The sequence below is a fragment of the Pseudocitrobacter vendiensis genome (genome assembly GCF_943590815.1).
Taxonomy (GTDB): Bacteria; Pseudomonadota; Gammaproteobacteria; order Enterobacterales; family Enterobacteriaceae; genus Pseudocitrobacter; species Pseudocitrobacter vendiensis.
In genome coordinates, this window is sequence record NZ_CALSBS010000002.1 from 1 (window position 1) to 57671 (window position 57671).

Consider the following 57671-nt stretch of genomic DNA (forward strand, 5'->3'; position numbering starts at 1 on the left):
TGTTGTTATCTGGACATATTGATTATTCTAAAAAATCATTAATTTATTTATCTGTTGTGAGTTTGATTATTGGGTTAAATTCAGGTGCAAGAATATGGATCTTCGCAAAACTTGAGGAGCGAAAATCGCGTAAATTGCCCCCGTCAGACCCTGAGTGAGATTCGCAATAATCCCAACTCATACAGTTGGGATTATTGAAGAGTTAATTGTATTGCGTTGGACTGGTCTGGTTTTGAAGTCAGCAACCTACGCTTCCGCCAAATAAAAAAAGGGGTTACCGAAAGGTAACCCCTTTTTGCTTTGGGCTGATGGTACAGGCCAGGCCTACTCAGAGACGGTCAACATGCCCTTTACCCTGATAAAGGGGGCAATGGCCCCCTTCATATCTATTTCAATCAGTCACCTGCGACTTTCTGCCCGTCCCCGAGGTCTTTGATTACGCGCTTGTGCGTTGTGCCAGCGCGTTGAAGACCATGGCGATAGCGTGCGCGCCCGGATCCATATTCCCTGCCAGACTGTCGCTGTTGAGATACGAGGCCCGGCCTGCATTGGCTTTGGTGGCGTGGCTGGTGGCATCGGCCCCGGCTTGAGCCGCCCGATAAGCCGCATCCAGATCCCCCGGATGTTGCGCCAGTGCCTCCAGCGCCGGTTGCAGCGCGTCAATCAGCGTGCGATCCCCCAGATCTGCGCCGCCATAAAACTTCATCTGACCGAGCCCAGCCTGTAACGCGGCAACGACCGATTTACCTTCGTGAATAGCCTGACCTGCCGCAGTAAAGAAGATGGACATCAGCACACCGCTGGAGCCGCCCATCACCACCGTTAAGCGTTCACCGATCAGTGCACACAGGGTGTCGAGTTGATCCAGTGGCAGTTGTTGCTGGTGCAACAGGCTGGCGATTTCACGCGCGCCGGCAGCAAAAGTGGAGCCGGTATCACCATCGCCCACTTTGGCGTCCAGGGCATTGAGTTCGCTTTCCAGCCCTGAGAGCGTCGCGGTAACCGTTTCAACGTAGCGCCCAACCCGCGCATTTTCGGAAGGCGTAAAGTCGACCCGGGCGCTGCGGATATCGCAGGGCATGTTTTGTTGTGGGCGAAGGCGTACTGGCGGCAGCCAGCCTGCGGTTTTCACCTCTGCCAGCAGCGCTTTTTCAATGCCATCTTCCATGACCATTGCGGTAATCGAAAAACCTTTCATATCCAGTGCGCTGACGAGTGGCGCCGGCCCGATGAGCCAGTCGGTACGTATAGCCAGTGGGCTGGTGGTCAGTTCGCGGGTAATAATCGCCATTTCGGTAACCGACACGCCGCCCAGGTTATTCAGCATGAGCATCAGGCGGCCCGTATCCGGTATTGCCGCCGCGATTTTTTCAACCATCAGACGCACAATGTCGGCACTGTTCTGTGTATCGACGACAACGGCCCCAGGCTCGCCGTGGATGCCCATCCCCAGTTCAGCCTGGCCCGGATGGTGCCGAACGTTATCCTGTGGATCGGCAGGCAGATGGCAGCTTGAAAGCGCAACGCCGAGGCTGAAGACCCGGTTCATCGCCATACGAGCTTCGCGGGCGACCGTATCCAGGTTACTGCCGGTTTCGGCAAAATAGCCTGCAACTTTGTGGATCAGGATAGTGCCGGCAATCCCGCGCGGGTGTTTGTTATCCGGCAGGGAGATGTCATCGCCAACAATCACCATCTCCACTTTGTAGCCCATGCGGCGGGCTTTCTCAGCGGCGAGGCCAAAGTTGAGCCGGTCTCCGGTGTAGTTTTTCACGATAAGCAAGCAGCCCGCATCGCCCGTGACTGCCTGGATGGCGGTCAGCACCGCATCAACGCTGGGAGAGGCGAAGAGATCGCCGCACACCGCCGCCGTGAGCATGCCTTTTCCGACGAAACCGACATGGGCCGGTTCATGCCCTGCACCGCCACCGGAAATGACGGCGACTCTGGATTTGTCCAGATCGCGGCGCACCACAATGCGGATCGCAGGGTCGCAGTCCAGCCGGGCAAGGTTGTTCCATGGGCTGGCGATGATAGCCCCTTCAATCGCGTCATTAACGAGGTTTTCGCGTTGATTGTAGAAAAATTGCGACATAACAGTTTCCTGAGCTTAAGGTGTGACACGTCTGCACAGTGAACTGCGCAGCGCGTGTCAGAGAGTGAACGGTCGTTACTGTCTGGTATTCAGACGGTTTAACGTGAGTGGGTCGCCGTTGTGCAGGCTATCAAAGGCGTTACCCTGCTGGCACAGCCAGGGAATACCGCCCTGGCGGGCAATAATCGCGCCGTGGGCTAATGGGCTACCGTGCCGCAGGCAGATAGCGGCGGTGTTACTGGTGTCGAGTTGCAACACGACGGACGGGTAGATGTCATCGGCAATCAGAATAGTGCGATGCAGCAGAACAGGGGCGTTGTCAGTCACATCCGTCAGATGCCCCAGCGTGCGATGCATAATGTCTTCAACGTCGATATAGCGCGCCTGAAGATAGGCATCATCAAGCTCACGATACTGCTGACTGAGGGCCATCATGGTGTCCTGCCACGCACGTTCGGCGCTGCATTTCCGCTGACGCAGTGTCTCGCTGGCGCTGTTCAGCAGGTCGGGATCGTCAAGCAGGGTATGCTGGCCTGAGAAGATGGCGGCAATGTCATCTGAATATTTTTCAGCCGCAAGGCGGGTTAAGTCGATGAGATCGTCCAGGGTATGACTTACCGCTATTTTCAGACGACGAAACTCCTCTTCCTGCGTACCGCCTGCAACGTCATCAAAGCGATGATGGATGGGGCGGTAATTTAGCACTTGTCCACGCGCCGTTGTCAGTGCCGGTTGTGCATTTTCAGCCGTAACGTCCACCAGGCAATGTTCACCAAAATTGCCCGCTGCCAGCGCCTGGAATGCAGCCAGCGCTTCGGCGGCCTGCGGCCCTTTGGCTACCAGCCGAATCCGATCGTGGCAGCGAACTTTCAACAGTGCAATTTGATTGATGCTGTCAGGTTTGACGCATTTGCCCTCTTTTTCCAGCAGTAGCACCGCATCAAACCCGGACAGCCCCTCAACCAGCCGGGCGGCAGGGCGAACGTGCAGGCCGTTAGGATTGTTAATTTCCACCGTAACGGACTCAGCCTGCGCATCGCAAGCATCGTTTTCTGCGGACGAAAGGTTATTACGGGACTCTTCCAGCGCGGGGAAACCGAGCTGAACACGCTTTGCCTGCAACGCACTTTGCGCGTCTTCGATAACCTTGTCGATACTCGCACCGCTGGCGGCGCTGACCGTGGCGGCCAGCGCGCCCTCGACCAGCGGGGCCGGGCATAAATGCACGCGTGCGGCCACCTCCGGCTCCAGCAGGTCGAGTGCGGTTTCGGCACTCAACAGTGCGCTACCCATATCCATTAACACCAGAATCGCGTCCGTATCCGCCACGGAGAGGATTGCGTCCATCACCTTAATGGGGTCGGTGCCGATAGGATTGGTTAGGTCGTCAATGCCTGCGGCGATAGCCAGCTTACAGCTATCCCCCCTTAACATCTGGCGAGCCAGTTCCCCGACGCCCTGGCCCAGTTGGGCACTGTGCGAGACAATTACCAGGTTTACCATCGCCTTATCCTCTGTATTACGCGTTAGCCGCAGCAGCCAGCATTTGCACCATAAACAGCGCTGATGTGGCGCCCGGATCCTGATGACCAATACTGCGTTCCCCCAGGTAGCTGGCACGTCCTTTACGCGCCTGCAGGGTAATGGTGGATTGCGCGGCCTGTTCTGCCACCTCGCAGGCCGCTTCCAGCGCGGCGGTCATCGATAAATGGTTTTCGCTGGCGTGACGCAGTGAATCCGCCACCGGCAGCCAGACGTCACACATCGTTTTATCGCCTCGTTCGGCTTTCCCCCGGCTCACCACGCCGTCAGCGCCTTCGCGGATCATCAAATAGAGCTCCTCAACGCTGAGGTTCTGGCGAGCCTGGGTGACCTGGGCTGCGCGGATAAAAAAAGTACCGAATAGTGGGCCGCTGGCCCCGCCTACGTTGGAAAGCAGCACCATGCCCGTATTCTTCAGAATAAAGCCAATGTCTTTGTCGGCAATGGACGGTAATTTTTCCACCACCTTGCTGAAACCACGGTGCATATTCAGGCCGTGATCGGCGTCGCCGATTTCGCGGTCGAGGCCGGTAAGAAAATCGCACTGGGTGGTGAAAATTTCGCCACAGCGATACAGCCAGTCGACAATGTTATTTCTGTTCAGTGACATTGCAGATCTCCTTAATGACCCCAGTTGAGGGCAGGGGTGTGAACGGGGGCATCCCAAAGCGCGAGCGTCTCGGCATCGGCTTTCAGCAACGTAATAGAAAAACCGGACATATCCAGCGAGGTACACCAGGAGCCGACCAGACTGCGGGCAACGGTTATCCCGGCGTTATCGCACAGTGTTTCCAGGCGGTTATAGACGCCGTAAAGTTCAGAAAGCGGGGTGGCGCCAAGGTTGTTGACCATTGCAATCACCCGATCTCCCTTTTGCAGCGCCTGTTTGGTCTGGGTAACTTCCTGCCAGATTCCTTTTACCGGGTCCCACTGGCGTAACGTACGGCTGTAATTGCCGTTCTCCAGCAGGGTGGTAAACATAGCGTCAACGGTGTCGTTCAGCGAGGTGAAGGGGCGGCGGTCGATGCCCGGTTCACCATGTATGCCCACGCCAAACTCCATTTCGTTGTCATTGAGTTCAAACGATGGTTTTCCGGCGGCAGGGACGGTGCATGCGCCAAGCGCAATGCCGATAGAGTGACCCTGATTGTTCAGCCTGCGGCCCAGGCTGGCACAGGCTTCAAGGCTGTCGCCACGTTCTGCGGCTGCGCCCACCAGTTTTTCGATAAGCACCGTGTTCGCCACGCCGCGCCGACCGGCGGTATAAAGACTGTCTTTGACGGCAACATCATCATCGACCACCACCGTGGTGACTTTCACGCCGCTCTCGTGGAGCAGCTCGGTGGCGGTTTCAAAGTTCAGCACATCGCCGGTGTAGTTTTTGATGATCAGCAGTACGCCTTCGCCACCGTCAATATGCATCGCGCATTCAAACATTTTATCCGGGGTCGGAGAGGTGAAAATTTCTCCCGGACAAGCACCACTCAGCATCCCCATACCAATAAACCCGCAGTGCATTGGCTCATGACCGCTTCCGCCACCGGAAAGCAGGGCCACTTTACCCGCGACGGGCGCATCTGCCCGGGTCACATAGACCGGGTCCTGGTGTAGTTTCAGTTCCGGATGCGCTTTCGCCATCCCGGCAAGTTGTTCAGTCAGTACATCTTCCACACGGTTAATCAGTTTTTTCATTATGCATACTCCGCTGGAGGTTATTGGCTCACCTGGTCAGTGAGCCCGGTGTAGGGTTTCGGCTGCGATACTGGCGTTTCAGTATCCTGGCCGATGAATTGATTCTCCCCTGGCGGGTAAAAAAGAAAATCCCTGTTGATTTAGGTTTCAAGTCGGAACGGAAATAGGTGAAAACGTTCCATATTGGAACGGTATTAAGGGGTTGTCGCTAAAAGTGAGAAGCCGGACAATGTTTCAAGGTGTGTTTCGGTATTCGTCGGAGGCGATGAGCGCAGCAGAGACTATTTTTTTTTGCCCATTAGGGTCAAAATGGCGGCGATACAGAATTTTCTGTCGTTGAATTGTGTGATAGCGATCCAGACCTTGATCTCAATCCTGATGTTTTGTCGCGGTTAATGTTCCATTCTGAAACGTTATTTTCTGAATGGCGTTCCGAAGTGGAACTAAACAGCGAAGCATTTTTTTGTTCTGCGCCCGCTCTACAGTGAGTGCTACCGCGTCGGTCGTGCTCAACCTCCCGTTGGAAACGCGATAAACAGGAGTGAGCGTCACCCGGCGTCATCATGGAAACGAGTTCAATGTGAGGGTGTAGAGAATGCTACAAGTGATTCAGTCTCCGGCAAAATATCTTCAGGGTCCTGATGCAGCTGCGTTGTTCGGTGAATATGCTAAAAATCTGGCAGACAGTTTTTTTGTGATTGCCGATGATTTCGTCATGAAACTGGCGGGTGACAAAGTGCTGAATGGTCTGCATGAAAACGGCATAAGCTGCCATGCAGAACGCTTTAACGGCGAATGCAGTCATGCGGAAATCAATCGCCTTGGCGCGATTTTGCAGCAGAAAGGGTGCAAAGGCGTGGTGGGTATTGGCGGCGGGAAAACGCTCGATACAGCAAAAGCCATTGGCTATTACCATAAACTGCCCGTTGTGGTTATCCCGACCATTGCCTCTACGGATGCGCCGACCAGCGCATTGTCAGTCATTTATACCGAAGCCGGTGAATTTGAAGAGTATCTGATCTACCCGAAAAACCCCGATATGGTGGTGATGGATACGGCGATTATTGCTAAAGCCCCTGTACGGTTACTGGTTTCGGGTATGGGTGATGCACTCTCTACCTGGTTTGAAGCGAAAGCCTGCTACGACGCGCGTGCGGTCAGTATGGCGGGTGGTCAGTCAACGGCTGCCGCATTGAGTCTTGCGCGTTTGTGTTATGACACCTTGCTGGCGGAGGGCGAAAAAGCACGCCTGGCGGCTGAAGCGGGTGTCGTTACCGTTGCGCTGGAACGCATTGTTGAAGCCAACACCTATCTGAGCGGCATTGGTTTCGAAAGCAGTGGCCTGGCAGCGGCTCACGCTATTCACAATGGCTTCACCATTCTGGAAGAGTGTCACCATCTGTATCACGGTGAGAAAGTGGCTTTCGGTACGCTGGCCCAACTGGTGCTGCAAAACAGCCCAATGGACGAAATCGAGACGGTACTGCGTTTCTGCCAGAAAGTGGGCTTACCGATGACGCTGGCGCAGATGGGCGTGAAAGAAGGCATCGAGGAGAAAATCCTCGCGGTGGCAAAAGCGACCTGCGCGGAAGGGGAAACCATCCACAATATGCCGTTCCCGGTGAGCCCGGAAAGTGTTTACGGCGCGATCCTGACGGCCGATCGCCTGGGCGCACAATGGTTGGCTACTGAGTAACGATTACCGCTGGCCGCTAATCCGGCCAGCGTTCCACCAGCGTTGTGGATCTCCCCTGGCGTTGCCGTTACCGGTGCCGGGGGTTGTTGTTTTTATGGACCGGCCTTTTCAGGCAGGCAAAGAAGAGAGTAATAAGGCTATGACCACGCAGAATGAGCACGTCGAACAGGCTCTGACGTCATTTATTGACCAGTCCTGGCACCGCTGCGGCAAGATGATGAAGCGCGAATTCTGGAGTACGCCGCATCAGGCTCAGGGGCTGACGTTCCAGTCTATCTGCCGTCGTAAGACTGCGCTGCTGACCATCGGCCAGGCGGCGCTGGAGGATGCCTGGGAGTATATGGACGGTCGCCCGTGCGCCCTGTTTATTCTGGATGAGTCTGCTTGTGTTCTGACCCGCTGCGGCCACCCGGATACCCTGGAGGCGCTGGATTCGCTGGGATTCATGGCCGGTAGCTACTGCGCGGAAAGTATTATTGGTACCTGTTCTCTTTCTCTGGCGTCCATGATCGGGCAGCCGGTAAAAACTCTGGGCGATCAACATTTTAAACAGGCCTTATTCCCGTGGGCGTTCTGCTCCACGCCAATTTTTGATAACAATGGGCGTTTATTTGGTTCGATTGCCCTGTGTTGTCTGGCTGAGGACTCGGGCGTGGCCGATCTCTCTCTGACCCTGGCGATGGCCAGAGAAGTGGGGAATTCGTTGCTGACGGATAGCTTACTGGCGGAGTCCAACCGCCATCTCAATCAGATGTACGGCCTGCTCGAAAGCATGGATGATGGTGTGATGGCCTGGAATGAGCAGGGCATATTACAGTTTCTTAATCCCCAGGCGGCGCGGTTATTACATCTCGATGCGCAGGCGTGTCAGGGGAAAAATATTAACGATCTGGTCACGCTGCCCGCCCTGCTTCGGCGGGCCACCAAACAGGCGCGCTCCCTCAGCCACGCCGAAGTCACGTTCGAAAGCCAGCACCAGTTTGTCGATGCGGTCATCACGCTAAAACCGATTGTCGAAGCGCAGGGAACCAGTTTCATTCTGCTACTCCATCCGGTTGAACAAATGCGCCAGTTAATGACCAGCCAGTTGGGTAAGGTGAGCCATACGTTTTCGCAGATGTCGGCGGACGATCCGGAAACCCGGCGGTTGATTCATTTTGGCCGTCAGGCCGCGCGGGGTAATTTCCCGGTGCTGATGTGCGGGGAAGAGGGGGTGGGTAAAGAGTTAATCGCGCAGGCAATTCATAACGAAAGCGAACGGGCGGCGGGCCCGTTTATTGCCGTTAACTGCCAGTTATATGCCGATAATGCCCTTGGCGTGGATTTCATGGGCAGTTCGGCAACGGAAGAAGAGAACGGGCGCCTGAGTCGTCTTGAGCTGGCGTCCGGTGGGACACTCTTTCTGGAGAAGATCGAATATCTGGCCCCGGAGCTACAGTCCATTTTACTTCAGGTGATCAAGCAGGGTGTGGTGACGCGTCTGGATGCGCGCCGCTTGATTCCGGTGGATGTTAAAGTGATTGCCACCACGACGATGGATCTCGGCAATCTGGTGGAACAAAACCGCTTTAGCCGTCAGCTTTATTACGCGTTACACTCGTTTGAAATCAGCATTCCACCGCTGCGTGAAAGGCGGAACAGTATCCCGTCGCTGGTGCATAGCCGCTTGCGCACGCTGGAGCGGCGTTTCTCATCGCGACTAAAAGTTGACGACGATGCGCTGGCGCATCTGGTGGCCTATTCGTGGCCGGGAAATGACTTTGAGTTAAACAGCATCGTGGAGAATATTGCTATCAGCAGCGAGCACGGGCACATCCGTTTAAGCAATCTGCCAGGGTGGCTATTCAGCGAACACCCCGGTGTGGCGGGAAACAGTACATTAATGCCCGCCAGTATGAGCATTTCGGCCATAGAGAAAGAAGCGATTATCCACGCCGCCAGAGTGACCAGTGGGCGCGTGCAGGAGATGTCCCGGTTGTTGAATATTGGCCGCACCACCCTGTGGCGTAAAATGAAGCAGTTTGATATTGATGTCACTCAGTTCAAGCATCGACATCAGGATTAAGGTTCTCCTCTGGCAGGCACTCCGCCACGCGCGCCATCGCAAACAACGCATCAGACAGACGGTTGATGTAACTTTTTAATGACTCGCGCAGGGGCACAGTTCTGTCCATCGCCACCAGAATCCTTTCAAGCTGTCGGGCCTGCGTGCGCGCCACATGCAGGTAAGCCGAAGCCAGGTTCTTGCCGGGGATGACGAACGCTTTTAATGGGCCCGTTGCGGTCATATTACGGTCGATCTCTTGTTCAAGGCGGTTAATATCCGCCTGATCGATAACACGGTTAAGACGGGTAAGCCCCCGTGCATCGCAGGCCAGTTCAGCCCCTACCACAAACAGCTCCTCCTGAATGCGGTGCAGCCCGGCACGCAGGTCAGGATCGTCACTGGCAGCATGACAGACGCCCAGCAGTGAAATTAGCGTATCCACACTGCCGTAGGCTTCCACTCTGATATCGTCTTTATTGATTCGGCTACCGCCAAACAGCGCTGTCGTGCCTTGATCACCGGTTCGGGTATAGATGCGATACATGTTATAGCGCCTCGCTAAAGGGGATGACTTTCACCAACTGGCCCGCATTCGCGCCGAGATTACGTAACCGGGCGTAGCCACTGGCAGGAGGGCAGTGACGCAGGGGGCGATCGGCAGGGTACTGGGCATGCGTCAGTACGGTATCGCCGCTGGCGGAAACGCCGATCCCGGTACGGAGCGCGGAGTGCTGCGCGGCCTGATGGGCAAGCGCCAGTGCGTTATCGATGTCAGCGCAGAGGATGGTTCGGCAGGGTACACCCTGTTCCTCAAGACCGAGGCTTATCTGGCGCAGCGTTTCGCTGTCAGTAAGATCCGGGTGGTAAAACAGATGCACTGCGGGTGAGCCGGGGATACCGGGATTTTGCATACGCGTTCTCCACGTGGGGGAAATCACAAAAGCGGGCACAGAGGCCCGCGAGTGGTTTGGTGACGTGCTTCAGAACGCCTGACGGAAAATCTCAACAATCTCTTTCTCATTCCCTTTACGTGGGTTAGAGAACGCGTTGCCGTCTTTAAGCGCCATTTCCGCCATATACGGGAAGTCAGCCTCTTTTACGCCAAGTTCATTCAGGTGCTGAGGGATGCCAACGTCTTTGGACAAACGGGCAATGGCGTTAATCGCGCACTCAGCGGCATCCATTGTGGAGAGCCCGGTGGTGTTTTCGCCCATAAAGGTGGCGATATCGGCAAATTTTTCCGGGTTGGCTATCAGGTTGTAGCGGCAGACGTGCGGTAACAACACGGCGTTTGCTACACCGTGAGCCATGTCGTACAGGCCGCCAAGTTGGTGAGCCATCGCATGGACATAACCGAGATTAGCATTGTTAAACGCCATCCCGGCAAGCAGCGAGGCGCAGGCCATATTTTCACGCGCTTTGATGTTGGTGCCCAGCGCCACGGCCTGACGAAGATTTGTCGCAATCAGTTTGATAGCCTGAATGGCAGAAGCGTCCGTCACCGGGTTGGCATCTTTGGAGATGTAAGCTTCCACGGCATGGGTCAGCGCATCCATCCCGGTTGCGGCGGTCAGGCCGGCAGGTTTACCGACCATCAACAGCGGATCGTTGATGGAAACGGAAGGCAGGTTACGCCAGCTCACAATAACGAATTTCACTTTGGTTTGGGTATTCGTCAGTACGCAGTGACGGGTGACCTCACTGGCAGTACCGGCGGTGGTGTTGACGGCAATAATCGGTGGCAGTGCATGGGTCAGGGTTTCGATACCTGCATAGCTATAAAGGTCGCCTGGGTGGGTCGCGGCGATACCGATACCTTTCCCGCAGTCATGAGGGCTGCCGCCGCCTACGGTGATTATCATGTCGCAATGTTCTTTCTGGAAGACCGCCAGGCCATCGCGCACGTTGGTGTCTTTCGGGTTCGGTTCGACACCATCAAAAATCACCACGTCAATACCGGCTTCGCGCAGATGTTTTACGGTCTGATCGACTGCGCCGTCTTTAATAGCACGCAGGCCTTTATCGGTCACCAGCAGGGCTTTTTTCCCGCCCAACAGTTTGCAGCGTTCGCCCACCACAGACACCGCGCCCGGGCCGAAGAAGTTCACATTTGGAACAAGAAAGTCATACATACGATCGCTCATAATAAGCCTCAGAAAATGGAGTTTGAAATAAAGTTGATTAATGCTTGTCGAAATAGTCGAGCGCTGATCTGGCTATTTCCATGTCCTGTTCAACCGTGCCACCACTGACACCGATTGCGCCAATAACCTGATTGTTTTCAATAATAGGGAAACCACCGCCAAAAATAACAATTCGCTGCTGATTGGTAAGCTGCAAACCATAGAGTGACTGGCCCGGTTGAACACCTGCGGTTATTTCATGCGTCGGTTGATGCAGACAGCAGGCTGACCACGCCTTGTTCAGCGAAATATCACAACTGGTGACGAAGGCTTCATCCATTCGCTGCATTATCAGCGGGTTTGCGCCGCCATCGACGATGGATATGACTACGGGTACATTGATTTCACTGGCTTTACTCTCAGCGGCTGCCGTCATCGCTTTTGCCATGGCAAGGCTGACGGTGGCGCGGGGAAGACTTTTAATCATACAGACTCCTGAAATCATCCACAGAGTGTTAATGGGAGTGGTGTTAATTTAATAAAAAATTAAATGCTGGATAATTAATGGACGAAAATCACATTAATCCTTTGGTGTTATTTTTGCTTTTAATGAACGTAAGTCAACAGGGGGTAATGGGCGGGTTGTTTTATAGGAAATGCTTTTTTAGCACTATTTTGATTTGACGTCGGTCGTGTATCACATTTATTTGTGGGGCTGTTTTATTACGTTCCACAGTGAAACGGATTAACGAAAAGATGTCCCAAAATGAAACCAAATTTATTTAATTTTTTTATTGCGCTGCACCCTTTAAGTTGCCGGTAATTCTCACCCGGAGAGCACTACCGGGCACAATTTTTTAATCTTATGAGCCAGAGCAAAATGAGACGATCAAAACGATTCGAAGTCCTCGAAAAGCGGCCAGTTAACCAGGATGGCCTGATTGGTGAATGGCCTGAAGAAGGGCTGATTGCAATGGGTAGCCCCTGGGACCCGCCATCTTCCGTGAAAGTCGAAAACGGACGCATTGTTGAACTGGACGGCAAAGCCCGTGCCGACTTCGACATGATTGACCGGTTTATCGCCGATTACGCCATCAACATTGAACAGACAGAACGCGCAATGGCCCTGGATGCGTTGACGATTTCACGCATGCTGGTGGATATCAACGTGGGGCGGGCAGAGATCATTAACATCACCACCGCCATTACCCCGGCGAAAGCGGTGGAAGTGATGGCCCACATGAACGTGGTGGAAATGATGATGGCGTTGCAGAAAATGCGCGCGCGGCGCACGCCTTCCAATCAGTGCCATGTGACCAACCTGAAAGACAACCCGGTGCAGATTGCGGCGGATGCCGCCGAAGCGGGGATCCGCGGATTCTCCGAACAGGAAACCACCGTCGGCATTGCCCGCTATGCGCCGTTTAATGCCCTGGCGTTGTTGGTGGGCTCGCAATCTGGCCGTCCTGGCGTATTAACCCAGTGCTCAGTGGAAGAAGCCACCGAACTGGAGCTGGGAATGCGCGGGTTTACCAGCTATGCGGAAACAGTCTCCGTGTACGGTACTGAAGCGGTGTTCACCGATGGCGACGATACACCGTGGTCCAAAGCCTTTCTGGCATCTGCCTACGCGTCTCGCGGGCTGAAAATGCGCTATACGTCTGGTACAGGCTCGGAAGCGCTGATGGGATATTCAGAAAGCAAATCGATGCTTTACCTGGAGTCACGCTGCATCTTTATCACCAAAGGTGCCGGGGTGCAGGGGCTACAAAATGGCGCGGTAAGCTGCATTGGCATGACCGGGGCGGTACCTTCCGGTATTCGTGCGGTGCTGGCGGAAAACCTGATTGCCTCCATGCTCGACCTGGAAGTGGCCTCAGCCAATGACCAGACGTTCTCCCACTCTGATATTCGCCGCACGGCACGCACGCTGATGCAGATGCTGCCGGGGACGGACTTTATCTTCTCTGGCTATAGCGCCGTACCGAACTACGACAACATGTTCGCCGGGTCGAATTTCGACGCGGAAGACTTTGACGATTACAACATTCTGCAACGTGACCTGATGGTCGATGGCGGCCTGCGTCCGGTATCAGAAGAAGAGACTATCGCCATCCGCAATAAAGCGGCCCGCGCGGTGCAGGCAGTATTTCGTGAACTGGGGCTGCCTGCGGTGACCGATGAAGAAGTGACGGCGGCGACTTATGCGCACGGCAGTAAAGACATGCCGCCGCGTAATGTGGTGGAAGACCTGGCTGCGGTGGAAGAGATGATGAAACGCAATATCACCGGGCTGGATATTGTTAAGGCCCTGAGCGTTAACGGATTTGATGATGTGGCTGACAATATTCTCAATATGCTGCGCCAGCGTGTGACCGGGGATTATCTGCAAACCTCTGCGATCCTCGACCGTGATTTTGACGTGGTCAGCGCCGTAAACGATGTCAACGATTACCAGGGGCCGGGAACGGGCTACCGAATCTCCCCGGAACGCTGGGAAGAGATCAAAAACATTGCCACGGTTATCCAGCCTGACAGCATCGAGTAAGGGGAACTGCATCATGGAAACGAAACAGAAAAAGAGCCCGGTTTTTACCCTGACGCTGGTTGAAAACGGCGTTGCCGGTGTGGGTGAACGTGCCGATGAAGTTGTCATTGGCGTTGGCCCGGCATTTGATAAATTTCAGCACCAAACCCTCATTGATATGCCGCATAAAGCAATTATCAAAGAGCTGGTGGCGGGCGTTGAGGAAGAGGGGCTGCATGCCAGAGTGGTCAGGATCCTGCGCACCTCGGATGTCTCCTTTATGTCCTGGGATGCGGCAAATCTCAGCGGCTCGGGGATTGGTATTGGTATCCAGTCTAAAGGGACAACGGTAATCCACCAACGCGATCTGTTGCCCCTCAGTAATCTGGAGCTGTTCTCTCAGGCTCCGCTGTTAACGCTCGAAACCTATCGTCAGATTGGCAAAAACGCCGCGCGCTATGCCCGCAAAGAATCGCCCTCGCCGGTGCCGGTGGTGAATGACCAGATGGTGCGCCCGAAATTTATGGCGAAGGCGGCGTTGTTCCACATCAAAGAGACAAAACATGTGGTGCCGGATGCCAAACCCGTTGCGCTGAATATTGACATTATCCGGGAGGAAAAATGACCACGAAAACCACGATGACGGCAGCAGATTACCCGCTGGCAACCCGCTGCCCGGAGCGTATCCAGACGCCGACCGGAAAACCGCTTACCGATATCACGCTTGAAAATGTTCTCGCCGGAAAGGTGGGTCCGCAGGATGTGCGTATCTCACGGGAAACTCTGGAGTATCAGGCGCAAATCGCAGAACAGATGCAGCGCCATGCTATCGCCCGCAACCTGCGACGCGCCGGGGAGTTAATTGCCATTCCTGACAGCCGGATCCTCGAAATCTACAATGCGCTGCGCCCGTATCGTTCTTCCACCGAGGAGCTGCTGGCGATTGCCGATGAACTGGAAAACCAGTATCAGGCGACGATCACCGCCGCGTTTATTCGAGAATCGGCAGAAGTCTATCGCCAGCGCGATAAGCTGCGTAAAAAAGAAGCATAAGGGCGAGCTGATATGGCATTGATTGCGGGAATTGATATTGGCAACGCCACGACAGAGGTCGCCCTGGCGGAGTCCACCCACCAGGGACTGCGGTTTCTTGCCAGCGGTATCGTGCCGACGACCGGAACGAAAGGGACACGGGACAACATCAGCGGGGTGATTGGCTCCCTCACGCAGGCGCTGGATAAAGCCGGGCGCAGTCAGCAGGATGTGGCGCTCATTTGCCTGAATGAGGCCGCGCCGGTCATTGGCGATGTGGCGATGGAGACCATTACCGAAACCATTATCACCGAATCGACGATGATTGGGCATAACCCCCAGACGCCGGGCGGTGAGGGGCTGGGTGTGGGAACCACCATCCGTCTGGAAAATCTGGACGCGCTTACACCCGAAGAGTACAGCAGCGGATGGATACCGCTGGTGGACCATCAGGTCGATTTTATGGATGCCGCCTGGCAACTGAATGAGGCGCTCACGCGGGGCATCAACGTGGTGGCAGTGATCCTCCAGCAGGATGACGGCGTGCTGATCAATAATCGCCTGCAGCGGACCTTGCCGATTGTTGATGAAGTGACGCTTATCGACCAGGTACCCGAAGGCGTGCTCGCGGCGGTAGAAGTGGCGGCGACCGGGCAGGTGATTTCGCTGTTATCTAACCCCTATGGCATCGCCACCTGGTTTTCGCTCAGCCCGGAAGAGACACGGATGATTGTACCCGTGGCGAGGGCGCTTATCGGCAACCGTTCGGCGGTGGTGCTGAAAACGCCGAAAGGTGATGTGAAATCGCGGGTGATCCCGGTGGGGCATATCACCGTGCGTGGGGAAAAGCGCACCGTCCAGGCGGATGTGGCACGTGGGGCCGAGTCGATTATGCGCGCCGTCGCCGGGTGTGCCCCGATTTGCGATATTCGCGGGGAACCCGGCACTCACGCTGGCGGGATGCTGGAACGGGTGCGCCAGGTGATGGCTTCCCTGAGCGGTCACGGTGCTCATGAGGTCTTTATTCAGGATTTACTTGCCGTGGACACATTCATTCCCTGCAAGATTCAGGGCGGGCTGGCGGATGAGTTCTCGATGGAAAATGCCGTGGGCATTGCGGCTATGGTGAAATCTGACCGACTACAAATGGAGGTCATTGCCCGCGAACTCAGCCAACGTTTAAGCCCCCGCGTGGAAGTGGGCGGCGTTGAGGCCAATATGGCGATTGCCGGAGCGCTCACGACACCGGGAAGCGACACACCGCTGGCTATCCTGGATTTGGGCGCGGGTTCCACCGATGCCGCCACCATCAATGGATCAGGGCAGATAAAATCGGTGCATCTGGCGGGGGCGGGCAATATGGTCAGCTTGCTTATCAAAACCGAGCTTGGATTAAGCGATTTGACGCTGGCGGAGGAGATTAAGAAGTACCCGCTCGCCAAAGTTGAAAGCCTGTTTAGTATTCGCCATGAAAATGGGGCGGTGGAGTTTTTCCGTGAACCGCTCAGCCCGACCGTGTTCGCTAAAGTGGTGTATATCAAAAACGGTACCCTGATCCCGATTGATAATCACACGTCGCTGGAAAAAATCCGTCTGGTGCGCCGACAGGCAAAAGAGAAGGTCTTTGTGACCAATTGTCTGCGCGCTCTGCGGCAGGTCTCACCGGGGGGCGAAATCCGTGACATGGCCTTTGTCGTGCTGGTGGGAGGATCATCGCTGGACTTCGAAATCCCGCAAATGATCACCGATGCGTTATCCCATTATGGTGTGGTCGCCGGGCAGGGCAACATTCGTGGAACGGAAGGCCCGCGTAATGCGGTGGCAACCGGACTCGTGTATCGCTGCGATGACAGATGAATATAAGGTAGTCGCGGTATGTTAATAAAACGGTACTCATAACGTATTATTTTCAGGGTTTACTTATAAACTTTTATATTAATGATTTTATCGTGACGCTATTAATAATTAATTTTTTCTTTGTGCTGGGTTTAATCATTGACGGTTATTATATTTTTAGCTTTATTCAATGTGAGGGAAGCGCGCGTCTGAAGCCTGCTATTACGTTAGCAGACTAAGTCGTCGCGATTTTCCGGTGGGGCTGAGCATATATCCATCTTAGGGTCGTTTTTTGAAGTGAAGGGGGAATCGAGATCGTTTTCCCCCGGGGCGGAGCTGCTCTGTCTACTCGTTCAGTTAGCTATTTCAGGCGCGTAATTCGAGTGCCTCATACCGGCTTCGCCTTTTCGTGCCTGTTCATAGTCATTATTGAGAGAAATGAAAATGAACGATGTCAAAAAGCCTGACCTGAAATATATACTCAAGCAACTCCCTGCAACACAAACGGATAACGACGGTTTCAACGTCAATATCTTATCCAACCGTCTGGTACCGTTCGTTATACCTGCCTTCGAGGTCAGCATTAGCAACCTGGCCACTGGGCAAGCCAGGTATGCTGGTGCAGAAAATTCCTTCCTGCGCGTTATTGATGCCTCGTTTCATGGGGGAAGCGCAGCAACGAGCAGTAGCAAGACCGCCAGTATCATACCCACCGCTGAAGTGAACAACGTTACCGATCCCATTCTCGTCGCCAGCAAGAACGCGTCGTCGGATGACGATGATAAAGACAATGATGATGATGTCGGCGGCGACGGCGCTTTCCCGCTCAACGCCAGTGATATCGCTAACCTGAAGAATCTTGTCAATGGGCTCGAAGGCGGTGAAGACAACGATGCGCTGGGTATCCGCGATCTCGAAGGTACCGGTAATAACCGTGTTCACCTTGACTACGGTTCCGCCGATCAACCGTTCATACGACTCACCGACGCGCACTACGGTGCTTACAATGAGATGACGCATAACCGCGATATCAATCCTCTGTTCTCCGGGCTGGATCCGCGCGCCATCAGTAATATCCTTGGCACACAGGAAGCCAACCTTTCCGGCAACGCCGCCAGGGTGAACAGTTTGTTCACGGCCTTCGGTCAGTACTTCGATCACGGTCTTGATTTCCTCGGAAAGGGAGGCAACGGAACGATCCAGATTGGCACGCCGGGCATGTTTCCTGATCCCGCGGACCTGACACGCGGCACCGTTGACAGCATTGATGCCAATGGTATTCCGCAGCACCTCAATAAGACATCCCCCTTCGCTGACCAGAACCAAACATATGGTTCGAACGAACTTGTCGGTCAGTTCCTGCGTGAAGGCAATGGTCTGGGCGGGTTTTCGGGCAAGCTGTTGGAGGGCGGCGTGGATCCATCCAATCCGGATTTCACACTGCTCCCTACACTCAGGGAACTGATCCTGCATCACTGGAACAACAACACGCAGTTCGCCGACTACACACTGCCGGGCGACCACAGCGTGACCTTTCGTGAGTATTTTGCCGGGCTTGTCGACAGCAATGGCGTTATCAATCAGTCGATGCTGCCTGCCATGACCTCTAATTTCATGGGAAGCGGCTTTGCGCTGCTGCTCGACACCAATCCCTTTATTAACCTGCTCGACCACTACGTAGCGGGTGATGGACGGGCGAACGAGAATATTGCACTCACCGCTATCCATAACATCTGGGAGCGGAATCACAACTTCCATGTCAACGGGCTGCTCGACGCCGGATTCGAAGGAACCGCTGAAGAGCTTTTCCAGGCAGCCAAGATAATCAACGAGGCTGAATATCAGCGCGTGATTTACACCGACTTTGCCGACAAGTTGCTGGGGGGGATGAGAGGTACGGGCGATCACGGTTTCGCCGGGTACAATCCAGACGTGGATGCGCGCGTCTCGCACGAGTTCGCGACGGCCGCCTACCGGTTCGGCCATTCGCTGATAGGGCAGACGCTAACGGTGCTTGACGCGCAGGGCAATGCCACGCAGGTCCCGCTGTTCGACGCCTTCCTCAATCCGACCAACGATACGAGTGCGTTCACCTTCCCTAAAGCGCAATTGCCTTACTCTCCGCAACCGGGCTATGAGCAACTGGGCGCTGCCGGGATCATTGCCGGTGGGGTTGTCCAGCAAGCGGAAGAAGTTGACGTCAATATCGTTGATGCTGTGCGAAACGACCTCGTTCGTATGAGTGCTGACGTGTTTGCCTTCGACGTCGCCCGCGAGTGGGATGTCGGCCTGGGGTCGATGAACCAGATCCGGGCCGACCTGATGGCTTCTCTCGATCCGTATGTGAGGGAGGCGGTCAGCTTTGCTGGCTCCCTCACACCTTACAGTTCGTGGGAGGACTTCCAGGCGCGGAACAATCTCAGCGACACCATCATTGGGCAATTCCGGCAGGCTTATCCCGACCTCGTGCTGGAGGAGTCTCAGATTGCAGGCTTCCTGGCGGCGAACCCTGGCTATAAATTTGTTAATGGAAACACGGTCAAAGGTATCGACAGAGTTGATCTGTTCGTTGGTGGGCTCGCCGAGAAGCACATCAATGGCGGCGTGGTTGGCCAGACTTTCTGGGCCATCATTCACGAGCAACTTGACCGGATTCAGGAAGGTGATCGGCTCTATTATCTCGACCGCGTGGAGCATCTGGATCTCTACGAGGCCATTGAGGAACAGGGCTTTGCCGGGATTGTGGCACGCAATACGGGCCTGATTAATCTTCCTGAGAATATCTTTGGCACCAGTCAGCTTGATAACCCACCGGTTGTTGTCGGCCACAACCTCGTCCTTAATGGCGGTGGCGGCAACGACACGCTCAACGGCGGGGCTGGTAACGATACTCTTAACGGCGGTGCGGGCGCCGATGTGATGAAGGGTGGTACTGGAAATGACACCTATATCGTTGAAAATAGTGGTGATATTGTCAAGGAGGAACGTAATGGCGGGATGGATATTGTCTACACTACCCTCAAAGATTACACGTTAACCAATAACGTTGAAACTCTGATATTCAGTGGGACTGGCGCTTTCACCGGCAGAGGGAATGCCCTTGTCAATACCATCAATGGTGGCAGCGGTAATGACGTTTTGTATGGAATGGGTGGCAACGACACTCTCAATGGTGGAGCAGGAAATGACACGCTTGAGGGGGGAGACGGCGCCGATATTCTTAAGGGCGGGGCCGGTCACGACAACCTGACAGGCGGTGCGGGTAACGATAGACTCGAGGGTGGTCTGGGAGCTGATATCATGACCGGTGGTGCCGGAGATGACACCTTTGTCTTTAGCAAAGGCTTTGGCCGAGACCGTATTACCAGCGGTTTCGATAGTCATCCCAGCGGAGGACAGGACCACCTCGATCTGAGCCTATCAGGCATTAGTGTGGCGAATTTTGCCAGCAGCGTCACGATTGCCGGAGGCGCGGGTAACAGTACCGTTATTACCCTCGGCAATCCGATTGATGGCAATGTTGTTACTTTAGAAAACGTAAACGTTAAAAGCGTGGATGTTAATGACTTTATTCTCATCGGATAAAGGAAGGTCACCTGGGCCTGGCCAAATACACAATCCCGGGCAAGAAATTGTCCGGGATTTTTGCTTCTCGACGTTCTTCAACGCTTACGCACCCGCATTAACCCAAATGCCAACATGAACATCGCTCATATTGCATTGAAATTAACTCGCTTTCTCTCCCCCGGCGGCTCTGTCATTAATATTGTTATAACTTACTGACAACATGAGTGCCGCAGCGCCAACAAGCCGGTTACATCTGGCTGGCGAAGCTGATGCGCGGTTTCATGTCTGAACCCAGGGTGCCAAAAGACGATGAATGACGAATTTACTTTTACCATCAAGCGCAGCCGTTTTGATGAGAATTATAACCCTTCAGAAAACACGCGTATTACCACTAACTTTGCGAATCTGGCGCGCGGGGAAAATCGTCAGCAGAATTTACGCAACACCTTAAAGATGATCGATAACCGATTTAACTCGCTGGCCAATTGGGATAACCCGAAAGGCGATCGTTATTCCGTCGAACTGGAGATTATCTCTGTAGACATGGGCATCAAAGGCCAGAGCGGCGTCTTCCCGGTGATCGAAATATTACAAACTGCCCTTCTCGACAAGAAAGTGGGTGAGCGCATCGAGGGTATTGTGGGGAATAATTTCTCATCCTGGGTGCGTGATTATGACTTCAGTGTATTGCTGTTAGCGCATAATAAAAACACCACCCAATTCAGTATTCCGGAGAATTTTGGTGAGCTGCACGGGAATATCTTCAGGCATTTTATCAACTCTCGTGTTTACAGCGACAACTTCAAAAAATCGCCGGTTATCTGTCTTAGCGTGTCGAGCAAAGACACCTATCAACAAACCGGGAATCAACATCCTGTGCTCGGTTATGAGTACCAGCAGGAAGGAACGTCGTTAACGGAGCGATACTTCAATAAAATGGGGTTACAGGTGCGCTATTTTATGCCGAAAGGCAGCGTGGCGCCGCTCGCCTTTTATTTCACCGGCGATTTACTGCGCGATTATACCGATCTTGAACTGATCGGCACGATTAGCACGATGGAGACATTCCAGAAGATCTATCGGCCGGAAATTTATAACGCGAATTCACCTGCCGGGTTGCACTATCAACCGGATCTCAATCATGACGATCATTCGTTAACGAAAATTGTCTATGACCGCGAAGAACGTAGCCAGTTGGCGATTGAACAAGGGAAGTACACCGAGCAACACTTTATTAAACCCTACCAGCATATTCTTGAGCAATGGTCCGCTCACTACGCGCTTTGATTAATTGAAAAGAGAAGGTCACCTGTTATGAAAACATTGCTCCCAACCTCGACTGCTGGCAGTTTACCGAAACCGTTATGGCTTGCTCAACCCGAAACCCTCTGGTCGCCGTGGAAACTGCAAAATGAAGAATTAATTGCAGGCAAGCAAGATGCTTTACGTTTATCTCTGGACGATCAATTACGTGCGGGCATTGATATTGTCAGTGATGGCGAGCAAACGCGTCAGCATTTTGTCACCACGTTTATTGAACACCTCAACGGCGTGGATTTTGAAAAACGCGAAGTCGTTAAAATTCGTAATCGCTACGATGCCAGTGTTCCCACTGTTGTCGGCGCGGTTGAGCGTCAAAAACCTGTTTTCGTTGACGATGCCCGCTATCTTCGTCAGCTCACGAAACAACCCATTAAATGGGCGCTGCCTGGGCCGATGACCATGATCGACACGCTGTATGACGCGCATTATAAAAGCCGTGAAAAACTGGCCTGGGAATTCGCCAAAATTCTCAATCAGGAAGCCAAAGAGTTAGAAGCAGCAGGTGTCGATATCATCCAGTTTGATGAGCCGGCTTTTAACGTGTTTTTTGATGAAGTGAATGACTGGGGCATCGCCGCACTGGAAAGGGCCGTTGAAGGGCTGAAATGCGAAACAGCAGTGCACATCTGCTACGGATACGGCATCAAAGCCAACACCGACTGGAAAAAGACGCTGGGATCTGAGTGGCGACAATATGAAGAGGCATTCCCGAAATTGCAGCAATCGACAATCGATATCATCTCGCTGGAGTGCCACAACTCACGCGTACCGATGGATCTGCTGGAGCTGATTCGCGGTAAAAAGGTAATGGTAGGGGCTATCGATGTGGCGACCTCTGCCATTGAGACGGCGGAGGAGGTGGCTGATACCTTACGCAAAGCGCTTCAGTTTGTAGAGGCGGATAAGCTATATCCTTCGACTAACTGCGGGATGGCACCCTTATCTCGCCAGGTGGCGGCGGGTAAACTTAACGCGCTGAGTGCGGGTACGGACATTATTCGCCGGGAGTTACTGGCATAATCGCGTTGGCATATTTCATACAAAAATGAATTGATCGCTTACCAACCTTTTCAGTATCACTTCGCCGAAGATCATTCAACGTGGGTGCCAGGATTAGATGCCTGGCACTAAATTTCATCGTTTGCAATTTACAACCAGTAATGGATTAATTATTATCAATAGTTAATACCTTTGCTATATCCCTTCCGCAATGTCTGGTATTCCAGGTTTCATCCGTATTAGCGTGATAATGATAAAGGGATGAAACTTTTTAATGATGAAATTAATACTGGTTAAATCCCCCCTCGACACAGAAAAATTTCTAAATAGCACTTTTTGCATGTTGAAACGTTAAGGCAATACGGGCTTTGTCAACTAAACTGAGACACTGAGTATACCTAATTGATGTTGTAAGGGAATTCTGAAGGAATAAAATGCGCATGTAAAAAGTAGTGTTATCTAATTCAAGATCGTGCTTTTTACAGGGAGTGGACTTCAATGAAAAAGAAGTGCCATTACTCAATGTCATATAAGGTTATTTTTTAATCTATTGTTTTATCTAGGGAAACATCATGCAGTACTTATCGCTGGACAAATATAAAAATGGCTTCTTGTTGGTTGCTCGTATTTTACTGGCAATCCTGTTTGTGTTATTTGGCTGGCAGAAAATGATGGGGTTCGAGGGCACCGTGGGCTATATGGCATCCGTCGGTGCGCCACTGCCGCAGATTTCCGCGATTATTGCCGTTATTGTTGAGCTGGTGTTTGGGTTACTTATCGTTGCCGGTTATTTCACCCGTCCTTTGGCGCTGCTTTTGGCTGTCTACACCGTTGCAACTGCCATTATTGGTCACCCTTACTGGAGCATGACCGGTATGGATCAGTATATGGCAATGACCAATTTCTTCAAAAACGTTAGCATTTGTGGCGGTTTCTTACTGCTGGCTTTCACCGGCCCAGGCAGCTATTCACTCGATCGCAAATAACAATCGGCAACAATGGTCTATCATTGATGCATAAATAATACCTACAGGCCCATGAGAGGCTGAAAGGTTAATGACTCGTATTGCCATTCGAACGATTTTGTTGGAATGGTAATATTTCTTATTTATGGCTAGGTATTTTCTTATTCGGTAGCGTGTGAAAATTAATTGAAGGGATGTGTGACAATGTCGAGCGAGAAAACAAACAGTTCGAGACGTGACTTTCTGGTCAAGTCGATGACGTTAATTCCTGCGGTCGTGGTGGGCGGCAGCAGTGTTGGCGCCCTGGGGATGGTTGAAAACGCCGTCGCCGCAGAAAGTAAGCCTCACTCAGCGCCCGATCAGGGTGAGTGGACACCACGGTTTTTTAACAGTGATGAATGGGCGTTTGTAAAAGCCGCTGTCGCGCGGCTTATTCCTGCGGATGAGCGGGGCCCGGGCGCGCTGGAAGCGGGCGTACCTGAGTTCATCGATCGTCAGATGAATACGCCATATGCTACTGGCTCCATCTGGTACATGCAGGGGCCATTTAACCCGGATGTGCCGAAAGAGATGGGGTATCAACTTCCTCTGGTGCCAAAGCAAATCTATAACCTCGGCATTGTCGAAGCCAATGACTGGTGTCGCCAGCAGTATGGCAAACCGTTTGCCGAACTGGATGGTGCAAAGCAGGATGCCGCCCTGAGCCAATTTGAATCGGGCGCTGCCAGCTTTAAACAGCTTCCCGCCTCTCTGTTCTTCTCCTACTTACTCCAGAACACCCGTGAAGGATTCTTTAGCGACCCGATTCATGGCGGTAACAAAGGCATGGTGGGCTGGACGCTGATTAATTTTCCCGGCGCACGCGCCGACTTTATGGACTGGGTTGAACGGGGCGAGCGTTACCCCTTCCCGCCAGTATCAATTAATGGGGAGAGGGCATAACGATGGCAACAGTAATGAAAAAAACCGACGCGGTGATTGTCGGATTCGGTTGGGTTGGCGCGATCATGGCCAAAGAACTGACCGAAGCCGGGCTGAATGTGGTGGCGCTGGAGCGCGGCCCGATGCGCGATACCTGGCCGGATGGCGCATATCCGCAGGTTATTGATGAACTGACCTACAACATTCGCCGCAAGCTGTTCCAGGATCTCTCTAAAAGCACTGTCACTATCCGTCACAACAGCAGCCAGACTGCCGTTCCTTATCGCCAGCTTGCGGCCTTCCTGCCGGGGACGGGCGTAGGTGGCGCTGGGCTTCACTGGTCGGGGGTTCACTTCCGCGCAGACCCAGTCGAATTACGTATGCGCAGCCACTATGAAGAGCGCTACGGTAAGAATTTCATTCCCCAGGACATGATCATTCAGGATTTCGGCGTCACCTACGACGAGCTTGAACCCTTCTTCGATAAAGCCGAAAAAGTGTTCGGGACATCGGGAACGGCGTGGACGGTGAAAGGCAAAGTGGTTGGGAAAGATCGCGGCGGAAACCCGTTCGCGCCGGATCGTTCAGACGATTTCCCGCTGCCTGCCCAGAAAAATACCTGGTCTGCACAGTTGTTTGAAAAGGCCGGGCGTGAAGTGGGCTACCACCCGTACAACCTGCCGTCCGCAAATACTTCTGATTCTTACACTAACCCCTACGGCGCGCAGATGGGGCCGTGTAACTTCTGCGGATTCTGTAGTGGTTATGCCTGCTACATGTATTCCAAAGCCTCGCCAAACGTGAACATTTTGCCTGCGCTGCGGATGGAAAAACGCTTTGAACTGCGCACCAATTCCAACGTACTTAAAGTCAATCTGACCGATGATAAAACCCGCGCGACGGGCGTAACCTATGTCGATGCGCAGGGGCGTGAAGTCGAACAGCCAGCCGATCTGGTGATTGTTGGCGCGTTCCAGTTCCACAACGTTCACCTGATGTTACTGTCAGGTATCGGCAAACCGTATAACCCGGAAACCGGAGAAGGTGTGGTTGGGCGTAACTTCGCCTACCAGAACATGACGACGATTAAAGCTATCTTCGACAAAGACACCTTCACCAACCCGTTCATCGGGGCGGGCGGTAACGGCGTCGGTATCGATGACTTTAACGCCGATAACTTTGACCACAGTGAAGTTGGTTTTGTTGGCGGCTCACCGTTCTGGGTAAACCAGGCCGGTACCAAACCGATTTCCGGCCTGCCAGTACCTCCGGGAACCCCGGCATGGGGAAGCAAGTGGAAAGCGGCGGTCGCCGATACCTATACGCACCATCTGTCGATGGATGCCCACGGTGCGCACCAGTCCTATCGTCAGAACTATCTTGACCTCGATCCTAACTACAAAAACATCTACGGTCAGCCGCTGCTGCGTATGACGTTTGACTGGCAGGAAAACGACATCAAGATGGCGCAGTTCATGTTTGACAAGATGGCGCCAATCGCCAAAGCGATGAACCCGAAATACATGCTTGGCAGCCCGAAAAATGCCAACAGCCATTTCGATACCACCAGCTATCAGACCACCCACATGAACGGTGGGGCGGTGATGGGCGAAGACCCGAAAACCAGTGCCGTAAACCGCTATCTGCAAAGCTGGGATGTGCATAACGTGTTCGTCATCGGCGCATCGGCCTTCCCGCAGGGGCTGGGATATAACCCGACAGGGACGGTTGCCGCGCTGGCCTACTGGTCAGCAAAAGCGATCCGTGAACAGTATCTGAGAAACCCGGGCCCACTGGTACAGGCATAAGGAAGGCAACGATGAAAATTCAACTGTTATCGGCGCTGGTGCTGGGCGCGCTGAGCTTCGCAAGCTTCGCGCAGGATGCGTCAACCGACAGCAATCTCATTCGTCAGGGAGAATACCTGGCGCGCGCGGGCGACTGTGTGGCTTGCCACACTAACGGTAAAGACGGGAAACCGTTCGCCGGTGGTCTGCCGATGGAAACACCGATCGGCACCATTTATTCAACCAACATTACGCCGGACAAAAAGAACGGCATCGGCGATTACACCTTCGAAGAGTTTGACGATGCGGTGCGCAAAGGGGTCCGCAAAGGTGGCTCAACGCTGTATCCGGCGATGCCATTCCCGTCGTTTGCTCGCGTGAGCGAAGCGGATATGCGCGCGATGTACGCCTACTTTATGCATGGTGTGGAACCGCAGGCCGAGCCAAATCGCGACTCCGATATCCCGTGGCCGCTCTCCATGCGCTGGCCGCTTTCCATCTGGCGTCTGATGTTTGCGCCAACGCCGAAAGACTTTGTCGTTAATCCCAACGCCGACCCGGTGCTGGAACGTGGTCGTTATCTGGTGGAAGGGCTGGGGCACTGTGGTGCCTGCCATACGCCGCGTAGCCTGACCATGCAGGAAAAAGCCCTGAGCGAAAAAGACGGCGATAACTATCTTTCCGGCAGCAATAGCCCGATTGATGGTTGGGTGGCTTCCAGCCTGCGCGGTGAAAATCGCGACGGGCTGGGTACCTGGAGCGAAGCGGAACTGGCGGAATTCCTGAAAACCGGGCGTAACGACAAATCCGTGGTCTTCGGCGGCATGAGCGATGTGGTGGAACACAGCCTGCAATATCTCTCTGACGATGACATTACGGCGATTTCCCGCTACCTCAAATCCCTGCCTCCGCGCGACGGCAAGCAGACGCCTGCGCCGGTTGAAGACAGCGTGGCGAAAGATTTGTGGAAAGGGAACGACAGCAAGCCTGGCGCATCGCTGTATGTGGATAACTGCGCAGCCTGTCACCGTACCGATGGCGTAGGCTACAAACGTGCCTTCCCGTCGCTGAAAGGCAATCCGGTGGTGCAGACGGAAGATGCCACCTCGCTGATTCACATCATCCTCACCGGCAGCACGACACCGGCAGTGAAAGGGGCCGTCTCCAACCTGACCATGCCGTCATTCGGCTGGCGTCTGGACGATCAACAGGTGGCGGATGTGACCAACTTTATCCGCACCAGTTGGGGCAACAACGCGCCTCCGGTCAGTGCATCGGACGTGGCGAAGGTGCGCAAATCGCTTTCTCACGATGAAAAAGCGATGGGCAACGCCGATATCTCCAAACTACCAACGCCGTAACGGACAAACGGGGAGCCTCGCTCCCCGTTAAAGGGTTTTTCATGCTGCACGCAAATCAACTGACCTGCGTCTACGAGGAACGGGTGCTATTTGAGTCGCTGTCTTTCACGGTGGAGCCCGGGGAAGTGGTGCAAATAGCGGGCGCGAATGGCTCAGGTAAAACCTCTCTGCTACGCCTGTTAGCCGGACTGACTCAGCCTGAAAACGGTGATGTATTCTGGGGGGGAGAACGGCTTTCGCGCGCGCGTGACACGTTCCATCAACAGCTGTTGTGGATTGGGCACAAACCGGGCGTCAAAACCGCGCTCACTGCCGAAGAGAATCTGCGCTTCTTTTATCCGCGTTCAACGCTTGCGGCGCGGGAAACAGCGCTGGCGGCGATAGGTCTGGCGGGTTTCGAAGACTTGCCGCTGTTTCAGCTCTCGGCCGGGCAGCAACGACGCAGCGCGCTGGCGCGGCTGTGGTTAAGCGATGCCGCGTTATGGATACTCGATGAACCGCTGGCGGCGCTTGATGTGTCAGCGATTGAAATACTGACCCGTCGGCTGGAAAAACACGTGCACAGAGGCGGCAGCGTGGTGCTGACCACCCATCAGCCGCTGCGGTCGCTGAACTGCCCGTTACGCGTCTTAACGTTATCCGGCGGGGAGGCGTACGTTTCATGATCCGCACGATTTTTCTCTGCGAGCTGCGTCTGGCCTGGCGGCGAGGTGCGGACATCCTTAACCCGCTGTGGTTTTTCCTGATTGTCATCACGCTGTTTCCCTTTAGCGTTGGGCCGGAAAACGCGCTGCTGGCGCAAATCGCGCCTGGCGTTATTTGGGTTGCGGCGTTGCTGGCCGCGCTGCTGGTGATGGACCGCTTATTTCGCGACGACCTGCTGGACGGTTCGCTGGAGCAGCAATTACTGCTGCCGACGCCGCTTCCGGGCGTGGTGATGGCGAAAGTGCTGGCGCACTGGATGATGACCGGGGTGCCGCTGCTGCTGGTTTCACCGCTGGCGGCGTTGCTGCTGGGTTTGAACGCGCATAGCGCAGGCGTGCTGTTTCTGACGTTATTGCTGGGGACGCCCACGCTGAGTTTTATTGGTTCGGTAGGCGCGGCGCTGACGGTGGGTTTAAAACGCGGTGGCGTTCTACTCAGTTTACTGGTGCTGCCGCTCTCTGTTCCGATGCTGATTTTTGCTTCCGCCGCCTGCGAAGCGGCCGCTGCGGGTCTTCCCGTTGATGGTTATCTCGCGGTGCTGGGCGCTTTTCTGGCGGCGAGCGCGACGCTATGTCCGTTCGCCACCGCTGCCGCATTGCGGCTTTCCGTTTGACGGGCCTGTCTTCACCAGGAAGGGCATTTTTATGTGGAAATTATTACATCAACTGGCGATACCGGAGCGGTTATACACGCTCTGCGGCCGCTGGCTTCCGTGGCTGGCGATGCTCAGCGCGCTGCTGCTGATTGTCGGGCTGGGCTGGGGATTCATCTACGCGCCAGCCGATTATCAACAGGGCGAAAGCTACCGCATTATGTACGTGCACGTCCCGGCCGCAATGTGGTCGATGGGGATCTACGCCATGATGGCGGTGGCGGCGTTCATCGGCCTGGTCTGGCAGATGAAAATGGCGGACTTAACGCTTATCGCGCTGGCTCCTATTGGCGCAGGTTATACGTTAATCGCGCTGGTGACGGGCGCGGCCTGGGGCAAACCGATGTGGGGCACCTGGTGGATCTGGGATGCGCGTCTGACGTCTGAACTGGTGCTGTTGTTTCTCTATGCCGGGATTATCGCCTTGTGGAATGCCTTCGATGACCGACGCCTTGCCGGGCGCGCCGCGGGGATCCTGGCGCTGGTCGGGGTGGTGAATTTACCGATAATTCATTATTCGGTTTTATGGTGGAACACCTTGCATCAGGGCTCAACCAACATGCAGCAGACGATTGATGTCAGTATGCGCATGCCGCTGCGTTTTTGTATTTTCGGTTTTCTGTGTCTGTTTATCACTTTAACGCTGCTGCGTTTGCGCAACCTTATCCTCTGGCAGGAGCGCCGTCGTCCGTGGGTGGCGACGCTCGCAAGCAAAGGAGACGCGCAATGACGCCTGCTTTCTCATCATTTGCCGATTTTCTGGCGATGGGCGGCTACGCCTTTTATGTCTGGCTTTCGCTGGTAACGACGCTGGTGGTGCTGCTGGGGCTGGTGGGGTATTCGCTCTGGCAGCATCACGCATTATTGCAGGCTGTTCGGCGTCAGCAGCGTCGCGAGCAACGGCTTCGCCATGCGCGTGAACACATGAATAAGGAGCAGGTCGATGCAGGCACGCCGTAAAACTCGCCTTTATCTGGTGCTGGCCGTGCTGGCAGGGCTTGGGCTGGCGGTGACTCTGGTGCTGTACGCTCTGAGCACCAACATTGACCTGTTCTATACGCCGGGGGAAATCCTCAACGGCAAAAATGAGACTCAGGAAAAGCCGCATATCGGCCAGCGCTTGCGCGTAGGGGGGTATGTTGAGCCGGGTAGCATCAAACGTGATGATAACACGCTGGATGTCACTTTCCGCCTGTACGACGCGCGCGGCGCGGTCTCAGTGAGCTACAAGGGCATTTTGCCGGATCTGTTCCGTGAAGGGCAGGGGGCGGTTGCGCAGGGTGTCCTTGACAGCGAACGTCATATTACCGCGCAGCAGGTGTTAGCGAAGCACGATGAAAACTACACGCCACCGGAAATTCATAACGCCATGACCACTTCGCCAACCGCGCAAAAGGATACTCGCCAATGATGCCGGAACTGGGCAACTTTTTACTCTGTCTGGCATTAGGGCTTGCGCTGCTGCTGGCGATTTACCCGCTGTGGGGCGCCTATCGCCAGAGCCGCTGGCTGATGGCGCTGGCGCGTCCCTTAAGCTGGGGTCTGTTTTTCGCGATTCTCGCCGCGTTTCTGGTGCTGGTGCACGCTTTCGTGGTCAATGATTTCACGGTGCGCTACGTAGCGGATAACTCTAACGTTGCGCTGCCCGTCTGGTATCGCGTCGCGGCCACCTGGGGCGCGCATGAAGGCTCGCTGCTGCTGTGGGTGCTGTTGATGAGCGGCTGGACCTTCGCCGTGGCGCTGGGCAGTCGCCGGATGCCGCTGGACGCCGTCGCGCGCGTGCTGGCGGTGATGGGCATGGTCAGCGCCGGTTTCCTGCTGTTTATTCTGTTCACCTCTAACCCGTTTACCCGCGGACTGCCGGAATATCCTATTGCAGGGCGCGATCTTAACCCGCTGTTGCAGGATATCGGCATGATCTTCCACCCGCCGTTGCTCTATATGGGTTACGTCGGTTTCTCGGTGGCGTTTGCTTTTGCGATAGCCTCATTACTGGCCGGGCGTCTCGATACCGCCTGGGCGCGCTGGTCGCGCCCGTGGACCCAGGCCGCATGGGTATTCTTAACAATGGGCATCGTGCTCGGGTCAGCATGGGCCTATTACGAGCTGGGCTGGGGCGGCTGGTGGTTCTGGGATCCGGTTGAGAACGCTTCGTTTATGCCGTGGCTGGTGGGGACCGCGCTCATGCACTCGCTTGCCGTAACCGAAAAACGCGGCAGCTTCCGCGCCTGGACAGTGCTGCTGGCGATCAGCGCGTTCTCGTTGTGTTTGCTGGGCACGTTCCTGGTGCGCTCCGGCGTGCTGGTGTCGGTGCATGCTTTTGCCTCCGATCCGGCGCGCGGTATGTTCATTCTTGCGCTACTGGTGCTGGTTATCGGCGGCTCGTTGCTGCTGTATGCCCTGAAAGGCGGCAGCGTGCGGGCGCGGGTGGAACACACATTATGGTCACGAGAATCTTTCCTGCTGGGCAACAACATCTTGCTGATTGCCGCCATGCTGGTAGTGCTGCTGGGTACGCTTCTGCCGCTGGTACATAAAGAGCTGGGGCTGGGCAGTATCTCTATCGGCGAGCCGTTCTTTAATACCCTGTTTACCGTGCTGATGGCGCCTTTTGCGCTGTTGCTGGGCATCGGCCCGCTGGTGCGCTGGCGTCGCGATGATGCGAAAAAGCAGATTAAGCGGCTGGTCATTTCGCTGCTGCTGACGCTGGTGTTGTCCATTGTTCTGCCGTGGTGGCTACAGGACCGCATCGCCGCCATGACGGTTATCGGTCTGATGATGGCGTTGTGGGTCTTTATCTTCGTGCTGATTGAACTGCATGAACGCGCTACCCATCGCCACGGTTTCTGGCGCGGGTTGACGACACTTTCTCGCAGCCAGTGGGGCATGGTGCTGGGGCATATTGGCGTGGCAGTGACCGTCACCGGTATCGCCTTCAGCCAAAGCTACAGCGTCGAGCGCGATGTACGCATGAAGGCGGGCGACAGCATTGATATTCACCAGTATCACTTCGTCTTTAAAGGCGTGCGTGACATTGTCGGGCCGAACTGGTTTGGCGGGGAAGGGGTTATCGAGGTCACTCGCCATGGCCAGCCGGAAGCCACCTTGTATGCGGAAAAACGCTTCTACAGCGCCAGCCGCATGATGATGACCGAAGCCGCCATCGATGGCGGCCTGACGCGCGACCTGTACGCGGCGCTGGGTGAAGAGCTGGATGACGGCAGTTGGGCAGTGCGTCTCTATTACAAACCGTTTGTCCGCTGGATCTGGTACGGCGGCGTGCTGATGGCGCTGGGCGGCCTTTGCTGCATGCTCGATCCGCGCTACCGGATGCGTAAATCACGCCAGGAGGCCAGCCATGACGCGTAAAGCGCTTTTCCTGCCGCTGGCGCTGTTTCTGGCGCTGGCTGTTGCCCTGCTGTGGCAACTGCTGCGCAACGCCGGTGGCGATGACCCAACTTCGCTTGAATCGGCGCTGATTGGTAAGCCGGTTCCTGCTTTTCGTCTTGAATCGCTGAATAATCCTGGCAAGGTGTACGATCGTTCTGTACTGGTTAGTGGTAAGCCGCTGCTCCTCAACGTCTGGGCCACCTGGTGCCCAACCTGCCGGGCGGAGCATCAGTTCCTGAATCAACTCTCTGTGCAGGGCGTGAGAGTGGTGGGGATGAACTATAAAGACGATCGCCAGAAAGCGGTCGACTGGTTGAATCGCCTCGGCAATCCTTACTCATTAAGCCTGTTTGACGGCAACGGTATGCTGGGGTTGGATCTCGGCGTCTACGGCGCGCCAGAGACGTTTCTCATTGATGCTCACGGGGTGATTCGCTGGCGTCATGCGGGCGCGCTGGACGATCGTATCTGGCGGGAGCAACTGGCGCCACTCTGGCGGCAATACAGTAAAGAGGTGTCATCATGAGGCGCTGGATACTCGGTATTGTCGCGCTGCTGCTGGCTTGCAACGCGTTGGCGGCCATCGACACCTGGCAGTTTAAAGATGATGCCCAGGAGCAGACGTTTCGCGAAATCACGTCTCAACTGCGCTGCCCGAAATGCCAGAACAACAGCGTCGCTGACTCCAATGCGATGATCGCCGCCGATATGCGGCTGAAGGTCTATGAACTGTTGCGTCAGGGGCAGAGCAAACAGCAGATTATTGATTATATGGTGGCGCGCTACGGTAATTTTGTTAGCTATGAGCCGCCCGTCACGCCGGGGACGATTGCCCTGTGGCTGATCCCGGCGCTGTTTATCGTGGCGGGCGCGACAGTCGTGGTGACACGCGCCCGGCGGCGCATAACGCAGAGCGATACGCTAAGCGACGCAGAGCGCGAACGCCTGGCTGCCCTGTTAAATAAAGAGAAAAAGCTATGATCCTGTTTTTACTCATCGCGGCGCTATTGCTCACAGCGGCACTCGTGTTGCTGTATTTTCCATGGTCCACGCGTGACGACGTTAATCACGATGCGCTGAACCGCGCGTTTTATCACTCGCGCCTGCGGGAAATTGAGCAGGAAGCGCCTCAGGACAGCGACGCAATGGTGGTGGAACTGCAACGCACGCTGTTGTCGGATATCCCGGAAACGGCCTCGCCGACAGCTCGCCCCCAAAGTCGCTGGCTGCTGTTACCCGGCGCGCTGGCGCTGGTGGTGATTAGCCTCGGCGTGTTTCTGAAAACGACCAATATCGGTGAAGTGCTGACGTTGCGTCTGGCACAAAATGAATTCCCTGGCCTGATGCAACGCGCATTAAACCCTGCTGAGCGTCCACTGCGTACAGATGAAGTGGAACAACTGGCGCTCGGCTTGCGCAGCCACGTTCAACGTGCGCCCGACGATCTGGATGCCTGGCGTTTACTAGGGCGGGTTGGGATGGTGCTTAACAACGGCGACATGGCGATAGGCGCGTATGCCAGAGCGAGCCAGCTCGCGCCAGATAGCGCGGCTATCGCGCTGGATTACGCCGGAGCCTTGCTGTGCACAGGTGATGAGAGCGCAAACCGACAAGGCGAAATGAAGCTGCATGAACTGCTGAAAAAATACCCCGATAGCGTGCGCGCAGCATCGATGAACAGCACCCAGCCGCCGCTCAATCTGTTAAATAACAGCGGAATGCGCTGTGATGTGATGGTACACCGTTTCCTCGATATTCTGGCGCGGGGCGGCAAGCCGTAATACACGTGCAGCCTGACGCGCTGGCGCTTACAATGATTAGCGTTGATTGAACGATGTATTGCGCATCCCGTACCTGGTGGAAGAATGCAGTTAGAAGATATTCGAATATTTGTCACAATCGTAAATATGGGAAGCTTTACGGCAGCGGCGGAACATTTGCAGCTGTCGAAACAATATGTCAGCCGACGCATGGCGGCGCTGGAGAAAAAAGTCGCCGCCCGTCTACTGGTACGTAATACGCGAAAGCTGTCGATAACCGATACCGGGCAGGTTTTTTTCCATCACGCACAGCGGATTCTGGAAGAAGTTCAAGAAGCCGAACAGGTTATTTCTGCCCGTCAGCAAAAACTAAAGGGCTCTTATCGTATTAGTCTGCCGATGATTTATGGCGTGCGACGCCTGGCACCGCTGGTGGTGGAATTTCAGCGTGCACATCCAGAATTATCAATGCACATTGATATGAGCGATCATTACGTCGATGTGGTCGGCGAGGGCTACGATATGGTCCTGAGGATTGGCAACCTGATGGACTCCACGCTAATTGCCCGCTGCTTGGGAAAACTGGCCATGGTGCTCTGTGCCAGCCCGGACTACCTGAAGGTTCACGGTACGCCACGATCATGCGACGATTTAAGTCAGCACAATTGCTTGCTGTACGGGCGCGAAGGACAATTAGGCTGGAAATTAAAATCGGATGGCGCACTTAATACCTTCGCGGTTAAAGGCAGCCTGAGCAGTAACAATGGCGAAGTGATTCGTGACGCCGCCGAGGCCGCTGTCGGCATCGCACTGCTACCCACGTTTATTGTGGAAGATGCGCTGCGTCAGGGCTCACTGGTGCAAATATTAGCGGAATGCTCACCCCCGCATCTGGCACTGAGCGCACTGTATCCCAAACATCGACAGAATAGCGCGGTGACCAGAGTACTGCTCTCTTTCCTGGCCGAACGGGTGGCGGGGATAGTGGATGAAGATGCGGGTGATGAAATATAAATCGCGGTTTATGCGGTTGTATTAGCGCCAGCCTTGTTTCCTGCGACGGATAATAAAGCCAAAACGGCTAAGACCCGTCCAATCCATAACGCTGAACGTAAACCGAACAATTATGGACCGTTCAGTCAAATAATTTTCATAAAATAATCAGTGGTGATGCGCAATCGGCGGCCAAATCACCGCCGATCCCCTGGAACTTACAAATCTGGCCCTTTTTTCCCTTCCTCAATAAACGCCTCGTCGAGTTCTTCGGCATTGCCTTCATGATCGCGGCCAGAGAAAAGATTCCAGCTGGCAAGGAACAGGGCGGCAATGAGTGGGCCGATAACGAAACCATTAATTCCATAAATTTCCATGCCGCCAAGCGTGGTGATCAGAATCAGGTAATCAGGCATTTTGGTGTCTTTGCCGACCAGCAGCGGGCGCAGAATATTGTCGACCAGGCCGACGATAATCACAAAGAAACCAATAATAAACAGGGCTTGCCACAACTGGTGGGTGGCGAACAAATATATCGCCGCCGGAACCCAGACGATGGCAGAACCCACGGCGGGCACCAGCGACAGAAACGCCATCAGTGCGCCCCACAGAATACTGCCGTCGATGCCGACAATCGCAAAGGCGATTCCGCCCAATGCGCCCTGAACAATGGCAACGACCGCCGTGCCTTTCACGGTGGCGCGTGTAACGCCGACAAATTTAGCAAACAGATGCTGCTTCACAAAGTCGGAAAGCGGGAGTGAATCCAGAATCTGATTAACCAGATACGGCCCGTCTTTAAGCAGGAAAAAGAGCAGATACAGCATGATGCCGAAACTGATGGCAAACCCGAAGGTCCCTTTACCAATCAGGAAGGCGCTGCCCGCAAGATATTGCCCACCCTGCAAGGCCACTTCCGAGAGCTTTTTCTGGATCTGCGCCGCGTCATCCAGATTGTGTTCCGTCAGGAACCCACGCGCCCAGTCGGGAAGATGTGAGAAAAGGGCGGCGACCACTTCCGGGAACTGCGTATTGTTTTGCTGGAGTTTGGTGTAAACCACGTTCAATTCGAATGCCAGCGATGACAAAATGATCATCAACGGGATAAAGACGATAAGACAAATAATCACCAGCGTAACCAATGAGGCCAGCCCGTTACGATCCCCCATCGCATCGCGTAATTTGTTTTTCACCGGATAGAAAATTACGGTTAATACTGCCGCCCATAAAATCGCGGAGAAGTACGGCGACAGCACATCGAAAAAGGCCCAGGTTACCAGGGCCAGAATGAAGAGAAAGAAACCTTTAGTAAGTCCATTAAAACGCATTAGTAAATCCTGTAACTGAAAGACTGTATCGACTATAGAACCGTACAGACGATTTACCAAACTAAAAGCCCTCAGGGCACAATAAAGTTGCGAAATACCTTAATGGGCTGACACAAAGGAAACGAAACAATTTAATACCCGGCTAACCTCACGGTTTTTCAGCCATATCATCATGGTATTGACGTTGCCAATGTGCGGAGAAATAGAGTGACAGCGAATAGGGAAACTTGCTTCATACTGCTTTACGACGCTCTCAGGTAAAAGTGCAATGCCCATTCCGGCGCTTACACAACCAAGAATTGCCTGAAAAGAACCAAACTCCAGTGGATCGGCATAATCGACGTTCTGCAGCCGCAACCATTGCCCAAGCCGGGAACGATAATTACATCCTTTCACAAACACCAGCGGCCTTGTCACCTCAAGATCGGCACCTGTTACGACATCACCATGTTCTGCGGCCGTCACCAAAACCAGGGTTTCCTGACACAGCACCTGCGTTTGTAGCCTTGAATTGTCTGTGTGCAAGGCCTGGTGATCAGCGACGAAAGCAATTTCAAGTTCACTATTCAGGATTTGCTGAACCAGCACATCTGTCGGTGACGTTTTTAAGTTCAGCTCGACGGAAGGCATTTCGCGATGAAAGTTTGCCAGCAAGGCAGGAAGCCGGACGGCGGCGGTGGTTTCCATTGCACCAATGCGAAGGGGGCCAGCCACTTTGGTCCCCTGCATGGACAATTCGGCTTCGTCCAGAAGAGCAAGGATTTTATTGGCGTAACGCAGGAGTAGCTCACCTTCAGGGGTGATGTGAAGACGGTTCTTCTCGCGAATAAATAATGACACATCCAGGCTGGATTCCAGTTGCTTGAGTCGGGTGGTGACGTTAGAAGAAACACAGTGCAGGTGGCGGGCTGCTGCGGTGATTGAACCGGTTTCTGCGACAGTTTTAAACAAATTTAATGAGGTACTGTTCATCGTATCTGTTACTCAAAGTGAATGTTTTCGTCATTTTTATTAACTTTTTATTATCATTTCTTTATGTAACATAACAATCAAATCTGATAGACATATTGAGCCTGAAAAATGGATCTTGATCACAATGTTATGGGCCATCGCCAGTTCAGCACGGCTGTCTTCGGCATGATCGTTTTATCGCTGGGGATGGGAATTGGTCGGTTTTTGTATACTCCCATGCTACCGGTGATGTTGCATGAAGGTATTTTTAGTTTTTCTCAATTATCGTTGATAGCCAGCGCCAATTATGCTGGATACCTCGTTGGCAGCCTTTTGTTCTCTTTTGGTATTTTTGGTGGCCTGAGGAATATCAAGGTGATGTTAATTTCTGCAGCATTGGTCACCGGGTTACTTATTTTTGCGATGGCTGTGATCACGCATCCGGATATAGTGATTGCTATTCGATTTATCGCCGGTGTCGCCAGCGCGGGCATGATGATATTCGGATCGATGCTTGTGCTACAGCATACCCATAATCCCTTTGTTATTGCGTCTTTGTTTGCAGGCGTTGGGGTGGGCATTTTTATAGGCAATGAATATGTTATCGCGGGTATCGCATACGCATTAAATTCGAAGTTGCTATGGATTGGCGCGTCAATCATTTCCGCCGTACTCTTCCTCGCGTTGATTATCTTGCTGCCTGCCAACAAACATGTGCTGCCTCCTCAGAAAACAGCGTCGTCATCCGAGCCGAACATCCAGTGGTGGAATTTAGCATTGCTGTATGGGTTGGCAGGTTTCGGTTATATCATTGTAGCCACTTATCTTCCTTTAATGGCCCGCGGAGTCGGCAATGAATTTCTGGCCAATCATATCTGGTCTATTGTTGGGCTTGCCGTTATCCCCGGATGCTATGGGTGGTTATGGGCCGCACGTAAGTGGAGCATATTGTCCTGCCTGACTATTAACTTAATTGTGCAGGCGAGCTGTGTTGTGATGGCATCGTTTATCCATAGTCCTTTTTTATTGACCTTGAGCTGCATTGGCTTCGGCGCAACGTTTATGGGGACCAGTTCTCTCGTTATGCCTCTTGCGAAAAAGATATCTGCGCCTCAGAAAATTAATCTTCTTGGGCTGGTGACGCTGACCTATGGCATTGGACAAATTGCCGGGCCATTAATCGTGAGTGCGTTTCAAAACAATAAAAATGGCATGACTATTTCAATATTGTCTGGCGCTTGTGCATTATTTATCGCAGCAGGGATTAGCTATGTTCAACACAGCAAAATTAAATACTCTCAAAGTTGGAGCAAAGAATGAAAAAAAACAACCGTTGCTATTATAGGAATGGGGCCTCGGGGGCTGAGTATTCTGGAAAGGATTTGTGCTCAGCACGCACAACGCAAACAGAATGAACATATTGACATTGTAATTTTTGATAAAAATGCAATGGGGGTAGGTGCGCATAGCCTATCGCAGCCCGACCATTTATTGGTTAACACGGTTGCCTGTCAGATAACATTATTTGGTGATGCAACGGTAAAAAATGCCGGGCCTTTCCGTTCAGGGCCTTGTTTTTATCAATGGGCTAATGAACAAGGATATAAAAATGTTGATGGCCGGTATTTAAAAGATGTCGCGGGAAAACCAATTGAAGCCAATGATTATTTGCCTCGTCGATTATTAGGTGAGTACTTAAACTGGTTTTATCACGAAATTATCAACACCTTGCCTGATAATATCTCGGTCACTCAGGTAGATCAGCAGGTCAGCAATATTCTGATCCAGGATGACGCAAAGTCGATTATTGTTTTAGATGACAGCCAGCGTAGGGTGGTCGATTATGTCTATTTGACCACAGGTCACAGTGACAATGTTAAAACGTTTGATGACCATCTGGTTGAACGATTTATTGCCAATAATTATAAAAAGAATGAGCGTCTGGACTACTACGCGACGCCTTATCCAATAATTAATTTAAATAAAATTACAGCGCAATCGAATGTGATTATCCAGGGCATTGGCCTGACTGCCTATGATGTCATTTCGCAGTTAACTATCGGCAGAGGGGGAAGATTTAGCCGGGAAGAAGGTGAGCTTCGCTATCACCCTTCGGGTGAGGAACCGGGGATCTTTATCTACTCACGTCAGGCTCTACCATTTAGCAGTCGCGGTGCGAATCAAAAAGGCGTCTCCGGCCAGTATTCACCACGCTTCTTAACGGCAATGGCTGTCAGAGAGTTGCGGGTGAAAAATGTGTTTGAGAAGGGCTCTTCGAAAATTGATTTTATTGAACAAATATTCCCCTTACTGCATAAAGAAATGTGTTATGCCTACCGCTCTACCCTAAACGGGCAGTGGTTAGATGCAGTTTCTTATGAACCAAGTGCTGAAGATATTGCGGTAATTGACAGTGTGCTTTACCCACATCAATCGCAGGAGCATCTGAGTTTAAAAGATTATACGCAATGGTTTATGTATTTCCTGCGTAAGGATCTACAGGAGTCTGAGCAAGGCAACGTCCATGGCCCGATCAAAGCGGCGACAGACATTATTCGTGATGTCAGGGATATTTTGCGTGAAGCGATTGATAATTCAGGACTTGACTCACGTTCACATCAATACTTCCTTGAGCATTTTAATCCGATTTTTAACCGTATTGCCGTTGGCCCGCCAAAGTTAAGAAATGAACAATTACTAGCATTAATGGAAGCGAATGTAGTGTGTCTGGCTGGTGGCAAAGACTCAAGATTAGTATTGAACGACTGCGAAGGAAAATTTGAAGTTCATTCAACGTTCAAAGAAGAGAGTACTGAGATTCAGGCTGATGTTTTAATCAAGGCGAAAATTGCCAGTTTTTCGCCATTACATGACGCTTCACCGTTAATCAGAAATATGACAGCCAATGGTATTGTTCGTCCATTTATGAATGAGGGATACCATCCGGGTGGGCTGGATATCGATCAATGCCAGCATCCCATTAATCGCATGGGAGAAGCGCAGACGACTTTTTGGGTGCTGGGCAACCCTGCGGAAGGCGCGAATTTTTACACCTACGTCCTGCCGCGTCCGCTGGTAAATTCGCGATTCCTGGTCGATGCAGGCCGTTGTGTCGCTGATATGTATCATCAAATGACGTTGCGCCATGTTCAGCCTGAGGTGGCGATAAATGCAGACTGAGCAAATTCAGGCCCGTGGTACGGCGTGGCAATCATTGCAATCCACATTAGCGATAACGTCGTTGATGGTGTTTCTGTTCGCGTGTGCGCTGACGGAAAAATTTGAGTGGATGTCGGCTATTGCGGTGGTTACCATTGTGCTCTATTTCGCATCTACATTTGCGTTTTGGTCCAAAAAATCATCCGCCAGAAGTGGTGTTATTATTTTTCTTGGTTCGATGATTTTTATTCTTGCAACTAACAATCTGAAAGGCATTGCGCTTCCTGCTGTTTTTTCGCGATATTTTGATGTTATTTTACTGCTTGTTGGTATTGCCTTATTGCGACAAGTGATGGCTTCTCTTAATTTCACGGCTGTCATGGGGGCTTACTTTTCGCGTAAAAAAACATCGAACATGACCTCCTGGGTGACGTTACTAACGGCTTTCTTAACATGGCCGATGAGTCTGGGGGCGATATCATTACTGCTTGATGGCCTTAAGTCAGTTATTGGGTCGAGATTTAATCTGGCAAAAATTATTACCCGAACCGTATGCATTACGATGGTACTGATGCCAACGACCATCGGCGCTGCCGCTGTTTGGGCGGCAATGCCTGACGTTCCGCATGTTAAGGCAATGCTGGTGGGTATCCCTCTCTTTTTATTCAGTATCTTGCTAAACCAACGCGCTAAAGTGACGGTTATTGCTGAGAAGGAGACGGTGAGACCCAACCGTGAAGCGATGCGGTATATCATGCTATGTGTAGGTCTGTTCTGGGGAGTATTCATTTTTTCACTAACGGTACTGAATCTCAATTCACTGCAAAGCATTGCCTTCACAGCCGTCGTGCTCTTTATCATCGATCACCTGGTTAAAAAGGATAAACCCTGGGCTGAGCAATTAACTGAATCGGCACAGAATATATCCGGTGAAGTCTTGTTGCTTTTAAGCTGTAGTGTGTTGACCTCAGTTTGCTGGCTGCTTTTTGCGCATGTGCCTGACACCATCACGGCTTATGTTCACGGTCTGACAACATTGCAGATCTACGCGATTATTTTGTTTATCGTACCGCTTTTTGGTTTATTAGGTATCCATCCCCTGATTATCTTTAGCGTCGCATGGTCGATATTTTCAGACTATTTGACAGGCAGTATGGTTGATTATCAGATATGGATTTGTTTATTTATTGCAACTCAACTTATTTCTCCCGTGTCGATAAATGCAATTTTCGCGGCAAACAGCCTGAATGTTTCACCCAGTCAAACCAGCTTTAAAATGCACTACGGTTATGTTTTATCGTTTAATCTCTTTGCACTTGTTTATCTTGGTGCAATGTCAAAAATCATCTAATAACAGGAGTTAACATGCCCTACGTAAACATCAAAATTACTAATGAAGGTGCTACCGTTCAGCAAAAGAAACAATTAATGGAGGGGGTCACACAACTGTTGGTTGATGTTCTGAATAAAAACCCCAGCACAACCATTGTGGTCATTGATGAGGTAGAGACTGACAACTGGGGAATTGGTGGTGTGCCAGTGACGGAGTTGCGTAAAAACAGCAAGTAAAGCGTTAAAAAAGTAAGGAGCGTGTCTCCTTACTTTTGCTCACAGATCAACAGTATAAAAGAACCTGCAATATCACTTATTGTCGGGTATGCATTTCATACCTTATTAATAGACTGCTCAACCTATTGTTTTTAAGGACGTTAGCTATGCACGCTTATCATCATATTCGTCTGGGGAAATCGTCTGCGAAAGTAAAAAATAGCTTTGCTGAGTTATTACCCGATCCGTGGCTGAAAGCTGAAGATGGCATCTTTCGATTCAGAAGTTATATGCAGGCCAAAGCCGGGCGTGAAAAGTATTTCGATCTGTGCGCGGCGGGAGAGTTTTTCCAAACAGAAAAGCTGAATCATTATGCCGGTGGTATTGCCAGAAAATATCCTGAAATAAAAAAAGATGTGGCTGAAGAAGTGATGAATCTGGTTTTTCGTAAACTATTGCCACTACTTCATGACACAAATTACAACATTGGTATTCATCAAATTAGAATCACTACAGATGATCGAAAGCCAGGATATCCAGCGCCAGAAGGTATTCATAAAGATGGTTTTAAGTATATTGCAATTTACTGCAGTGAAATTGAGAATATAACAGGTGGAGACACCACACTGATCCCTAATCATGATGGGGGCAATGATGCATCAACATTTAAACTGCATGCGGGTGATGCAGTAATATTCAATGATGTGAATTATCAGCATTATACCGCGGCAGTGGTGCCTTTGTTACCCGGGAAGGGTTATCGGGATGTTTTTGTGATTACGTTTGATATTGAAGGGGAAAAACAATGAATATTTTACTGTGTCCACCAAAGATTATTTTTCAGCACTCACGGGAAGAGTGGCAATCATTACAGGCAGTAACTCCGGTTCTGATTGCAACCTGTGCAAGCCAGACTGATAATATTCTTAATCATATGGGAGAAGGTTTTTCTTTCCTCTTTTATGAAAACTTTAATGATAATCCCTTCGTGGAAATGGATATTTACCACTACGCTCAGGCGAATAAAGCAACGGGTATCTTTTTCCTCGCCGAAATTGATGTGCTAAGGGCCGCGAGAATCAGCGATCGTCTGGGTTTAACCCACGACCGTGAAAATAAAGCCATGTTATTCCGTGATAAGTTTATGATGAAATCGCTTGTTCAGTCTCATCACTTACCGGTTCCTGCCATGGCGCGCGTCGACAGTGCAACTGCAATTGCGCGATTCATCACTGAACAAGGTTATCCCTGTGTGATCAAACCTAATGATGGGCGTGGGTCGCAGGGTGTGGTGGTTCTCAAAAATGAAGGGCAGCTCTATAAATATCTGGCACAGGTTAAGCCGCCAGAGTATCACAATCTGCTTATTGAGAAATTTGTTGAAGGCGAAGCCTATCAAATTAACGCGCTGTATTTAAAAGGGAAGCCAATATTTGTTTCCGCCTCTCGTGCAACGGTATCCTGCCTGGATTTTCTGTCCGGGAAAACGTTGGGTTTGGTGATGGAAGATGATACGCCGTTGCACCGTGAACTGATTGCCTACACCAAATATCTTGCTGAAGAGGTTTTTCCAACGGAAGAAAATGCGTTGCTTCATCTTGAGGTTTTTGTCGATAAAGATAACAACATCATTTTTGGTGAGCTTGCCTGCCGTTTAGGCGGCTGCTTTGTCAATGAGGAATTAGGTACCGCTTTTGGTCTTGATCCTCGTATGACGTGGCTTAAAGCGTGTTTATGCGAAATCTATCCGCAGGATATGTCGCAAAGGCAACCCGTTCTGCGGGTTGGTCAATTAAATGTGCCGCCTGCGCAGGGCACGCTTCTTTCGATTGCGGAAAAATGTCCGTTACCTTTTGTGGTTAAATATCAGGCAACAGGTATCGTCGGCCGGCAATATGACATGATGAAGTTAACAAATGGCGAGATCGTGAGTGCTATTGTTAAAGCGGAATCCAGCCGAGAAATCAAAGAACGTCTTGATGCATTGACCCAGTGGGTTACTGAAAATACCCTTTGGGTTAACGAAACCGTCCACTGAATATTCGACATTCCCGGTAACCAGGAGAAAAGGTGTATGAAATTGCTGGTAGGCTTTGTTCTTTGTCTCCTGGTCGGGGTGGGTTTTACCTGGTGTCATGTTCCGTTAGGTATGATGTTTGGTTCCCTTATTACCGTTCTGGTGTTAAAACGTACCGGCCTTTCTGTGCCAGTGCTTCCCGGCAGCATGACGGTGATTCAACTCTCTCTTGGCACCTCGATTGGTCTTTTATTTCGCGATTTTTCCTTTGGGGCCCAGGAAAACATCGCATTTTTACTGCTGTTGTTATTGCTGTGCTTATCCCTGCAATTTACTGCGTGCTACTTATGGTGTATTCACCGATTACGCTGGAATAAAGAAGAGGCCCTATTGGGTGCCGTTCCGGGGGCAATGGCAGCGGTTTTAGCGTTGGCTTCTCATATTAAAACACCGCCGCAAAAAATTATCATTTCGCACTCACTGCGGCTCATCACTTTGACGTTGTTTGCCGGATACATTACTGGCGGCGCACACACCAGTATGGTCATGCCGCCTGTATTGTTTGCCACAACGAATGTACTCTGGTTATTGGGCATTGTCTTCGCGGGCTACGCGTTAGGCAGGTGTCTTGAGCGCTTTCATTTTCCAGCGCCCTTTATGATTACGTCGTTATTATGTGCGGCGATCCTGCACCCTTTGTCACCTCAGACGGTAATGTTCCCCGATATTATAAATCAGTTCAGTATGGCCTTAATGGGCATATTGTTGGGGCATCATTTTATTGCATTTACGTTGATGGCCTTTTTGCGTCACCTCTGGTCCTCAATACAGCTGATTGCTATTGGGCTGGGCGTGACGGTGGTGATGGCATTGACTGCGGCGCATATGCTGGATTACCCCTTCTATTTATTAATGCTCTCCTGGGTTCCCGGAAGTGTGGAGTCGATGTCCTTTGCGGCACTGGCACTTAACGCGAATGCCAGTTTTGTGATGGCCAATCACATCATTCGAATGTTGCTCATCCAGACGATTCCGGCAATTGTTATTTATCGAAAAAAAGAAGTTATTCAGGGTAATAGCGCTAAAATGCGTAAACCGACGAAGCCACTTTAGGGTTTTGCTCATGACCGAGTTGAGGGAATACGCTCATGCTTAAAGAAAACTTCAATGAGCTTCAGTTTTTTCTCGCCGTTGCGCGAGAACGTAGCTTCACCAGGGCGGCGGGTAAACTTGGCGTTACGCAGTCCGCACTCAGCCATGCCATAAAAGCGCTGGAGGCCCGGCTTAACATTCGTCTGTTAACACGAACCACCCGTAGCGTGGCGCCGACACAGATGGGGGAGCGAATCATCGCCTGCCTTGAGCCACGGCTTTCCGAACTGGATGAAGAGCTTGAACAGCTCGTACAACTCAGTGGGGCTACGGCGGGAAATATCCGTATCTCCGCGGGTGAACATTCTGCCAAATGTCTGGTGTGGCCAAAACTGAAACCGTTTTTACGCCAGTATCCTGACATTAGCGTTGAGCTGGTGGTGGATAACGGTTTCGTCAACATTGTGGAAGGGCGCTTTGACGCCGGTGTGCGCCTGGGCGAAAGTGTCGATAAAGACATGATCGCGGTGCGCATTGGTCCCGACGTTCGCCTGGTGGTTGCCGGTTCGCCGGACTATTTTGCGCGGCATGGCAAACCGCAAACGCCGCACGATCTCCAGCATCATCGCTGCATCAATATGCGCCTGCCTACGGCGGGCGGGGTGTATCACTGGGAGTTTGAAAAGGCGGGTAAGCATTTAAAAGTGAAGGTAGACGGACAATTAACGTTTAATACCATTGCTGAACGAATCGATGCTGCTGAGTCGGGATTTGGGCTGGCATTTATTCCTGAGGATAGCATCCGCCAGGAAATAGCCGACGGACGGTTGGTCACTGTCTTATCCGAATGGAGCCCCGCTTTTTCCGGATATTATCTCTATTACCCCAGCAGAAAACAGCATCTACCTGCATTTGCATTACTCATTGATGCACTCAGATATACTGAAAATCTTAAAGATGTTGAGCGCGTTTAACGCGCTCCGACCATTGCCTGCTGAATCACCGGGATCGGCGTCAGCAAATGCTGACGCATTAACTCACTGGCGCGTGCCGCATCGCGCGCCAGTATGACCTCGGTCAATTGCTGATGCTGGTCATGTTTATCTTCCAGCATTTCGACGGACAGCACCGTTCTGCGCAGCCAGATATAGCGATAGCGTGCGGCCAGGTCAAATAATCGTTCACGCATTTGCAACAAATAATGCGAACCACAGCCTGCGACAATCGCCGTATGGAATGCCTGATGGCGGCGATCCCACTCCTCGAGCATATTTTCACTGGCGTCATTGGCTTCCAGCTTGCTGAGCATATGCGCGCGGGCAAGAATTTCTGCCTCCCAGGCGTCATCACCGCGTTCAATAGCCAGGCGTACCAGCATGGCTTCCATGTTGGCGCGCGCATCGAAGATGTCGAGCAACTCTTGTTCCGACATGGAAGCGACGTTATACCCTTTCTGATTCACCACCGTCACCAGCCGTTCTGCCACCAGTTGCGAAAGCGCCTCGCGCAGCGGCCCTACGCCAAGGTTGTAGCGAGCGGTAAGCAGGCTCATGCGCAGCTTTTCATCCGGTTGATAAACGCCGCGAATAATGTCGTTTTTCAGCCAGCGATAGCCATCAATGGCCGTTGGTTGAGGAATAGCGGTCATGGCCTTGCTCCTGTGTAGCAATCCCGGCTTGCGCCGGGATAACAATCTATCGGGTATTGTGTAGTGGCGTTTTTTGCCACAATACCAGTTTTTTCCAGCGCGCCATAATCGGCACGGTACAGATTATCCCTATCGCTAATAAACCGGTGGAGATCACTTCTAACTGTTGCGCCGGGCGGAATAGCATCACTACCAACACAAAGGTAATAAAGCCAATGACCAGCCACGTGAGCCACGGGTAAAGCCACATTCGCAGGCGAATTTCGCTTCCTTCTGCTCGCAGGATTTTGCGCATCCGTAACTGTGAAACGGCGATGACTAAATAAACCAGCAGGGCGATAGCGCCGGAGCTGTCGATCAAAAATTTAAACACTTTCGCCGGTGCGTAATAGTTAACCACCACCGTTAAAAACGCCGCACCGGTCGAGAGTAATACCGCCACATACGGGGTTTTACTGCGGTTAATTTTGCCCATTACCGCGGGTGCATCACCGCGACGGCTTAAGGAGTAGAGCATCCTTGACGCGGTATACAGCGCCGAGTTCAGGCAACTGGTTACGGAAAGTAATATCACGCAGTCCATGATTAATTTCGCATGAGGAATATTGAGCAATTCCAGAACCGAGCGATAAGAACCCACGGCTTTCAGCCCCGGCATATTCCACGGAATTAATGCCACGACGACAAAAATAGAACACAAATAGAAAATAGAGATACGCCAGATAACCGAGTTGGTGGCGCGGACAATGTGTTTTTCCGGGGTGTCGGATTCCGCTGCGGCGATGGTGACAATTTCTGCGCCCATAAATGAGAACATGGTGATCAGCATCGCGCTTAATACTGCGCCGAAGCCGTTGGGCATAAAGCCGCCGCTATCCCATAATCTTGAAATACCGCTTACGTCGGCATACGGGTAAAAACCGCTAATCGCTACAGCGCCAAGGAATATAAACGCCAGAATGGCAATGACTTTGCACAGCGCCAGCCAGAATTCAAATTCGCCGTAGTTTTTAACGCTTAATAAATTACTGCCGGTTAAGGCGAGGGTAATGACGAGGGAAAACAACCAGATAGGAATGCCTGGAACCCACGAGTGCAGGATCATGGCGGCGATGTTGGCTTCCAGCGGGATAACCAGTACCCAAAACCACCAGTACAACCAGCCGATGGTATAGCCCGCCCAGCGGCCAATGGCTTTATCGGCATAGGTGGAAAACGAACCCGTGTCGGGTGTAGCAACCGCCATTTCCGCCAACATCCGCATAATCATAACCACCAGTAATCCGGCGAACAGATAGGCCAGTAATACCGCCGGGCCCGCTTCGGCGATGGCGACGCTGGAACCGACAAACAAACTTGCGCCGATAACACCGGCAATAGACAACATGGTGACGTGGCGTGATTTCAGCCCGCCGCCTAACTCATGTGGTTGCGATGATTGCCCCATCCTGAATCCTCTCGAAAGTGTGACACTTGGGAGAGCGGCCCGACATTTCCCGCGTCGGGTCACGCGTTTAATTGTTATTGGTTCTTTTTACCGGAGAGCGGCTCCGCCTTATCCGGCCGACATAGATTTATTCCTGTTCACGTACAGATTGTCGGATGCGGCGTAAACGCCTTATCCGACCTGGGTTCTCGTAGGCCGGACAAGACGCAAAGCGTCGCCTCCGGCATGGTGCGGTGCTACTGCTTCGCCTCATCAAAACACTGGCTGATAATTTCCAGACCCTGACGGATCTGAGCATCTTCAATGGTGAGCGGGACAAGGATGCGCAGCACGTTGTAATACGGGCCGCAGGAGAGAAGAATCAGGCCCTTATCGCGGGCGCGCGCCACGATGTCGGCGGTGAGTTTGGCGTCCGGTTTGCTGTGATCGCCATCTTCAAACAGCTCGATAGCAATCATCGCCCCCAGCCCGCGAACGTCGCCGATCTCGGTATGTTTTTCGGCGATCGCCAATAATCCGTCTTTCAGCTTTTGCCCCAGGTCGTTGGCTTTTTGCAGCAGATTTTCCTGTTCAAACACCTTCAACACTTCCAGCGCCGCGACGCAGGCAATCGGGTTACCCGCATAGGTACCGCCCAGACCGCCTGGAGCGACGGCATCCATCACTTCGGCGCGCCCGGTGACGCCCGCCAGCGGGAAGCCGCCTGCGATCGATTTCGCAAAGGTGGTGAGATCCGGCGCGACGCCCATTTGCTCCATCGCAAACAGCGTGCCGGTACGTCCCGCGCCGCTTTGCACTTCATCGGCAATCAACATGATCCCGTGCTCGTCACACAGCGCACGTAAACGCTGCATAAAGGCTGGCGTCGCGGCGTAGAAACCGCCTTCGCCCTGAACCGGCTCAATCACGATGGCGGCGATATCTTCCGGCGCAGCGTCATTTTTAAAAATTCGGTGAATACTTGCGATAGCGTCATTTTCACTGATCCCGTGGAGCGGGCAAGGATAAAGCGCGCGATAAACATGGCCCGGCATCAGGCCCATCCCAGCAGAGTACGGATTCACCTTGCCAGTCAGCGCCAGCGTATAGTGCGTGCGCCCGTGATACGCGCCGCTAAAGGCGATGGTGCCGCTACGTTTGGTGGCGGCGCGGGCGATTTTCACCGCGTTTTCCACCGCTTCGGAACCAGTCGTCACCAGCAGCGTTTTTTTGGCGAAATCGCCCGATACCTTCTGATTCATTATTTCGCACAGCGCCAGATATGGCTCATAAGCCAGCACCTGGAAGCAAGTGTGCGACAGTTTTTTCAACTGCGCTTCCACTGCCGCCACCACTTTCGGATGCAGGTGCCCGGTATTGAGCACCGCAATCCCGCCCGCGAAATCAAGATACTCACGGCCTTCAACGTCCCACACCCGGCAGTTTTCTGCGCGATCAGCGAAAATGGGGTGAATTTGCCCAACGCCACGGGGAATCGCCTGACTGCGGCGCTGCATTAACTCTTTATTGCTGCTCATTCGCGTTCTCCAGTTAAAGACCGATGCACATGTATTTGATTTCTAAATAATCTTCGATGCCATACTTCGAACCTTCACGACCCAGACCCGAGGCTTTTATGCCGCCGAACGGGGCCACTTCATTGGAAATAATGCCGGTATTGATACCGACGATGCCGTATTCCAGCGCCTCGCCCACGCGGAAGACGCGGCTTAAATCACGGGCGTAGAAATAGGCGGCAAGGCCAAACTCGGTGTCATTGGCCTGCGCAATCACATCGGCTTCATCTTTAAAACGGAACAGCGGGGCGAGGGGGCCGAACGTCTCTTCTTTCGACACTTTGGCGTTGGCCGGAACATCCACCAGAATGGTTGGCTGGAAGAAGTTGCCGCCGCGTTCATGCGCTTTACCGCCGCAAACCACGCGCGCGCCTTTCTCCAGCGCATCGGCGATATGCTCTTCCACTTTTGCTACCGCTTTTTCATCGATCAGTGGCCCAATGGTGACGCCTTTTTCCAGCCCATCACCGATGTGCAGTTTGCTCACCGCCTGCTGCAATTTTTCAGCAAAGCGGTCATACACGCCGTCCTGTACATACAGGCGGTTGGCGCAGACGCAGGTTTGCCCGGCGTTACGGAATTTCGAGGCCAGCGCACCTTCCACGGCTTTATCGAGATCGGCATCGTCAAAGACGATAAACGGTGCGTTGCCGCCCAGCTCCAGCGACACTTTTTTGATGTCTTTCGCGCACTGTTCCATTAACTGACGGCCAATTTCGGTCGAGCCGGTAAACGACAGCTTGCGCACCAGCGGGTTGCTGGTCAGTTCGTTACCGACCGCGCCCGCCGAACCGGTCACCACGTTAAATACGCCAGCCGGAATGCCCGCGCGAATCGCCAGCTCTGCCAGCGCCAGCGCAGAGAACGGCGTCTGACTGGCGGGCTTCAGCACCATCGTGCAGCCTGCCGCCAACGCCGGACCGGCTTTGCGGGTAATCATCGCCGCCGGGAAGTTCCACGGCGTGATAGCGGCGGTAACGCCAATCGGCTGCTTGATAACAATCAGGCGTTTATCGGCCTGATGACCGGGAATGGTGTCGCCATAAATACGCTTGCCTTCTTCGGCAAACCACTCAATAAATGAGGCGGCGTAGCTGATTTCGCCTTTCGCCTCCGCCAGCGGTTTTCCCTGTTCGAGGGTCATCAGGCGCGCTAAATCGTCCTGATGCTCCATCATCAAATTGAACCAGTTACGCAGAATGTTGGCGCGTTCTTTGGCGGTAAGGGCACGCCAGGCGGGCAGGGCGCGGTTGGCGGCGTCGATAGCGGCGCGGGTTTCATCTGCGCCCATTTTGGGTACGCTACCCAGCTTGTCGCCGTTTGCCGGATTAGTGACCTCGATGACTTCGCCATTGTTGGCGTCCAGCCACTCCCCGTTAATTAACGCCTGCTGGCGGAATAAGTTACTGTCGTTCAGTTTCATCGCTACATCCTGTTTTCAAAGGTTATTGATTAAAGGCGGCGTGTAAGGCATCCACACTACGTGCCGCTCGCAGCGTGCGTCCGGGGTTACTCTGGCTTGCCAACAGCGTTTGTACCTTGCTGACAATATGCGCACCAATAGGAATTGCTGATGTCGCTGCCGGGGAGGGCGCATTGCAGGTGTGGATCGTGCGCGGGGTGGTGACAAACAGAAAATCGTCAATCAGCTTGCCGTCCGGCGATACTGCCTGCGCACGCACACCGGCGGGCCAGGGCTGGAGATCGCTTAACGAAAGCCCGGGACAATACTTTTGCACCAGCCGCAGATAGCCGCTTTTGCACAGCGAGTTTTTCATCTCGCCCAGTCCTGAGCGTAGATGGTTTTGCAGCACCCGGCGAATCCCCGACGAGCCCAAAATCTCCAGCGTGTCGCTAAATGAGAAGTCGCGCTTGCGATAGCCTTCGCGTTTGAACGCCAGCACCGCGTTTGGCCCGACGGTCACGCTGCCGTCGATCATACGAGTGAGATGAACGCCCAAAAACGGCATTGCCGGGTCGGGGATGGGGTAAATCAGGTGGTTAACAATCTGGTTATGCGCCGGGGCAAGGCGGAAATATTCACCGCGGAACGGGCAAATGATAAAGCCCGGTTCGAGGCCGAGCATTTTCACCAGCCGGTCAGCCATCAGCCCGGAACAGCTAATCAGCGTCGATGCCTCATACTCGCCTCCCTGACGGGTCCCTATCACCACGCCGTTTTTATGCTCACTGAGGGCGCTGACTTCGGCGTTATAAATAATCTCACCGCCTCTGGCCTGGAAGATTTTTGCCATTGCCGCTGTCACTTCGCGGTAGCTGACAATACCGCTGGACGGCACAAAAATACCGCCAAGCCCGGTGATATTCGGTTCGCGTTCGCGTAGCTCCTCGGCGTTTAACCACTCGCGCTCAATACCGTTCGCCGCTGTGCGTTCCCATAAAGCGCGCATCCGTTCCATTTCGAGTTCAGACGTGGCGACCAGCATCTTGCCGCAGTTGTCGTAGCGAATGCCGTTTTGATCGCAAAAGGCTTTAGTGGCGCGGTTTCCCGCCAGGCAAAACTGCGCCTTCAAACTGCCGGGCGTGTAATAGACCCCGGCATGGATCACGCCGCTGTTGTGGCCCGTCTGGTGACAGGCCGGGCCGGACTCTTTTTCCAGCAACGCAATGCGTGCATCCGGATAGACATCAATCAGTTGCATGGCGGTCGACATGCCAATGATGCCGCCGCCAATAATCACAAAATCATACATCCGCTCGATTCCTTTGCGCTTACTGATGCGTCTGGTAGTGGTGAGTGGCGTAAGCGAAATAGCCGCGCTGGCGCATAAGTTCACGACGCAGATCCGGATGCGGAGTAAAGCGGTCGCGCCCATGAAGCCAGAACAGATTGTTTATCAACAGGAATTTGCCAACGGGAACGGGTACAGACAAAATGCCTTTGCTGGTTTCAATGGCGTCTGAAAGCTCGCTCAACCACACGCCTTCCTCGAAATCCTTCGGCTGGACGAACTGGTCGATATAGCGCATCACCGGGCGGCCCTGCTGGTCGACGTCGAACACCGGATGGAAAACATCTTTGCTGACGTTTTTACTCGGCGGCGCAGCAAAGCGCATCGGACGGCGCGCCAGCGGGTGACGGAAATAGTGCTCCAGATGTTCCCAGTCATCGAGATGCAGCAGCAGCGAATTTCCGCCCTGCATGTTTTGCTCGTCGATTTTCATCATCAGCACGTAATCAGTGATCTCTTCGACGTAGGTGCCGTCGTTGTGCAGCTCCATCACACGATGCGGCTGACGCAGATAGCTATCTGAGTTATCGACATTTTTCACCACAAAACGCGCGTAATACTGACCGCTCATGGCGTCGAAATTGGAACGACCAATCAGATGCGCCACCGCCGTTGCCAGCTTCACCATCTCATCTGCCTGCGCGACATCATCGACACCTACCGCATTAATTAACAGCGCACCTTCAGCACGGTTTAGCAGCGTCTTCAACAGCAACGGTTGCAGCTGATTCGCACACAAATCATCAAGAATTTTGCCTACCCGAAAACGCAGAAACGATTTGTACTCCAGCGCCTGCACGGGCCATTCGGCAACCTGCTCGAGAAACTGTTTGGTCGTCTGTTCGGTGAAGGTGAGTTCCAGCAGACGCGGGGATTGCGCCGACGGGATGAGAGTGAATCCGCTATAGTCCTGGCCTGAATCGACAGCGTTATTTTGTACGGCGGTCAGTGCATTCATCAGAAGCGATCCTCTTGAGGTTTCAGGGAGAGTGCGTGATGCTCATTTCGTAGCCATAAGTAAAAAATATCTACATTTTTATAAAATGTGCACAGGAAGGGCGATTTGTTTCATTTTTGTGATCAAATTGAGCAAAAATTAAACATCTTATTTGTGTGGGTATGTGGTGCCGGGTAACAGAGTTACCCGGCTATTGGGGGAGGGAAATTATCTCGGCATCAGGGCAAATACACCCCAGCCGATGTATTCACGTGTACGGCTGACGTGGCGTAGGGGGGCCGCTAATAACTCTGCCCGCGCCTCGGGGGCAAAGTCATCGTCGGGATTTTCCGTCAGCCATCGGCGTAACGTGAGCCATTTTGCGGCTTCATAGCGATCCCAGCCTTCTTGATCGGCCAGCACCATTTCCACCACATCGTATCCCTGTTCAGCAAACAGACTGACCAGCTCCGGCAGCATTCTTAACTCCGCCAGCGCGGAGAGACCGCACTCTGTCACTACCTCTGGTGATTCTGGCAGGCGACGCCAGTAGGGCTCGCCAACCAGCATCATCCCGCCGGGTTTGAGGCTCTGGCGCAGAAGATTCAGGGTACCTTCTACACCCCCGGCTATCCAGGTTGCGCCGATACAGGCGGTAACATCGCATTTTCTATCCGCAACGAAACCCGCAGCATTGTTGTGAATGAACGTAACACGGTCGCTTACCCCCAGCTCAAGTGCACGTGATTTAGCCTGTTGAGTAAACAATGGGCTTAAATCGATTCCAAGACCGGTAATGTGATGATCGCGTGCCCAGGTACAGAGCATTTCTCCCGACCCGCTTCCAAGGTCGAGGATTTGCATCTCGGGCATCAGCCCGATCACTCTGCCCAGCGTGGCATATTTTTCCGGAGTGAAGGGATTGTGAATGCGGTGCGCGCTTTCGCTAATCGTAAAAATACGTGGGATATCCATAGACTTGCTCCTTGCTTAGCGGTTGTCCAGTTGGGCGCGGACGTTCTGCAACCCGGTGGTGTTGATACGGTATGGTTGCCCGTTGACGGACTTAATCAGCTTTTTGGTTTTAAGTTTTTTGAAGACAGCGAGGGTACAGTCGCTGAGCAAAAGCCCTTCGCGGCTATAGCATTCGACGGAAGTTACGCGGCCAGAGGAATCGCGAACGTGCGCAATTCGGCCACCTTTGGCGAGAACGTGTAAGGTACGTTGTTCCTGACGGGATAAATTCATACTGGTGAACCTGTTAATCATCATGTGCAAAACGTGCAAACACACAGCGGTGTCCGCATTCGATTTCGGCGCATTGATAATCAGCCCGGCCTGAAAAGGTCGAGTGACTGATTATCAGATGATTACATTCTCCAGCATCAAAGCCTCGGTATGAGTTGAAAGGTATTTACAAGGTGAATGTTAACACGCAGGGTTTACAGGGGAATAGGCGATGTTTGGTTGTGTGAGGGAGATCACGCAGGAGGACGCGGTGATGTCTGCTGACCTATTCCCGGAAGTGAAGAACTCAATTGTATTTTCAAATTAGGTAAAAATGCTTTATGCCGTAACAGGTAACGCTATGCTGCCTTCAGGTATCGCGATGATATGAAAGGAAGCCTATGAAGCCGCCCGCCTGGTGTTTTTGTGTATTACCGTTCATCTTTTTACCGTCTGTGAGTGCGACTGAAAAAAACGACTATTTCAAGCGCATAAGCTTTCACTCACCCACCAATTCCGGTTTTCGCACCGCCACTATTCTAAGCGCCGGGTTTACCGGGGCCACGGTCACTATGAGCAGCAATCACGAAGCGCTCAATCTGAATGATGTCGTCTTTAGCGTTGCCCATGACTGGCTCGATATTCGACCGCATCAGGAAGGGCGCGTGACGCTGGTGATGAAACGGCAGCCACAGGAACATGAACTTGCCAATACGTTGACGCTGCGCAACCGTAAAACGGGCAATACGCAGCACTATCCTTTCATTGTGAATACCTGGCTTATCGGTGAGGGCACGGTTGATAATAATTTCGCTACCGCCCGCGAACGCTGTCAGCGAATGGGGGGGGGCTTGTTAACGACGCGCGAATTCCGCGAGGTTTCAAGAAAATGGTTTGGCTTGAGTCACGGTCAGCTGAGCGAAAGGTATCCGCTGGCTCGTCTCTTCCATCCACAGGCGCAGGCTGGTGGCAGTTTCTGGGTGCATGAGGCGAAAGCGTTGCACCTGCATACGGGGATTAAAAGTCATCAGCGCGGGATTAATACGATATGTCGATATAATTATGCTGGTGCGTTGTAATGCCTATAACCACGAGCACCAATGGATTTGGGGTAAGCAACAGTTCTGATCGCTAAATAAGTGGCTATAGAGGGCATATAGGGTAGCTATGCAGGGAAAATCAATCCATCATGTAAATCCTTTAGTATGCTGTAAATAAGATGACTGAAACCTAAAAAACTGAGAAACAGTGCCCGAAATAATATTCCACAGTCATTTTATAATTCCTTTTGTGATCTGCTTATGGCATGAATACCTGAGTTTAACCAGGCGTTCTGACACGACGAATACAACGCAAGATAAACCCTTATATCTTAAGCGCAGCAGCGATTGCATCCTCCATTTTTTCTGGCGTGGTGAAGGGCGCAAAACGCTTGATTGGCTTGCCATCGCGCCCTATCAGGAACTTCGTGAAGTTCCACTTGATTCGTCCGCCGAAAAAGCCGGGTAATTCAGCTCTCAGATAACGGAATATCGGATGTGCAGTGCTGCCGTTGACGTCCACTTTCTCGAACATCGGGAAGCTTACGCCGTAATTAATGTGACAGGTCTGCGCGATATCATCGGCATTGCCGGGTTCCTGTTTGCCGAACTGGTTGCAGGGAAAACCCAGCACAACGAAACCCTGAGCGGCATACTTCTTATAAAGTGTTTCAAGGCCTGCATATTGTGGGGTAAAGCCACAATGGCTGGCGGTATTCACAACCAGTACCAGTTGACCGAGGTAGTCGGACATTGCAATGTTCTGCCCCTGCAGACTGGTGGCAGTGAGTTGGTGAAAGGCGGGCATCTTGATATCCTCAGTGCTAAAGCGGTGTGACATAGACTTTGCTAATCAGTATGGCGCAAGTGTGCGTGAATCATTTTTACAGAGTCTACAAACATCGTCCACCGTTCACCCTTTCAGGGCTCGTGGTGACTTCATCCAGCCCAAACAGCCACAGGCATTCGCTCCCCATCTGAAATTCCGCTATCATCTCCACTCACTTCCATGCCAGGCCGCGTCATGTCTACCCTTATCGACACGTTTATTGCTCCTCCATGCCATGACGATGTAGAGATTCTCTATCAGGATGAACATCTGCTTCTGATCAACAAACCCTCCGGTCTGCTCAGTCTTTCAGGCAAAAACCCGCAAAATAAAGATTCGGTGCATTACCGTCTGGTGCAGCAGTTTCCGGGTTGTACGCTGGTCCATCGTCTCGATTTCGGCACTTCCGGATTAATGCTCGTGGCGCGCAATAAAGCTATCAATGCGGCGCTGTGTCAGCAGTTCAGCCAGCGTACAGTGAGCAAGGTTTACACGGCGCTGCTTTGCGGGCATTTGCAAGATGATGAAGGCGTGATTGATGCGGCTATTGCCAAAGATCCCGCGCTGTTTCCTCTGATGTCGATCAACGCCTGCGAGGGCAAGCCCGCACGTTCCCGATATCGGGTGCTTGAGCGTATTTATCACACGCCGGGAGAGGGCGCGGCGCTACCCGTGACCCGCGTCGAACTCACCCCGGAGACCGGGCGTACCCATCAGTTACGTATTCATTGCCAACATGTGGGGTATCCCATTTTAGGCTGCGATCTCTACGGTGGACGCCTGCTGCCGGGGACGGAAAAGGTATCCCGTTTAATGCTCCATGCGAGCGAATTGCACTTTATGCACCCGGTAAGCCAGAAGCCAATCCACGCCCGCAACCCCAGCGCGTTTTGAGCCGGGTGGATGGGTTTATAAACTCAACATGGGTTTATTTTTATACAAGTGTTAAATTTTTACATCGCTGTGCTGTGATGTGCCCATACATTCGCTATGGGCATGGTATTTCCCGCATCATAAACACGGGTAGGGAATTACTCATTTCCCCATTGATTCAGGAACTCCGCAATCTCATCAATGCGCGCGCTTTTAATGCCCGCTTCATCGGCCATCTCTTTCTGCGCCTCCT

Annotated in this window: 53 protein-coding genes (1 of these 53 running past the window's edge); 33 read left to right on the forward strand and 20 right to left on the reverse strand. The window is 52.8% G+C overall.

What is annotated here, in order from left to right; all coding sequences use genetic code 11:
• Positions 1-436 precede the first annotated feature (436 nt).
• From NMC31_RS02330 to dhaK, 4 genes are all read right to left on the reverse strand, one after another.
• Positions 437-2095 carry a glycerone kinase gene (locus tag NMC31_RS02330; protein WP_253896827.1) on the reverse strand — a complete coding sequence of 553 codons (1659 nt, stop codon included), beginning with the start codon at positions 2093-2095 and terminating at the stop codon, positions 437-439.
• 75 nt (positions 2096-2170) lie between these two features.
• On the reverse strand, positions 2171-3598 hold the full coding sequence (dhaM, locus tag NMC31_RS02335) for a dihydroxyacetone kinase phosphoryl donor subunit DhaM (protein WP_253896828.1): 1428 nt from the start codon (positions 3596-3598) through the stop codon (positions 2171-2173).
• 16 nt (positions 3599-3614) lie between these two features.
• Entirely contained in the window at positions 3615-4247 is a 633-nt protein-coding gene (dhaL, locus tag NMC31_RS02340) for a dihydroxyacetone kinase subunit DhaL (protein ID WP_253896829.1), read from the reverse strand.
• Between the two features lie 11 nt (positions 4248-4258).
• Complete coding sequence (gene dhaK, locus NMC31_RS02345) at positions 4259-5329, reverse strand: dihydroxyacetone kinase subunit DhaK (RefSeq protein WP_253896830.1); 1071 nt, start codon at positions 5327-5329, stop codon at positions 4259-4261.
• 595 nt (positions 5330-5924) lie between these two features.
• On the opposite strand from dhaK, the gene NMC31_RS02350 reads away from it, so the two are divergent.
• Complete coding sequence (locus tag NMC31_RS02350; RefSeq protein WP_253896831.1) at positions 5925-7025, forward strand: glycerol dehydrogenase; 1101 nt, start codon at positions 5925-5927, stop codon at positions 7023-7025.
• A 139-nt stretch (positions 7026-7164) separates the two neighbouring features.
• The gene (gene dhaR / locus NMC31_RS02355; RefSeq protein ID WP_253897112.1) at positions 7165-9090 is read left to right on the forward strand and encodes a dihydroxyacetone kinase operon transcriptional regulator DhaR; all 1926 of its coding nucleotides are present in this window, start codon (positions 7165-7167) and stop codon (positions 9088-9090) included.
• On the opposite strand, the gene NMC31_RS02360 is transcribed toward dhaR, so the two are convergent.
• The 4 genes from NMC31_RS02360 to NMC31_RS02375 form a co-directional block, all read right to left on the reverse strand.
• The gene (locus NMC31_RS02360) at positions 9068-9616 is read right to left on the reverse strand and encodes a cob(I)yrinic acid a,c-diamide adenosyltransferase (protein ID WP_253896832.1); all 549 of its coding nucleotides are present in this window, start codon (positions 9614-9616) and stop codon (positions 9068-9070) included. The two genes, dhaR and NMC31_RS02360, sit on opposite strands and share 23 nt — an antisense overlap.
• Position 9617: 1 nt before the next feature.
• On the reverse strand, positions 9618-9983 hold the full coding sequence (locus NMC31_RS02365) for a glycerol dehydratase reactivase beta/small subunit family protein (protein ID WP_253896833.1): 366 nt from the start codon (positions 9981-9983) through the stop codon (positions 9618-9620).
• 69 nt (positions 9984-10052) lie between these two features.
• The gene (dhaT, locus tag NMC31_RS02370) at positions 10053-11216 is read right to left on the reverse strand and encodes a 1,3-propanediol dehydrogenase (RefSeq protein WP_149461564.1); all 1164 of its coding nucleotides are present in this window, start codon (positions 11214-11216) and stop codon (positions 10053-10055) included.
• 37 nt (positions 11217-11253) lie between these two features.
• A complete protein-coding gene (locus NMC31_RS02375; RefSeq protein ID WP_253896834.1) occupies positions 11254-11682 on the reverse strand; it encodes a GlcG/HbpS family heme-binding protein in 429 nt (142 codons plus the stop codon).
• Positions 11683-12075: 393 nt separating this feature from the next.
• Between NMC31_RS02375 and NMC31_RS02380 the strand changes: the two genes are divergently transcribed.
• From NMC31_RS02380 to NMC31_RS02480, 21 genes are all read left to right on the forward strand, one after another.
• Positions 12076-13743: a propanediol/glycerol family dehydratase large subunit gene (locus tag NMC31_RS02380; RefSeq protein WP_149461565.1), complete on the forward strand. Its 1668-nt coding sequence runs from the start codon at positions 12076-12078 to the stop codon at positions 13741-13743.
• A 13-nt stretch (positions 13744-13756) separates the two neighbouring features.
• Positions 13757-14347: a propanediol/glycerol family dehydratase medium subunit gene (locus tag NMC31_RS02385; RefSeq protein WP_253896835.1), complete on the forward strand. Its 591-nt coding sequence runs from the start codon at positions 13757-13759 to the stop codon at positions 14345-14347.
• Positions 14344-14775 (forward strand): diol dehydratase small subunit, encoded by a 432-nt coding sequence (locus NMC31_RS02390; protein WP_436649320.1) that lies wholly within the window; start codon positions 14344-14346, stop codon positions 14773-14775. Before NMC31_RS02385 ends, NMC31_RS02390 begins: the two co-directional genes overlap by 4 nt.
• A 12-nt stretch (positions 14776-14787) precedes the next feature.
• Positions 14788-16611 (forward strand): diol dehydratase reactivase subunit alpha, encoded by a 1824-nt coding sequence (locus NMC31_RS02395; RefSeq protein ID WP_253896836.1) that lies wholly within the window; start codon positions 14788-14790, stop codon positions 16609-16611.
• A gap of 423 nt (positions 16612-17034) precedes the next feature.
• Positions 17035-20175, forward strand: coding sequence for a peroxidase family protein (locus NMC31_RS02400; RefSeq protein WP_253896837.1), 3141 nt, complete (start codon positions 17035-17037; stop codon positions 20173-20175).
• A 291-nt stretch (positions 20176-20466) separates the two neighbouring features.
• Positions 20467-21444: a DUF1852 domain-containing protein gene (locus NMC31_RS02405; protein ID WP_253896838.1), complete on the forward strand. Its 978-nt coding sequence runs from the start codon at positions 20467-20469 to the stop codon at positions 21442-21444.
• A gap of 27 nt (positions 21445-21471) precedes the next feature.
• Positions 21472-22500 (forward strand): methionine synthase, encoded by a 1029-nt coding sequence (locus NMC31_RS02410; RefSeq protein WP_253896839.1) that lies wholly within the window; start codon positions 21472-21474, stop codon positions 22498-22500.
• A 551-nt stretch (positions 22501-23051) separates the two neighbouring features.
• Positions 23052-23465 (forward strand): DoxX family protein, encoded by a 414-nt coding sequence (locus tag NMC31_RS02415; protein ID WP_149461572.1) that lies wholly within the window; start codon positions 23052-23054, stop codon positions 23463-23465.
• Positions 23466-23648: 183 nt separating this feature from the next.
• Positions 23649-24386 (forward strand): gluconate 2-dehydrogenase subunit 3 family protein, encoded by a 738-nt coding sequence (locus NMC31_RS02420; protein WP_253896840.1) that lies wholly within the window; start codon positions 23649-23651, stop codon positions 24384-24386.
• 2 nt (positions 24387-24388) lie between these two features.
• A complete protein-coding gene (locus NMC31_RS02425) occupies positions 24389-26173 on the forward strand; it encodes a GMC family oxidoreductase (protein WP_149461574.1) in 1785 nt (594 codons plus the stop codon).
• 11 nt (positions 26174-26184) lie between these two features.
• On the forward strand, positions 26185-27513 hold the full coding sequence (locus tag NMC31_RS02430) for a c-type cytochrome (protein ID WP_253896841.1): 1329 nt from the start codon (positions 26185-26187) through the stop codon (positions 27511-27513).
• 41 nt (positions 27514-27554) lie between these two features.
• The gene (ccmA, locus tag NMC31_RS02435) at positions 27555-28178 is read left to right on the forward strand and encodes a cytochrome c biogenesis heme-transporting ATPase CcmA (protein ID WP_149461576.1); all 624 of its coding nucleotides are present in this window, start codon (positions 27555-27557) and stop codon (positions 28176-28178) included.
• Entirely contained in the window at positions 28175-28831 is a 657-nt protein-coding gene (ccmB, locus tag NMC31_RS02440; RefSeq protein ID WP_253896842.1) for a heme exporter protein CcmB, read from the forward strand. Before ccmA ends, ccmB begins: the two co-directional genes overlap by 4 nt.
• A gap of 31 nt (positions 28832-28862) precedes the next feature.
• Positions 28863-29600 carry a heme ABC transporter permease gene (locus NMC31_RS02445; RefSeq protein WP_149461578.1) on the forward strand — a complete coding sequence of 246 codons (738 nt, stop codon included), beginning with the start codon at positions 28863-28865 and terminating at the stop codon, positions 29598-29600.
• Positions 29597-29830, forward strand: a complete 234-nt coding sequence (gene ccmD, locus NMC31_RS02450; RefSeq protein WP_253896843.1) for a heme exporter protein CcmD — start codon at positions 29597-29599, stop codon at positions 29828-29830. Before NMC31_RS02445 ends, ccmD begins: the two co-directional genes overlap by 4 nt.
• Positions 29814-30281 carry a cytochrome c maturation protein CcmE gene (gene ccmE, locus NMC31_RS02455; RefSeq protein ID WP_253896844.1) on the forward strand — a complete coding sequence of 156 codons (468 nt, stop codon included), beginning with the start codon at positions 29814-29816 and terminating at the stop codon, positions 30279-30281. Before ccmD ends, ccmE begins: the two co-directional genes overlap by 17 nt.
• Positions 30278-32239, forward strand: a complete 1962-nt coding sequence (locus tag NMC31_RS02460) for a heme lyase CcmF/NrfE family subunit (RefSeq protein WP_253896845.1) — start codon at positions 30278-30280, stop codon at positions 32237-32239. The genes ccmE and NMC31_RS02460 overlap by 4 nt, the downstream gene beginning before the upstream one ends.
• On the forward strand, positions 32229-32786 hold the full coding sequence (locus tag NMC31_RS02465; RefSeq protein WP_253896846.1) for a DsbE family thiol:disulfide interchange protein: 558 nt from the start codon (positions 32229-32231) through the stop codon (positions 32784-32786). The genes NMC31_RS02460 and NMC31_RS02465 overlap by 11 nt, the downstream gene beginning before the upstream one ends.
• Positions 32783-33241 carry a cytochrome c-type biogenesis protein gene (locus NMC31_RS02470; protein WP_253896847.1) on the forward strand — a complete coding sequence of 153 codons (459 nt, stop codon included), beginning with the start codon at positions 32783-32785 and terminating at the stop codon, positions 33239-33241. The genes NMC31_RS02465 and NMC31_RS02470 overlap by 4 nt, the downstream gene beginning before the upstream one ends.
• Positions 33238-34041, forward strand: coding sequence for a c-type cytochrome biogenesis protein CcmI (ccmI, locus tag NMC31_RS02475; RefSeq protein ID WP_253896848.1), 804 nt, complete (start codon positions 33238-33240; stop codon positions 34039-34041). The genes NMC31_RS02470 and ccmI overlap by 4 nt, the downstream gene beginning before the upstream one ends.
• Before the next feature lie 84 nt (positions 34042-34125).
• A complete protein-coding gene (locus tag NMC31_RS02480; protein WP_253896849.1) occupies positions 34126-35034 on the forward strand; it encodes a LysR family transcriptional regulator in 909 nt (302 codons plus the stop codon).
• Between the two features lie 197 nt (positions 35035-35231).
• On the opposite strand, the gene NMC31_RS02485 is transcribed toward NMC31_RS02480, so the two are convergent.
• Both NMC31_RS02485 and NMC31_RS02490 read right to left on the reverse strand, forming a co-directional pair.
• Positions 35232-36341 (reverse strand): AI-2E family transporter, encoded by a 1110-nt coding sequence (locus NMC31_RS02485; protein ID WP_149461586.1) that lies wholly within the window; start codon positions 36339-36341, stop codon positions 35232-35234.
• Between the two features lie 99 nt (positions 36342-36440).
• Positions 36441-37313: a LysR substrate-binding domain-containing protein gene (locus tag NMC31_RS02490; RefSeq protein WP_149461587.1), complete on the reverse strand. Its 873-nt coding sequence runs from the start codon at positions 37311-37313 to the stop codon at positions 36441-36443.
• A gap of 108 nt (positions 37314-37421) precedes the next feature.
• On the opposite strand from NMC31_RS02490, the gene NMC31_RS02495 reads away from it, so the two are divergent.
• The 8 genes from NMC31_RS02495 (at position 37422) to NMC31_RS02530 (ending at position 46082) form a co-directional block, all read left to right on the forward strand.
• Positions 37422-38612 (forward strand): MFS transporter, encoded by a 1191-nt coding sequence (locus NMC31_RS02495; RefSeq protein ID WP_149461588.1) that lies wholly within the window; start codon positions 37422-37424, stop codon positions 38610-38612.
• 27 nt (positions 38613-38639) lie between these two features.
• On the forward strand, positions 38640-40472 hold the full coding sequence (locus NMC31_RS02500; protein ID WP_253896850.1) for an FAD/NAD(P)-binding protein: 1833 nt from the start codon (positions 38640-38642) through the stop codon (positions 40470-40472).
• Positions 40462-41802 (forward strand): hypothetical protein, encoded by a 1341-nt coding sequence (locus NMC31_RS02505; RefSeq protein WP_253896851.1) that lies wholly within the window; start codon positions 40462-40464, stop codon positions 41800-41802. The genes NMC31_RS02500 and NMC31_RS02505 overlap by 11 nt, the downstream gene beginning before the upstream one ends.
• 14 nt (positions 41803-41816) lie before the next feature.
• Positions 41817-42020 (forward strand): tautomerase family protein, encoded by a 204-nt coding sequence (locus NMC31_RS02510; protein WP_149461591.1) that lies wholly within the window; start codon positions 41817-41819, stop codon positions 42018-42020.
• 146 nt (positions 42021-42166) lie between these two features.
• Positions 42167-42808 (forward strand): 2OG-Fe dioxygenase family protein, encoded by a 642-nt coding sequence (locus tag NMC31_RS02515; RefSeq protein ID WP_253896852.1) that lies wholly within the window; start codon positions 42167-42169, stop codon positions 42806-42808.
• Positions 42805-44037: an ATP-grasp domain-containing protein gene (locus NMC31_RS02520; RefSeq protein WP_253896853.1), complete on the forward strand. Its 1233-nt coding sequence runs from the start codon at positions 42805-42807 to the stop codon at positions 44035-44037. Before NMC31_RS02515 ends, NMC31_RS02520 begins: the two co-directional genes overlap by 4 nt.
• Positions 44038-44073: 36 nt before the next feature.
• On the forward strand, positions 44074-45129 hold the full coding sequence (locus NMC31_RS02525) for an AbrB family transcriptional regulator (RefSeq protein ID WP_253896854.1): 1056 nt from the start codon (positions 44074-44076) through the stop codon (positions 45127-45129).
• Positions 45130-45164: 35 nt separating this feature from the next.
• Positions 45165-46082 (forward strand): LysR family transcriptional regulator, encoded by a 918-nt coding sequence (locus NMC31_RS02530; RefSeq protein ID WP_253896855.1) that lies wholly within the window; start codon positions 45165-45167, stop codon positions 46080-46082.
• Here NMC31_RS02530 and csiR read toward each other — a convergent pair.
• The 8 genes from csiR to NMC31_RS02570 all read right to left on the reverse strand — a co-directional run bounded on the left by csiR (position 46079) and on the right by NMC31_RS02570 (position 54697).
• Positions 46079-46756, reverse strand: coding sequence for a DNA-binding transcriptional regulator CsiR (csiR, locus tag NMC31_RS02535; protein ID WP_253896856.1), 678 nt, complete (start codon positions 46754-46756; stop codon positions 46079-46081). The genes NMC31_RS02530 and csiR overlap by 4 nt on opposite strands.
• Positions 46757-46802: 46 nt before the next feature.
• Positions 46803-48203 carry a GABA permease gene (gene gabP, locus NMC31_RS02540; RefSeq protein WP_253896857.1) on the reverse strand — a complete coding sequence of 467 codons (1401 nt, stop codon included), beginning with the start codon at positions 48201-48203 and terminating at the stop codon, positions 46803-46805.
• Between the two features lie 236 nt (positions 48204-48439).
• Positions 48440-49720 carry a 4-aminobutyrate--2-oxoglutarate transaminase gene (gene gabT, locus NMC31_RS02545; protein ID WP_253896858.1) on the reverse strand — a complete coding sequence of 427 codons (1281 nt, stop codon included), beginning with the start codon at positions 49718-49720 and terminating at the stop codon, positions 48440-48442.
• 13 nt (positions 49721-49733) lie between these two features.
• Positions 49734-51182 carry an NADP-dependent succinate-semialdehyde dehydrogenase gene (gabD, locus tag NMC31_RS02550; RefSeq protein ID WP_000772890.1) on the reverse strand — a complete coding sequence of 483 codons (1449 nt, stop codon included), beginning with the start codon at positions 51180-51182 and terminating at the stop codon, positions 49734-49736.
• Between the two features lie 22 nt (positions 51183-51204).
• Entirely contained in the window at positions 51205-52473 is a 1269-nt protein-coding gene (lhgO, locus tag NMC31_RS02555; RefSeq protein ID WP_000271975.1) for an L-2-hydroxyglutarate oxidase, read from the reverse strand.
• Positions 52474-52492: 19 nt separating this feature from the next.
• On the reverse strand, positions 52493-53470 hold the full coding sequence (glaH, locus tag NMC31_RS02560; RefSeq protein WP_000993113.1) for a glutarate dioxygenase GlaH: 978 nt from the start codon (positions 53468-53470) through the stop codon (positions 52493-52495).
• Positions 53471-53677: 207 nt separating this feature from the next.
• The gene (locus tag NMC31_RS02565; protein ID WP_253896859.1) at positions 53678-54424 is read right to left on the reverse strand and encodes an SAM-dependent methyltransferase; all 747 of its coding nucleotides are present in this window, start codon (positions 54422-54424) and stop codon (positions 53678-53680) included.
• A gap of 15 nt (positions 54425-54439) precedes the next feature.
• Positions 54440-54697 (reverse strand): YjhX family toxin, encoded by a 258-nt coding sequence (locus NMC31_RS02570; protein WP_015964995.1) that lies wholly within the window; start codon positions 54695-54697, stop codon positions 54440-54442.
• 380 nt (positions 54698-55077) lie between these two features.
• Between NMC31_RS02570 and NMC31_RS02575 the strand changes: the two genes are divergently transcribed.
• The gene (locus NMC31_RS02575) at positions 55078-55755 is read left to right on the forward strand and encodes a hypothetical protein (protein ID WP_253896860.1); all 678 of its coding nucleotides are present in this window, start codon (positions 55078-55080) and stop codon (positions 55753-55755) included.
• Positions 55756-56041: 286 nt separating this feature from the next.
• Here the strand turns inward: NMC31_RS02575 and NMC31_RS02580 are convergent, their stop codons facing one another.
• On the reverse strand, positions 56042-56524 hold the full coding sequence (locus NMC31_RS02580) for a glutathione peroxidase (protein ID WP_253896861.1): 483 nt from the start codon (positions 56522-56524) through the stop codon (positions 56042-56044).
• Between the two features lie 216 nt (positions 56525-56740).
• Here NMC31_RS02580 and NMC31_RS02585 point away from each other — a divergent pair, with 216 nt between their 5' ends.
• Complete coding sequence (locus NMC31_RS02585) at positions 56741-57439, forward strand: RluA family pseudouridine synthase (RefSeq protein WP_253896862.1); 699 nt, start codon at positions 56741-56743, stop codon at positions 57437-57439.
• A gap of 137 nt (positions 57440-57576) precedes the next feature.
• On the opposite strand, the gene NMC31_RS02590 is transcribed toward NMC31_RS02585, so the two are convergent.
• Positions 57577-57671 carry the final stretch of a YmjA family protein gene (locus NMC31_RS02590; protein ID WP_149461614.1) on the reverse strand. 151 nt of this gene lie beyond the right edge of the window, so the window shows 95 of its 246 coding nt (coding positions 152-246); its start codon lies off the right edge, out of view; its stop codon occupies positions 57577-57579.

What these genes read in the sequence shown, in the direction of transcription:
- dhaM (WP_253896828.1), bottom strand. Translation starts at nt 3,598, where the DNA reads ATGGTAAACCTGGTAATTGTCTCGCACAGTGCCCAACTGGGCCAGGGC.
- NMC31_RS02500 (WP_253896850.1), top strand. Translation starts at nt 38,640, where the DNA reads ATGGGGCCTCGGGGGCTGAGTATTCTGGAAAGGATTTGTGCTCAGCAC.
- ccmE (WP_253896844.1), top strand. Translation starts at nt 29,814, where the DNA reads ATGCAGGCACGCCGTAAAACTCGCCTTTATCTGGTGCTGGCCGTGCTG.
- glaH (WP_000993113.1), bottom strand. Translation starts at nt 53,470, where the DNA reads ATGAATGCACTGACCGCCGTACAAAATAACGCTGTCGATTCAGGCCAG.
- NMC31_RS02575 (WP_253896860.1), top strand. Translation starts at nt 55,078, where the DNA reads ATGAAGCCGCCCGCCTGGTGTTTTTGTGTATTACCGTTCATCTTTTTA.
- NMC31_RS02485 (WP_149461586.1), bottom strand. Translation starts at nt 36,341, where the DNA reads ATGCGTTTTAATGGACTTACTAAAGGTTTCTTTCTCTTCATTCTGGCC.
- NMC31_RS02420 (WP_253896840.1), top strand. Translation starts at nt 23,649, where the DNA reads ATGTCGAGCGAGAAAACAAACAGTTCGAGACGTGACTTTCTGGTCAAG.
- NMC31_RS02380 (WP_149461565.1), top strand. Translation starts at nt 12,076, where the DNA reads ATGAGACGATCAAAACGATTCGAAGTCCTCGAAAAGCGGCCAGTTAAC.
- gabD (WP_000772890.1), bottom strand. Translation starts at nt 51,182, where the DNA reads ATGAAACTGAACGACAGTAACTTATTCCGCCAGCAGGCGTTAATTAAC.
- NMC31_RS02525 (WP_253896854.1), top strand. Translation starts at nt 44,074, where the DNA reads ATGAAATTGCTGGTAGGCTTTGTTCTTTGTCTCCTGGTCGGGGTGGGT.
- dhaL (WP_253896829.1), bottom strand. Translation starts at nt 4,247, where the DNA reads ATGTCACTGAACAGAAATAACATTGTCGACTGGCTGTATCGCTGTGGC.
- gabT (WP_253896858.1), bottom strand. Translation starts at nt 49,720, where the DNA reads ATGAGCAGCAATAAAGAGTTAATGCAGCGCCGCAGTCAGGCGATTCCC.
- NMC31_RS02415 (WP_149461572.1), top strand. Translation starts at nt 23,052, where the DNA reads ATGCAGTACTTATCGCTGGACAAATATAAAAATGGCTTCTTGTTGGTT.
- dhaK (WP_253896830.1), bottom strand. Translation starts at nt 5,329, where the DNA reads ATGAAAAAACTGATTAACCGTGTGGAAGATGTACTGACTGAACAACTT.
- dhaT (WP_149461564.1), bottom strand. Translation starts at nt 11,216, where the DNA reads ATGAGCGATCGTATGTATGACTTTCTTGTTCCAAATGTGAACTTCTTC.
- NMC31_RS02470 (WP_253896847.1), top strand. Translation starts at nt 32,783, where the DNA reads ATGAGGCGCTGGATACTCGGTATTGTCGCGCTGCTGCTGGCTTGCAAC.
- NMC31_RS02360 (WP_253896832.1), bottom strand. Translation starts at nt 9,616, where the DNA reads ATGTATCGCATCTATACCCGAACCGGTGATCAAGGCACGACAGCGCTG.
- NMC31_RS02405 (WP_253896838.1), top strand. Translation starts at nt 20,467, where the DNA reads ATGAATGACGAATTTACTTTTACCATCAAGCGCAGCCGTTTTGATGAG.
- ccmI (WP_253896848.1), top strand. Translation starts at nt 33,238, where the DNA reads ATGATCCTGTTTTTACTCATCGCGGCGCTATTGCTCACAGCGGCACTC.
- ccmD (WP_253896843.1), top strand. Translation starts at nt 29,597, where the DNA reads ATGACGCCTGCTTTCTCATCATTTGCCGATTTTCTGGCGATGGGCGGC.
- NMC31_RS02350 (WP_253896831.1), top strand. Translation starts at nt 5,925, where the DNA reads ATGCTACAAGTGATTCAGTCTCCGGCAAAATATCTTCAGGGTCCTGAT.
- dhaR (WP_253897112.1), top strand. Translation starts at nt 7,165, where the DNA reads ATGACCACGCAGAATGAGCACGTCGAACAGGCTCTGACGTCATTTATT.
- NMC31_RS02465 (WP_253896846.1), top strand. Translation starts at nt 32,229, where the DNA reads ATGACGCGTAAAGCGCTTTTCCTGCCGCTGGCGCTGTTTCTGGCGCTG.
- NMC31_RS02570 (WP_015964995.1), bottom strand. Translation starts at nt 54,697, where the DNA reads ATGAATTTATCCCGTCAGGAACAACGTACCTTACACGTTCTCGCCAAA.
- csiR (WP_253896856.1), bottom strand. Translation starts at nt 46,756, where the DNA reads ATGACCGCTATTCCTCAACCAACGGCCATTGATGGCTATCGCTGGCTG.
- NMC31_RS02515 (WP_253896852.1), top strand. Translation starts at nt 42,167, where the DNA reads ATGCACGCTTATCATCATATTCGTCTGGGGAAATCGTCTGCGAAAGTA.
- NMC31_RS02365 (WP_253896833.1), bottom strand. Translation starts at nt 9,983, where the DNA reads ATGCAAAATCCCGGTATCCCCGGCTCACCCGCAGTGCATCTGTTTTAC.
- NMC31_RS02390 (WP_436649320.1), top strand. Translation starts at nt 14,344, where the DNA reads ATGACCACGAAAACCACGATGACGGCAGCAGATTACCCGCTGGCAACC.
- NMC31_RS02520 (WP_253896853.1), top strand. Translation starts at nt 42,805, where the DNA reads ATGAATATTTTACTGTGTCCACCAAAGATTATTTTTCAGCACTCACGG.
- NMC31_RS02330 (WP_253896827.1), bottom strand. Translation starts at nt 2,095, where the DNA reads ATGTCGCAATTTTTCTACAATCAACGCGAAAACCTCGTTAATGACGCG.
- NMC31_RS02580 (WP_253896861.1), bottom strand. Translation starts at nt 56,524, where the DNA reads ATGCCCGCCTTTCACCAACTCACTGCCACCAGTCTGCAGGGGCAGAAC.
- NMC31_RS02430 (WP_253896841.1), top strand. Translation starts at nt 26,185, where the DNA reads ATGAAAATTCAACTGTTATCGGCGCTGGTGCTGGGCGCGCTGAGCTTC.
- NMC31_RS02460 (WP_253896845.1), top strand. Translation starts at nt 30,278, where the DNA reads ATGATGCCGGAACTGGGCAACTTTTTACTCTGTCTGGCATTAGGGCTT.
- NMC31_RS02530 (WP_253896855.1), top strand. Translation starts at nt 45,165, where the DNA reads ATGCTTAAAGAAAACTTCAATGAGCTTCAGTTTTTTCTCGCCGTTGCG.
- NMC31_RS02375 (WP_253896834.1), bottom strand. Translation starts at nt 11,682, where the DNA reads ATGATTAAAAGTCTTCCCCGCGCCACCGTCAGCCTTGCCATGGCAAAA.
- ccmA (WP_149461576.1), top strand. Translation starts at nt 27,555, where the DNA reads ATGCTGCACGCAAATCAACTGACCTGCGTCTACGAGGAACGGGTGCTA.
- NMC31_RS02400 (WP_253896837.1), top strand. Translation starts at nt 17,035, where the DNA reads ATGAACGATGTCAAAAAGCCTGACCTGAAATATATACTCAAGCAACTC.
- NMC31_RS02425 (WP_149461574.1), top strand. Translation starts at nt 24,389, where the DNA reads ATGGCAACAGTAATGAAAAAAACCGACGCGGTGATTGTCGGATTCGGT.
- NMC31_RS02410 (WP_253896839.1), top strand. Translation starts at nt 21,472, where the DNA reads ATGAAAACATTGCTCCCAACCTCGACTGCTGGCAGTTTACCGAAACCG.
- NMC31_RS02495 (WP_149461588.1), top strand. Translation starts at nt 37,422, where the DNA reads ATGGATCTTGATCACAATGTTATGGGCCATCGCCAGTTCAGCACGGCT.
- NMC31_RS02385 (WP_253896835.1), top strand. Translation starts at nt 13,757, where the DNA reads ATGGAAACGAAACAGAAAAAGAGCCCGGTTTTTACCCTGACGCTGGTT.
- lhgO (WP_000271975.1), bottom strand. Translation starts at nt 52,473, where the DNA reads ATGTATGATTTTGTGATTATTGGCGGCGGCATCATTGGCATGTCGACC.
- gabP (WP_253896857.1), bottom strand. Translation starts at nt 48,203, where the DNA reads ATGGGGCAATCATCGCAACCACATGAGTTAGGCGGCGGGCTGAAATCA.
- NMC31_RS02490 (WP_149461587.1), bottom strand. Translation starts at nt 37,313, where the DNA reads ATGAACAGTACCTCATTAAATTTGTTTAAAACTGTCGCAGAAACCGGT.
- NMC31_RS02445 (WP_149461578.1), top strand. Translation starts at nt 28,863, where the DNA reads ATGTGGAAATTATTACATCAACTGGCGATACCGGAGCGGTTATACACG.
- NMC31_RS02565 (WP_253896859.1), bottom strand. Translation starts at nt 54,424, where the DNA reads ATGGATATCCCACGTATTTTTACGATTAGCGAAAGCGCGCACCGCATT.
- ccmB (WP_253896842.1), top strand. Translation starts at nt 28,175, where the DNA reads ATGATCCGCACGATTTTTCTCTGCGAGCTGCGTCTGGCCTGGCGGCGA.
- NMC31_RS02585 (WP_253896862.1), top strand. Translation starts at nt 56,741, where the DNA reads ATGTCTACCCTTATCGACACGTTTATTGCTCCTCCATGCCATGACGAT.
- NMC31_RS02505 (WP_253896851.1), top strand. Translation starts at nt 40,462, where the DNA reads ATGCAGACTGAGCAAATTCAGGCCCGTGGTACGGCGTGGCAATCATTG.
- NMC31_RS02395 (WP_253896836.1), top strand. Translation starts at nt 14,788, where the DNA reads ATGGCATTGATTGCGGGAATTGATATTGGCAACGCCACGACAGAGGTC.
- NMC31_RS02480 (WP_253896849.1), top strand. Translation starts at nt 34,126, where the DNA reads ATGCAGTTAGAAGATATTCGAATATTTGTCACAATCGTAAATATGGGA.
- NMC31_RS02510 (WP_149461591.1), top strand. Translation starts at nt 41,817, where the DNA reads ATGCCCTACGTAAACATCAAAATTACTAATGAAGGTGCTACCGTTCAG.